Genomic DNA, 57,671 nt, shown 5'->3' on the forward strand with positions numbered 1-57,671 from the left:
GGTCACTACGAATCGGAAGAGGAAAAGCATTTCCTTCTAAATTAATACGTCCATAATGTTTATAAATTTGGGCGTATTCGCTAATTAAATCAACTGTTTTTGCACGTCTATAATATTCCCAAAGCATAATTTTAATACGGTCTTCTGACGTTCCTTGTTTCCTTAAAATAGTCGCTGCGGTATGCAGAAGATCACGGTCGCTATTTGCATTTGCAAATCCATCTTTGTCACCATCTAAACCTATTCCGCCAAATAGAGAAATTGTATGGGGGAGAGTGTCGTTACTATTAACAGGTCCAGCCCATATTTCTGGTTTGAAATAAAGGGAAATGATGGCATCTGGTTTTTTTGGAATATCTTTTCTTACGCTCCGTATATTTCTTTCATATTGATCCATTGCAGCTAAGTAATACCATGGAATGCCTGAAGACTGCTCGGTTTCTTTATATAGTACCATGCGCTTTTCGTATATGCTTTGCTGATTATCTTCACCGTAGGCGATGTTTTGGTGGAGAAGAAAACAAATAGAAAGCAAAAGAGAAATTTTTCGAAGCATGAAATAGACTCCTTTCACAACATCACTCTTTTTAGTGTGGGATATACGGAGTATTTCATTATAGGGAACGATTGGAAAAAATCTTAGAATCTTCATTTGAGCAAATCGCTTTCATACGTTAGAATAGATATGTTACATTGAAAGAAGCGAACACGGTAAACTATTTCATATTGTGCGGAGTTGATAACCATGACAAAACAAACAGAATATAAGCGCAAGCCCGAATGGTTGAAAATTAAGTTAAACACGAATGAAAACTATACAGGCTTAAAGAAAATGATGCGTTCTAAGAATCTTCATACCGTTTGTGAAGAGGCAAAATGTCCGAATATTCATGAATGCTGGGCTGTAAGAAAAACAGCAACATTTATGATTTTAGGTGCGGTTTGTACACGCGCTTGTCGTTTTTGTGCGGTTAAAACAGGCTTACCAACTGAGCTTGATTTACAAGAACCAGAACGCGTAGCAGATTCAGTAGTACAAATGGGCTTAAAGCACGTTGTTATAACAGCGGTTGCACGTGATGATTTAAAGGACGGCGGAGCAGCTGTTTTTGCTGAAACAGTACGAGCAGTACGTCGTAAAAACCCATTCACGTCTATCGAAGTATTACCATCTGATATGGCTGGGGTAGAAGAAAACTTAAAAATGTTAATGGATGCAAAACCAGATATTTTAAACCATAACATTGAAACAGTACGTCGATTATCTAACCGAGTTCGCGCTAGAGCAAAATATGACCGTTCATTAGAGTTTTTACGTCGAGCAAAAGAAATGCAGCCTGATATTCCAACTAAATCGAGCATTATGGTCGGCTTAGGTGAAACAAGAGAAGATTTAATTGAAGCAATGGATGACTTACGTGCAAACAATGTGGATATTTTAACTCTTGGACAATATCTACAACCATCTAAGAAGCATTTACCAGTTATTAAATATTATCCACCAGCAGAATTTGCAGAGCTTAAAGAAATTGCACTTAGCAAAGGATTTAGCCACTGTGAAGCTGGCCCACTTGTGCGTTCTTCTTACCATGCGGACGAGCAAGTACGTTCTGCAAAAGAAAAAACAGCAGAAGCTAAATAATGAAAAAAGAGAGCTAACGATTAGCTCTCTTTTTGTTTGTACTCTAAAACGGTATTTGGACATGTTAATAAAATCTTTTTTAATTCTTCTGTGGATAATTCAATTGTAAATTCAGGAACACCAGGTGTAATTAAAATTTTATCGTACGCATAAACGGAACTGTCCACAATAATTGTTACATCTTGTGAATAACCAAAAGGAGCTACACATCCTGGAGTACAGCCAGTTTTCATTCTTAGTTCATCAGGAGAACAGAGCGATAAGCGTTCTCCAGTTATTTCTTTCATCTCTCCTCGGTTAAGCCGAGTTCCTTCTAACGTAAAAAACACGTAAAAATTTCCAGATGTTGATTTTAAAAATAAGCTTTTACTTGGAGTACCTTGTAAGCCAAGTCTTTCACGTACAATCCGATCTGTCTCATAATCGAGTACCGGTTCGTGTTCGAACTTTTCATAAGAAACATTTGTTTTATGTAGTAGAGCAAGTACGTCTTCGTACATATGAAATAATACCCCTTTCTATTGTTAGAACAGTCTCTTCTCGTGGCGTCAACTGAATGTTTTTGAAAGGGATATTACTTGGACGATGCTTTCCATAAGCGTGTTATGATACATTGTTCGTCGATTGTAATTTCGTAAATATCAGGATTCGTTAAAGCTCTCCATTCATTAAAGCCAATCGTATGATCAAAATGCTTTAAAATGAGTGTAAGTAAATTGCCGTGTGTAACAAGTAGTGTTGTCGTATGGTTTAATTGTAAAACGTCTTGAATAAGCGATATGGCACGGTCTGTTGCTTGTTTTGTTGACTCTCCGCCTGAAAAGGCAATATCTATGTTCGTAAAAGTGGATTCTAGTTTTTGCATCCAATCATCCATTGGAAAGTTGCTCAATATGCGTTCAGTTAATCGTTCATCTTCTTGGATAGATAAGCTAGCTTGGAGCGCATAGGGCCGAATGGAATCGATAGCTCGGACAAATGGGCTTGAAATAATATGATCGATTTGTAGATGATTTTCTAAGAGGAATGTAGCAAGGTTATTTGCTTGATCTTTCCCATCGGTCGTTAATTCAGCATCACGTTTTTGCCCAGTTGCTGAACAATGTCGTATTACAATAATTTTCTTCATAATTCATCCCCATCTTTCAAGTTGACGCTATATACTTCGACAAATGTGGAAATAATTCCTTTTTATTGGAAACGGCATATGGATTTAAATATGTGGAAAAGTAATGTGGATAATAAAAAATTGAGGTACAATGATGAAAAAAATGATATGTATCATATTCATTATTTGTTTTCTTACGCAATTGTCCACAACATATGCAGAATCCAACCAAAAACTAAATTATCCAAGCAATCGAAATAAGTCATTTGTGAGTGAGGATGTTTTTTATAAACAGTTAGATAAGAAAATCTATAAAGAATATAAAAATGCAGCATATAGTGTTCGGAAAAAAATCTTATTTAAAGAAGTGCCTGATGAAGAATTTTCTTTCCTAAAAAAAACAGCTGTCGGTTGTCGAAGTAGAGTGGTGCTTCAAGATTTTTTTGTTCACCCTGATCGCCAAGTTTATTTTTTCGCTTCTTTTACTCAAAATGAAGTAGAAGAGTTTCATAAGTACATCGTTATAGATGCAGAAACAAAGAGGGAGCTAAAGGAGGGTAAAAGTTATCATCATTGTGATAGTCCTTATAAAAAATAACCCACCAACCGGTGGGTTATTTTTTTACTCTGGTACACTCATTAATTTCTCTTTCATTTTGCGAATAAGAACGACAGCACCAATTGTACAGAGAAGTGTAATTCCTTCGGCAACAAAGATATTGATTGTCTTTGTTTGGTAAAGTGCCGCAAAGAAGTCTACAAATGCGTGGAATAGTATAGCGTATACTAGGAAGATATATTTCTTCTGTTTTACTGCGTATAAAACAAGCATTGTAAAGGCGATTTGAAGCACGAGTGCCATAATTCTTTCTACGCTACCAAGGAAGTATAAGTAGGCAGGTTGCTGAATTAACATGTCTTGTAAAATGCTGAGTTCGGGTTTTTGTTCAATCAGTTGAGCGAAGCTACCATCGTTAATAGAATTAGCAAAGATTAATGCTTGTAATGCAGAAAAACCGCCAATTAAAATAGATTCAATTCCGCCGTGACCAATTCCATAAGCGAAGCCATCTTTATATTCTAGATATTTTTTTAGTAAGAAGAAGAAGGCAACGAAGCGTCCTAATTCTTCAAAAATACCAGCAGTCAATCCGCCATAAATTGCGAAGGCAAACGGATTTTCTAAAAATGGAGCGATTGTTGGATTACCGCGCATAAATAGGTGGAATGGTGTTTCAAGAATTTGGGTAAATCCGATAAAGATAAGAACACCAATGCCGACCACTTTCCAATTAATATTATATTTTTTACGGAAATAAACGAGTACAATAATTGGGACCAGAATCGAGACAATGAGTTGAAATATGATGCTGGCAATTACAGTATTTGAAACCATACTTTCACCGCTTTCTAATATATGTACATATCTATTATGCATGAAATACGGGAGAGATGAAACTTTTAGAAAGAAAATGAATTTACTTATTGACTCTAACGTTGCGTCATACTTTATCGTATGTACTAAGGGGGAGATACAAATGACAATGAGAGTAAAAGAAGTAGCTGATTTAGTTGGAATTAGTGTGCGCACACTGCATCATTACGATGAAATTGGGTTGTTAACCCCAGACGAGACGACAGAGTCTGGATATCGTCTGTATTCCAATGAGAATTTAGAGACATTGCAGCAAATTTTGTTTTTTAAAGAACTAGGCTTCCCTTTGAAAAAAATTAAAGAGATTATCATGAGTCCATCATTTGATCGCGAAGAGGCACTACAGCTTCATAAGAAAATGCTTCTTGAAAAGCGTACCAGATTAGATAAGGTGATTGCGACGATTGATAAAACAATTCAGCATACAAAAGGAGAGATTGAAATGACGAACAAAGAGAAGTTTGAAGGATTCGATTTCAGCCATAACCCATATGAAGAAGAAGCACGTGAAAAATGGGGAGACGCAGCTGTAGATAAAGCGAACGAATATGCAAAAGGTATGTCAAAAGAGAACCAAGAAGAGTTTAATACTATTTATAGAAATTTAGCGGTACTGAGACACGGTGCACCAGATTCTAAAGAGGCGCAGGGAGCAATCAAAGTATGGTACGATTACTTGCAAAACTTTAGTCACTATTCATTAGACGCTTTTAAGGGACTCGGTCAAATGTATGTCGCTGATGAGCGCTTCACGAAAAATATCGATAAGTTTGGCGAGGGGTTAGCGCAGTTTATGTGTGATGCGATGGAAGTTTATGCGGATCGTAATAAAAAGTAAAACAGGTGGAGATTTTCTCCACCTGTTTTACTTTTTAATCATATCATTCAAGGCCTGATCTCCCGTATTGTTCAAATGAGGATTTTTACTCATTTCACGTTTTAGCATATCGAGGCTTTGCGTATATTCTGTATCATTTAATGCGCCAGATTGAAGGCCTTGAATTTGGGAAATCAACTTTTGGTCTGTTGATACATATGCTTTATAATAGCGAGGGACGATGGACAAGGCAGCTCTATATACTTGATCCGCTACAAGTTTTGGATCCGTTGTGTTTGCACGATATACAACAAATACTTCATCATCGGTAACGAGTGTAGCAGCGTTTGTAACGTCAGGAAGTTTGACGGTCATGCTTGTAATCATTTCAGCGACTTTCTCGCGATTAATGGCCCCTACTTGTTTGTTAGATACTTCATGCTTTTGTTTAGAAGAATAACCGACTCTTGTGAGTCTTGTATTTGTATTTTCCGTATGATACATGTCGTTTTTATTGGAAACAAGAACACGGCTTCCTTCTTCACGTTCCATTTCAGCTTTGTTCGCTGATTGGCACCCTGCAAATAAGGAAATAGTGAGAAGGGAAAGTAAAATTTGTTTTTTCACGATGTATCACCTCCTTCTCCATAGCATGCACTAATTTTCAATTTTTTGTATTTGAAATTGTTGGTTGGTATGCTTTGTGATACGATAAAAAGAAGAATGCTTAGAGAGGAAGTTAATGATGGAGCAAAAGCAAGAGCAAGAGATTCATGCTACGGTGAGCATTAATAATGTTCAGTACGAAGTAATTAAAAACTTTCGTGACGGTTTTAGTGAAGAAGCATTTAAAGAGCGCTATGCAGAAATTTTAAATAAATATGATTATATCGTTGGGGACTGGGGATATGAGCAACTTAGATTGCGCGGATTCTTTGATGATAGTAACCAACGTGCGACATATGATACGAAAATTAGTACGTTAACGGAGTATTTATACGAGTACTGTAACTTCGGTTGTGCACACTTCGTATTAAGAAAAGCGAAGAAATAAAAAAATCCTCTTACGATTGTAAGAGGATTTTTTGCATATGCTCGCTTATAAACAAATCGAGATATAATCGCCTTCAGAAAGTATTGTATTTGGCTTCATTTGTTGTCCGTTCAATTGAATATCCCCATTTTTAATTTTATCCACAATGAGTGTACGGCTCCAGTCAGAAATATATGTGGATAAGGCTTTATCGATGCGGTGGGAACCGAAAATGAGGTCTAATACAAGCGTGATTTCGGCTATGCCGTTTTCTTTATGTTGCATAATGGAAATAGTAGTAGTTGTTTCGGCTTGATCTTGCTGGGTCATATCGATCGTTTCAACGTGATCAGTAAATGATTTATAAATACGCAGTTTTTGATTCCACGTATGATCTTTCGGACATTTATAAATAGCAAAGCGGTATATGTTTTTTCCATTGGCGTTATGCCTACGAATATTCGTATCAGTAAATAGGGTAGTACGTCCGCAATTTTTACAATATTTTTCGATTGTGTGTTGCTGATTTTCATATAAACTCCAAGAAAGTTGTACTTTCTGCATTTTCCTTCACCTCTTATAGTAGTGGCAAAGAAACGTAATACAGCTATTTGGATGTCTTGTAGTATGAAGACATGAGAAAAAGACAAAAATAAAAGGAGGTTCCCCAAAGAGGAACCTCCGTAAACATCATACTACAGATGCAATACGTTCCTTTGTAATGGGAATGGGCAGACTACTCCCTTGAAAAAGCGTGGTGCTTTTTTGAGAGTAATGCTATCCAATTGCTGGTCCATTACAAAGTAAATGTTGGCATACGTAGATAACGTCCTTTCTATCCAAATAGATTTATTCTTAATTATAACATAAAAGATTGAAAATTCGAAACTCTTATAACGGAAAAACACCAGCTAAAATAGCTGGTGCATACGATAAATTATATAAGTTCAAATAAAAATGAGCGAAACTCTTCTGCAATTTCTTCAGTCATAGAAAATGCGTGCTCTAAGTAGCCTGGTTCGTTTAAATCGTCAGCACCGATAATTGCAAATTTATTACTTTGCATATCAAGTACAATTGTTTTACCGTAATGACGATCGGAATATAAAAGCGCTAAATCATGACGCTCATTTTCTCCCATAAAGCTAACGAAACGAGTTTTTGTAGCGACAGTGTCGTCGTACAGAAAGAAACGTTCTTCCATACACATGGCTCCTTTTATTAAATATCTAAGTTTAAGTGTGGCTTATGATCTAAATGGTGATGCGTTTTAATGAATCGTACTGTTCTTGTTTTGTAACGCATTACGATAGAGTATGTTTCAGCTAAATCTCCGCCTAGGAATTTCACGCCGTCTAATAACTCACCAGCAGATACACCTGTTGCTGAGAAGATTGCATCATCACCAGATACTAAATCGTCTAACATAAGAAGTTGACGAGGATCTTCTAATCCCATTTCACGACAACGAGCTTCTTCTTCTTCGTTCATTGGAACTAAGCGAGCTTGCATTTCACCTTCAAGGCACTTTAATGCTGCTGCAGAAATAACACCTTCTGGAGCTCCGCCAATACCTACGAATAAGTCGATACCCGTTCCAGGTAGTGCTGTTGCGATTGACGCACCAACATCACCGTCACCAAATAATTTTACGCGTGCACCTTTTGCACGAACACGGTCAATAATATCTTGATGACGCTCACGTTCTTGAACGATAACTGTTAGATCACGAATCTTTTTATTGTTAGCTTCTGCTACAATTTCAATTGTTTTTTCAATTGGATCATCTAAGCTAATTTTACCAGCTGCTTTTGGACCAACCGCGATTTTTTCCATGTACATATCAGGAGCATGAAGAAGGTTCCCTTTGTCTGCGATTGCAATAACTGCCATTGCATTTGCAAGACCTTTTGCAACGATGTTTGTACCTTCTAATGGGTCAACGGCGATGTCTACTTCTGGACCGTTACCTGTTCCTAGTTCTTCACCAATATACAACATCGGTGCTTCATCAAGTTCTCCTTCACCGATTACAACTGTACCTGCCATGTTTACTGAATCAAACATATCACGCATTGCTGTAGTTGCTGCATCATCTGCTTCGTTCTTCTTTCCGCGGCCCATCCACTGTGCGGATGCTAATGCTGCTGCTTCTGTTACACGGACAATTTCTAGTGCGAGTTCACGTTCCAAGATTTCATTCCTCCAATTTCAAAAATCATACAAATATAACTATAACAAATAACGGAGAAAAGGTGAATTCGAAAAATTGTCGATTTTTTCAGAAGAAAGCGTTACAATTAAAATGTAAATGCTTTAATTTCCAGGTAGGTGACATTCATGTATTTTGTAGACAGAAAGAAAATAGAACAAATGCTAGTATGTTTAGAACGAGCAACAAGTACATTTCAAGAGAAAAAGATATATGAAACCGAGTTTGAATTTTACGCATTAGAGCGCATAGCCCATCTTATTATTGATACTGTATTAGATGTAGGAAATGCGATGATTGATGGATTTATTATGCGCGATCCAGGAAGCTATGAAGATATTATTGATATTTTAATGGATGAGCGAGTGATAAGTGAAGAAGATGGACAAGGGATGAAAGAAATTATCCTTCTTCGAAAAATGCTTACGCAAGATTATATTCAAATGAATCATGATGAATTATATAAGACGATTCAAAAACATATTGCAGTGGTAGAAAAATACCCAGCAAATATTCGCAGTTATTTAGAAAAGGAATTAGGACCTGTATCTGCATTTGTACCAGAATAATTATGCTTATAAGATCCCCAGAGAATGCCTTTTGGGGATCTTATATTGTATGTGAGAAAGAAAAGGGAGAAGGGTGAAGTATGGGGGAAGCACGTACTACGAAAGACGAGATTGTACAATTGTTGAAAGTAAAGGGAGAGCACACAGTAGCGGAACTAGCTGACGTTTTAGAGATTACAGAAATGGCAATCAGAAGACATTTAAGTAATCTTGAGAAAGATGGACTCATTTATTCTAAGATGGTAAGGCAACATGTCGGAAGACCAACTTATTTGTATGGATTAAGTGAAAAGGGAGAAGATACATTCCCGAAAGAGTATAAGCAATTTGCGATTGATATGCTAGAAGATTTAGCTCGGATGGGCGATGAAAAAATACTTCAATATGTTTTAAAAGAAAGAACGAAGCGTATGGAAGAACAGTTGCAAAAGCGAGTGAGTAATCAAAAGAATTTAGCATATAAAGTGCAAGAGATAGCAGCTATGCAAGAGAAAAATGGTTATATGGTTCAAATAAAGAGAGATGGAGAGAAATCTTTCGTAATTGAAAAACAAAACTGTCCGTTAAAAGAAATTGCAGAGAGATTTCCGCAAGTATGTAAAGATGAAAAAGAGATGTATAAGCGTTTATTTACGAACGCAGATGTGAAAACGCTAGCAAACATGTGCGAGGGCGATTGTAGTTGTTCTTACCAAATAAAAGAGAAAAAATGAACGTTATGGGGCGCTTTAAGGTAAAGCGTTTTTTTCTTTTGGAAAAGCGGGTAATATAAGAGTGGTATGATAAGGTGAGAACGTTAGCATAAAAGGAGAGACATAATCGATGTATAAAGGTTACTTAATTGACTTAGACGGTACGATGTATCGCGGGGAAGAACAAATTGAAGAAGCAAGCGACTTCGTCAAAGCATTAGGAGAGCGCGGCATTCCATATTTATTCGTTACGAATAACTCAACTCGCAAACCAGAACAAGTGGCAGAAAAGCTTGTTCGTTTCGATATTCCAGCGAAAGCGGAGCAAGTATTCACAACGAGTATGGCGACTGCGAACTTCATTTATGAACGTAAACAAGATGCAACTGTATATATGATTGGTGAAGAAGGCTTACACGATGCACTTGTGGAAAAAGGATTTGAACTTGTGGATGAAAATCCTGATTTCGTTGTTGTTGGTTTAGATCGTGACATCACATATGAAAAATTAGCAAAAGCGTGTCTTGCTGTGCGTAACGGCGCGACGTTTATTTCTACAAATGGAGACATTGCCATTCCGACTGAGCGCGGATTGTTACCAGGTAACGGCTCATTAACATCAGTTGTAGCAGTATCAACAGGTGTGGATCCAATCTTTATCGGAAAACCAGAATCAATCATTATGGAACAAGCTTTAAAAGTTCTTGGCATAGAAAAAAATGAAGCATTAATGGTTGGGGATAACTATGATACAGACATTTTAGCAGGAATAAATGCTGGCATGCATACGCTTCTTGTCCACACTGGAGTCACAACTGTGGAGAAGTTAACAGAATATGAAGTACAACCAACGCAAGTTGTGCATAACTTGACGGAGTGGATTGAGAAGATGTAATGAAAAACAGGTAACCGAAGAGGTTACCTGTTTTTTTTATTAAAACGCACGATTCACAACATCTTTAACTTCTTCAAGATATTGTTTACGCACACCATCATCCACAGAAGGAACACTCGTATAGAATGTGTGCTCAATTGTTTCAATGCCTGTAAATTCAAAAATACCAACATCTGCTGTTTTCTTCATTGCGTCAAACATCCCGCCTGCTGTGTATGCCTCTTTCGTATTACCCATTGTAGATAATAACAATCCTTTTTTACCGCTTAATAACTTTTCAATGCCGTTTTCACCGTAAGCATAAGCGAATCCATGGCTAAATACACGGTCAACGTATCCTTTTAAAATAGCAGGAAGTCCCGCCCACCAAACTGGATAAATGAATGTAATGCTATCAGCCCAAGAGATATGCTCTTGCTCTTCTTTAATATCTTCTGGTGTGTTTCCTTGAGAAAATGAGATGAAATCGGAAGCGCTTAATACTGGATTGAAGTTTAATTCGTATAGATCGCGAACGCGTACTTCATGACCTTTTTCTTCTAATTCACTTTTTACCGTTTCTAAAATTGCATGGTTGAAGCTTTCTGGATTTGGGTGTGCATAAACGATTACATGTTTCATTGTTCTTCCTCCTATTTTGTGGATATGTGAATAGTTATTTGTATATATGTAACCATTATGGTTACTCCTTTTATGGAAGTCAAGTAATACATATGTATAAAAAGACGCTCAAAAATCGCCTTTTTATACCCCGCTCATACAAAGTACAAAGAAGACAAATAAAATAATGACAAGACCAATGCCGAAGTTAAATACGAGAGTGCTATCCATATATGTAGCCTCCTTGTTTGAAAGTAAAAAGCACTCTAGTTAAGAGTGCTTTTTTATTTTGAATCTACTTTATAACTTTTAGAAAGTGATTCATGCTTGTAATGATTTACATTATTTTATGTATTTATACTTTGAAATGAGTAAGTCCTTGTGGGATATAGAAAAAAAGACACTCGAAAGAGTGTCTTTTAAGATGACAAAATGTGCCAATTGCTTGAGGTTGATAAGACGCTAATTTCCGTGTTAGCGCCTTTTCTTTAATCAAGAAGTGTAGCAACAGCGATTCAAATAAATTGTACCATTTGTTTAATTGTGGTGCGTATGCAATTGTGCATATTTTAATCATGAGGTAGGTAATGAACTGTGAATAATTTGAAGTGATTTATTTACGATTTCTTCTGCGGCATATATGCCGATTGCGTCTGTTTTTAAAATATAGGATTGTAAGTTATCATGCATTGCTCCTAACTCACCATGAAGTGGTGCGAAGGCATGGTCCGCCTTTTCAAGCATGCATAAATCAAGTAAAGAATCCCCAGCTGTAATAATCGTATCTATTTGCAAAATTTCTTTTATATATTGCACGGCATCCCATTTGTTAATTGGTTTTGGTACAAAGTATAGCTTCCTACCTTGAAGTGAATGATTCCAGCCTTGTTTGTCTAACCAGGAAGTGAAGGATGATAATTCATCATAAGGAATGTTCTCCCGTTTAATGATGCAATAATGGAATAGATCATCGGCTGTTTTTTGTGATATAACCCAATCTTTATGAGCAATTTGTCCAAACTCCTTTAGTATGTCGTTTCTCTCTATACATTCAACCGATAGTCTTTCTTTTACTGTCCTGTTCCAAGTACCATCTTGTTTACCGTTATGAAGGATATTACCGCCGTTACTTGTAATGGCGTATTCGGGAATGATTTCGTTTTGGAATAAAGTAATACGCTGAAACTGCTCAATAGTTCTTGTTGTAACTGGGATGAAATGTGAGTGCAGTTGTAATTTTTTTAGTAGTGAAATGGTTTTATGTGATATGAAAGAAATTTCTTTCCCATCTAAAGTTTCAATGAGTTGAATTGATTCATCTTCTATAGGGGCACGAAACGATTTCCGGGAATAAATAAGCGTTTGATCAAGATCACTGGCGAAAATCATAACGTTTCCCTCCTAAGAGGCTTAATGAGCCCGCAACATGAATAAGTCATATTCTCATAGATTTCAATAGGGACATTCTTTTCTTTAGCGAGAAGTAAAATATGCTTTAAATCGGGATTGTTTTGCTTACATATTAAAATTTTCCACGGTATTCTCCGGAGTAATACGCGAGTTGTTTCACCGACTCCTGGTTTGATTAAGTTAATATCGTCAATTTCAAAGTGACTTTGGATAGACTGTATATCTTTTAATCCTTGCCAAGAGGGATCAGTGTAAGTTGAAGTAATATAACGTAATTGATTATCTATATGAGAATGAACAGAAGGGAATAAATCTGTCACCTCATCAATGAAGAAATTTGATAAGTCTTCTTGTTCTAGCTCTTTATAATATTTAACACCATGAAAATCATTTGGACCAATATAGGTATCATTTAGTACAGTGCGGCTAATGAGTCCAGAGACGGTTGCATTTAAGCAAGCGCTAGGAATAAGAAAATCTTCACGTGTACCGTAAATTGAAGTACAGTAACCGGGATCAGCAAGCACAGCCATACAATGAGAAATGTGTGTATTATTTCGTTCGTTAAATGTGTGTACTGCATATTCTAATTCTTTTTTTATTGCACCTTTCCCAGTCCATCCATCAATGAATTGAATTGTTTCTTTAGGGTGATGTTCCAAAATATAATGGAGTGCATTTTCATCAATACCGCGTCCGCGAACAATAGAAATACAATAGTGAGGTACATCAAGGTTGTATTGATAGCGTATGTAGCGTTTTATAAGAATACCAATAGGTGTACCAGCACGAGCTAATGAAACGAGGACAAGGTTAGTTCCTTTAGTCTGTATAATTTGTTCGGCGACAACTCCAACAGCGATGGCTAGTTTGTGTTTGTATTGTTGCAGAGAAGAAAAGAATAAATCCATATACGCTTTAGATGGTTTATATTCCATTGGTAACATTTCAGAATAATGTGTGCCAGCTTGAATTGCTTGTTCTCTAGTTTCTGTGGAACTTTCTTTCATTAAATCACTAATATCTTTTAATAGAAAAATAGCATCATTTGGATCATAACTACTAATGTGAGAATTTACTTTTACCATAATTATCAACCTTCCTTTTCTATGCTATTTGAAAATGAGACGATATGAATAAAAGGAATAACTGTTTGTAACTGCTGTAGAAGAGGAGATAGGGCTTCTTCTCCTAAATCACGTTCAATAAAAACAAATACTTCATCGTAATCATGAGGTGAAATATTATAAAAGTAATTTGTAATAGTAGAATCTTCAGGACTTGGATATGAGAAATGATTATGAATGGCGTAGTTCACATCATTTGAAACAGGATGGATAGGGCTTCTTGTTGTAGATTGATATAAAATATTTTCACCCATTTCAGCAGCAATTTTCATTGGGATATACATAAATTCACCCGTTCCGAGGCAGAGTGTTCGTTTTCCAATTCTTTCTCTTTTTAAAGTTTTTCCTGCTTCTTGAGCGAAAGAATGAATGTGCTGTTGTTCATATGCTGAAATGCCAAATCGCCCAGTATATTTTATATAATTTGATGTATAGGGTAATTTTGGGCAGGTAAGGGTATGTTTTTTGAAATTAGGTTTTGTTTCTTCAATTTGAATATCTGTTTTGGCAATATTCAATGGTTGGCCAGTTGTATGAATACTGCCTTCTAATAAAGAAATAACATGAATCTTAATTTGAAGTTCGTCTTCTAATTGTTTAAATTGTCTTCTATTAGTATGAGAACGCCAGTCTAATAAAGAAGCAATAATATATTCTTCTCGTGGGAATTTATTTTGAATCGATCTAATAATATTTAATGCTGTTTTTCCTGTTGTCATCTCATCATCTACGAGAACAATAGGATTGCTGTTTTGAAAAAAGCTTTCATCCACATAACAACGGTGCGATGTTGCATGAGAATGTTCTTCCTCAAATGTAATGACAGATTCTAGGTGGGGTATCGATTCCCTAGTTGTATGTACATACTTTGCATTTTGAAAGCATTGAAACATAGAATGACCAAGTGCTGTCGCTGTCTCAGCGAATCCGATGAACAAAACTTCTTCTTGCAGAGGATATTGATAACGAAATACTTCCTCTGGGATTTCATGAATTTCTAATGAAATGAGATTTAAAATTTCTTTTTGAAATGGATGAGAAGTATTATGTAGCATTTCCATATATCTTGTAGCGAGAGCAAATCCACTTGATAGAGAGACTGCAGGTTTAATAGGAAGATGCTTTCCAAGGATTGTACTCACAAATAAAAAACTACGTTTCTTATTTATTCTAGCAGCCATTTGAAAAAGATTGTCTAGCGCTAAGTTATATGGATTATCACGTACTTCTACATGAACTTGTATATTATTTAAAACGTTATACGTGTTGCTTTGCGTTTGTAATAAGGAGATCGGTGAATTGTTTGTTTTCATGTAGCACCCCATAAATATTAGATTTTAAAATGGTTTTGCGAGCCCAGCCATAATGCGGCTTTACTTCATTCATTTTGTTAGAAAAACTGCTTTTTAGCACTCCATTATACGTATCTGCATTTTGTAAAATTGACCTCGCATCTAAATAATCTTCCATTGTGACAATGTGCATTGCCTGTACAACTTTAATATGAGATGGGTGAATAACTGTCTTTCCGATTAAGCCATTTGCATGGTCAAGTGATACCTCTTGAATGAGCCCTTCTTCATGATCATTAGAAAAATATTCCCATACACATCCTGAAATAATATATTCATTTGTTGCCCTTGAGAAAACGTTAATAATGTCTGAAATACAATCACGGACAACAGTAATATGATAGATAGGTGTGTATTTATTGCGCCGAATACTAAATATACTTGAAAAATCAGTAGCACCAATACGTACATTTAAGATGTAATCGTGATAAGAATCTAGTAAATCTTTTATTTGTAATAATGATTCTGCCCGTGTTTCCTTATACATAATTTCTGGTGATTCTAAAATCGGCATGCCATATAGCGATAATGAGTATAACTCGTTTATACATGCAAGCTGATCGATATAAGTCTTTCCGTTAATCGGTGTGAATTTTGGAAAGACAAAACCACATAAACAATGAACAGCACTACCTAATTCAGTAACAATTGTCTTCATTTGACTTGGCTGTCGAACTCTAATAAAAAGAAGTGGGATGTCTGCTTGATTTAGTATGTTGGCACTGACTAAGTTGGCTATTTGCTGTATTTGAACGACGATGTTTTGCTCTGCAAGTTTTACTTCTTCATCGCTGATAGCGTCCTCTAGACAAAGAATAATTGAGGTAGCATCCACATGTTTCTTTCTAATTATATCTTCCGCAATCGTTTCTTTCGTGCCAGGAGTATATAGTGTAGCGCCTAGTGCGTAAGCTAGTTGTTCTTTTCCTATATTTTTTGAAAAACTAAGAGGTTCTTTATAGAAAAAATTTTGCCGTTCTTCTGAGGAGAGATAAGAAAAGTAATTCAAATTGTCACCACCTTATTTGTAATGATTCTGTTTAATCGTAACATAATAAGGAAAATCTTCCATAAAATGAAGCGAGAAATTAAAAAAATATATTGAGAAAGATGAATTATAAGATGAATATCGAATATTGTTAATAGAAATATAATAGGGGGAAAGAGAAAGTGGATATACATAAGTTAACAGAGGAAGAAGCAAATGAGATAAATACGTGGGCGTACGAGGAACCATATAATTTATATAGTTTTTCAGGCGAGAAAGAAGTAATAAAAGAATTATTAGATGGAACTTATTATGGCTGTTGTAACGATCAAGAAGAGTTCATCGGCTATTTTTGTTTTGGAGAAAATGCACAAGTACCAGGTGGAAGAGATGCTAATTTATATGGTGGAGAAGATGTGATTGATATCGGACTTGGCATGAAGCCAGATTTAACAGGGAAGGGAATGGGAGAAATGTTTTTTCAAGCTGGAATAGCGTTTGCTGCTAAGGAATTTAATTCGAAGATGTTTCGATTAAGTGTAGCAACATTTAATACAAGAGCGATTACGTTATATAAAAATATCGGATTTAAGCAAGGGTCTATTTTTTTGAGTCGTGGAAGAGAATTTATGCTTATGGAATACGAAAGACCGTCAGCATGAAACTGACGGTCTAGAAAACATTATTATTCCGAGTGATCAGCTCGGTGCGCTAAACGGCTTGAGGCAGCGGCAGCAATTCCGCCAACGATATCGTCAAGGAACGTGTGCACTTTTCCAGTTGATTTATCATTTAAGTATTCTAAAATACCAGGTTTTAATTTATCGATATATCCAAAGTTCGTGAAACCGATAGATCCGTATACATTCACGATAGAAAGTGCGATAACTTCATCAATTCCGTATAAGCCTTCATCACGTTTTACGATATCTTGTAACGGCTCACTTAGCATTCCTTTTTCAGCAAGAACATCGAGTTCGATACCTGTAATCAGTGCGTTTTGTACTTCACGTTTTGATAGTACACGTTCTACATTATAACGGCATTCTGACATCTCTAAATTTGGATGATATTTTTTTTGAAGAAAATGAACAAGTTCAGCAATATCGTCAATTGTTACACCGCGTTCTTGTAATAGTTGTAATGCTCTTTCTTGTAGTTGATTTGATTCTTTCATGTTTATCACCTTTTTTTCTTTTTAGTATTTGTATACGTTTCGTTGCTTTATCATGTGCATAGGAATGAAAGGCGAGCACAAGCTCATATATATAAAGAAAAACCATAGGTGGCGACTGCGATGATTCAGCATATTTATGAGCATTATCACATGCATGTTAAAGAATTAATCCCCCTTGGCCCCTATAAAAGCTTTTGGATTCGCAACAAAATTTATGTACTTGTTCCAATTGGAGAAATGGAGGAAGAAGTACTTGTAGAGATGAAAAAGCTCAGTGATTATATGAACCAGCAAGGGGATATAACTGTAGCGACTTTCGTTCCGACTATACACGGCTACTATGTAAGTGAGATAGAAGAACAAAATTACTGCTTATTAAAAGGTATGCGCACGTTAGAACGACATGCTATGTCATTAGGAAGTGAGCTTTCTATATTCCATAAACGAGGTGCATTCTTTCCAGAAGAAATTGAGCAATTAAGCCGTATTGGTGAATGGAAAGCGTTATGGGAAAAAAGGCTCGACCAATTAGAAAAGTTTTGGCAATCACAAGTGATGAACCACCCTTCAGATGTATTCGATCAATTGTTTATTGAATCCTTCCCGTATTACTTAGGAGTTGCAGAAAATGCAATTCAATATGTTGTCGATACAGAAATGGATGATACGCCGCAACTAACGGATGCAGCAACAATTTGCCAAGAACGATTCACACCTTTATTATGGCATCAAACGAAGCGGCTCAAACTTCCTTTTGATTGGGTTTATGATCACCCAACTCGAGATATGGCAGAATTAATTCGCTATATGATGATAGAAAAAAAGAAAGACTGGGAGCAAACAATAATTCAATTTGTTACAGATTATGAACGTAATTATTCGCTATCCTCATTTGGCTGGCGCTTATTATTTGCAAGGCTCTTGTTCCCGCTGCACTATTTTGAAACGGTCGAACGATATTACCAAACTGGAAACGAAGAACAAAAAAGCATATATAGAGATCGCTTAGAAGCCATTTTACACGATGTGAACCGCTCAGAGCAATTTATGAAGCATTTTTATGGCTCACTTCGTTTACCAGTAGATAAGCTTGGGATTAGAAAATTAGATTGGCTATCTTAAACGTATAAAAAAGAGACCGCTGGAGGTCTCTTTTTTATACCACAATTTTATGTAATACATTATGCCCCTACCTGTTGATCTGTACATATATTTAAAACGAATTGATGTTTTTCGAGTTTTTCATTTACTTTACCCAATAATTCTTGCTGGATTTCTTTAAATAAAAATTGATAGCTTGTATTCCATGTTGGTATAACGGATGAAAGGCCTAATAAATACTCTTTTTTCTTTTCTAGTTCTTGAATTGTTAAAAAAGTGTTCCCCATTTTTGGCATGTGTCATCCCCCTATGTTTTCTTACTGTATATGTGTGAACGATTCACTATATAGTATTAATTATCGCATTTTTTGAGAAGGATTTCCAATTTTGTTTTATGATGTTAACGGATAAATGTGATTTGAATAAAAAAGGAGACCAAATTTGGTCTCCTTTTAGAAGGCGATTCTGAACGAGCCGCTTCTGCTTTTAATTATCCAGCTCCAGCGGCTAGAACAGTCGGCCATTTCGCGCCTTCCTGTGAGGCAAAAAGCGCCTCTTCGTCAGGAGCTCCAATGACCTCCTGTTCTGAACGAGCCGCTTCCGCTTTTAGATTAAAATACTTGTTCTACTTCGATAACGCCTGGTACTTCTTCAAGTAACGCGCGCTCGATACCAGCTTTTAGTGTGATTGTAGAACTTGGGCAGCTTCCGCATGCACCCATAAGGCGTAGTTTTACGATACCTTCTTCAATGTCTACTAATTCAACGTCTCCGCCATCGCGAAGTAAGAATGGACGTAATTTATCTAATACTTCTAATACTTGTTCTTGCATATGTGGGTTTTCCATTTTTATCGACTCCTTTCATCAGTTTTATTATAATCAAGATAGAGGGGAAAATCTATTTTTTCTCTTCTTGTTTTATTGTCGAAATATTGTATCATGTTTTTTCAGTATAGGGGTATGGAATAAGTTTGTAAAATGATGTGCTTATGTAATAAGACATCTGAATATACTGTTGGAACAAGAAGTGGGGGAGAAGAAATGGTTAATGTGCAAGTGTATGGGACGAAAGTAATTTGTGCGAGCTGCGTCGGAATGCCATCTTCAACAGAAACGTTTGAATGGTTACAAGCGGCAATTGGTCGTAAATATGAAGGACAAGAAAATAAATTTAATTTCGAGTATATTGATTTTCAAGAAGAACAAGAAGATGAAGATAAGAAAGCATTCGCTGAGCGCGTAGTGGAAGAAGATTTATTTTATCCGGTCGTTCTTATAAATGGAGAAATTGTTGGAGAAGGAAATCCTCGTTTGAAGGATGTTTACGAAGAAATCGAGAAATATTTATAAAACAAGAAGTCTTTGCGAATTTGCAAAGGCTTTTTTTATTGGAGGGATAGATGTGAAAAATGGAGTGAAGCATGCGTTACCAACGGAAGTACAACAGTTAATGGAGCGGTACACAGTAGAATTAAAAGAAATTTTTTTGGATGAAAAAATAGTCGGGGTATATATTTACGGATCCATCGCACTAGGTGCATTTCATAAGGAAACGAGCGATGTTGATTTTGTTACAGTGATAAGTGATTCCGTGAATGAAGCTGAAAAACAGCAGCTTGTGGAACTACATAAGAAACTTAGTGATAATACGCTAGGTAAAAGAATGGACGGTATGTATATTCCGCTTGTTGATTTAGGGAAATACAATGATGAAATAAACGAGTATGTGTATTGTGCAGATGGTAAAGCTAATGTTGGTCATTGGGACATTAATGCGGTCACATGGTGGACGTTGAAAAATCAAGGCATTACAGTTACCGGAAAAGAAGCAGAAGATCTTCCGTTGCAAATACAATGGAATGATGTAGTAAATACGATGAAATATAACGTAGAACAGTACTGGAGTGAAAAGGCGAAGAAGCCATATTTATTTTTTATAGAAGATTGGGTAGAATCAGCTGTCGTTACGATGGGACGTATTTTATATACACTAGATTATAAAACAATCGTTTCAAAAGATAGAGGATTGCAATACTTGTTAGAAAGTTCAGCGGAAGAATGGGAGCTTTTATTAAAAGAAGTAGAGCGAATACGGCACAATCCAAAAGAAAAGCGAATGCTCTCAAGGTGGAGAAGGGCAGATATGACGAAGAGGTACTTACTGCATTTAATTGAGGCGTGTAGAGAGAAATGGTAGGGACGAAAATGGACAATACAGTGGGGTGTATTGTCTTTTTTTATGTTGGATTTGGTATATAATGGTTTAAAAAGTTTGATTATACTGGAGGGGATAGGATGAATATAGAATTAGCTACATATGAAGAAAAGAATGAACAAATGAGTATGCGCCAAGTAATTAGCATTCTATTAATTATTTTTGGGGTCATGCATGGAATTGGTTTTTTGAACCTTTTATATGATTCTTCCTTATACCCATGGTATGTAGATTATCTTATTCCACCTTTCACGTTTTGTATGATTATCGTAATGTATGCACCGGCAAGAAATTGCTGCTTACATTTAATAAAATCATTACAATTCAATAATTTTAAATACTATGTAACGATAGTAATGACAGCGATTGTAATGCTTATATATCTTGCAATATTAAATTTAGTTCTACCACATGGGCTTGGGGTGGACGAATCTAATATAGTAATAGAGCCTACTAAAAGTGAAATCATTTTATACGTAGTTGTACTCACCGTTTTTGCACCGATTTGGGAAGAAATTTTATTTCGGGGGATGTTTTTCACGAAATTATCCCAGCGCTTTTTCTACACTTACTAGTGCCGTTATAAGTGCTTGTATATTTACTTTAGGCCATCCCCTTACAGTAGGTAGTATTTTATATATTTTTGGTATGGGTATATGTTTAGCATATACATATAAGAAAACGAAGAATTTACTCGTTCCAATTGGGATTCATTTATTAAATAATTCGTTTTATTTATTAGTAAATTTTCAACTATAAAAAGACGCCTTTTTGAAAAGGGCGTCTTTCGTATTTTGTAGTAAGTAGAAAGGGTTTTACACTCATTGTGTAGAGGCAAGGTAATACAAAATATAAATAGTTTCATGTGAAACATTTTTATTATCAAATATACAAAATGATTAACTTAGTGTATTAAACGTATCATTCATAAGTATTCTAATATATTTAAAAGTAAAATAAAATAAGAAACAGATAATTGTCGGAATATATTCGATTTCCGTTCATTTTTATGAAATATGTGTACTTTTTGTTAGATTCCTTTATTTTTTACATATACAATAAATGTATATAGAAATAAGAAAAGGATGATGTACGTGAAGGACACTGTTTTACAAGAAACAATTTCTCAGCAAGAATTACATAAAGTTGTTCAAAAAAATACAGCTTATTATGATTTTAAGTGGGGTAAAGTAGAAAATCCTGCGCAAGGGAATACATGGAATTGGGTAGCCTTTTTCTTCCCAACCTTTTGGTTAGCTTATCGTAAAATGTATAAGTTATTTATTATATTTGCGTTATTGGCTATACCTAGTATAGTTATACCCCCTTTTATAGATATTCCAGATGGGATTTATGTAACATTTAGTTTAGCTCTTCAATTAGGAATGATGATATTTACTGGATGGCAAGGAAACCGTTTATATTATAAGCATGCTGTTCGTGTTTTTCGTAAGGGAGAAGATGCGTCTGATCATAAGAAGGCGTATTTCTTACAATCAAAGGGCGGCGTTAGTGTAGCTGGTATGATTGGTTTACAGATTATAGTCGGGATTGTGTTTGGTTTAGCTGCGTTAGGGCTGTCCTTTTTACCAACTGAGCCGAATATTAAAAACGTTGTTCGTTCAAGTGATGAAGGGGTTACTTTAGAGATTATGACTGATAATCCAACTTGGAAGTTTGTGAAGAAAGAAAAAGAGTATGACGTAGTAGAGTTTACTGGTTATGATTATACAGAGAAGAAAAATGTGAAAATTAAATTTGCTGTTTATTTCGATGAAGATTATTTCGAGTGGCAAGAGGTATATGAAAATAATAAGAAGTTAAGTGAAGAAGTAGTAGAAGAATATCAAATTTATATTGAAGAAAATAATTGGGGTTTCTAGAGGGAACTCGTTCATTTTGAAAAGAAGAATCTTGTGAAGATTCTTCTTTTGTTTATTAGGGGAGAGAGAAATGATTTCAGCATTAATAGAAGCTCTAATAGGATCTATTAGTTTAAGTACGGGTTTACACACGAAAAAGATTGATGCTAACATACTTTACTTGCAGCAGTATGAGTGGTTTCGAATGATGTATGAAGACGAGAAGTATCGAAAGTTATTTATTACGAACTACAAAGTTCGCTCATATTTACAAAGTAAGCTGAGAGTTCGATTGCTGGTAAAAAATAAAAATGCACAACGAAGATTTTTAAAATTAGTAGAAGAGCAAATGGAAAAAAGGCATACGAATTGAAATTTTGTAAAATACGATAAAAAATGAGAATTTGAGGTAGGGTTGTCAATAACGTGAGACTATGGCACTATAAAGAAATGCTATACAAATTTTATTTATCGAGATGTAAACATCAATTTTGATTTTTACGTATAAATAATGAACGGAGGAAATGAATTTATGGCTACTTTACCAAATTGTCCAAAATGTAATTCAGAATATACGTATGAGGATGGCGTTCTTTTCGTATGTCCAGAATGTGCTCATGAGTGGGGCCAAGACGCAGAAGCTGAAAATAATGATGGTGCAAAAGTTGTAAAAGATGCGAACGGAAACGTTCTTCAAGATGGCGACGCTGTTACTGTTATTAAAGATTTAAAAGTAAAAGGAACTTCTTCAGTTGTGAAGATCGGTACGAAAGTAAAGAGTATCCGTCTAGTTGATGGCGATCACGATATCGATTGTAAAATCGACGGTTTCGGAGCTATGAAGTTAAAATCACAGTTCGTTAAGAAGGCGTAAGACAATAAAAAGAGGGGGCGAATAGCCTCCTCTTTTTATTATGTCACTTTTTGTCGGTAAATCGATATTTCGTGCAAAATCGTTGATATATTCTAAGTTATGATAGATATATTTGAAAAATCGTTAATATATTGCAAGTTATGATAGATATATTGAAAAAATCGTTGATATAATTTCACTCACCGAGAACAGGGCATCATTTACTGAGCGAAAGTTACGATTCACTTCGCATCATAGTCAACCTCTTTCAACTGACATCGCTTATTAAAGAACGTTTTATATCCAAGCTGTAAAAAGATAATGACAGCGAAAGCGGTACTTCCTGAAATACCGAGTATGATAGCGATTTGATATTGAATGGCTGTGAATGGTGATACACCGGATAATATTTGACCAGTCATCATGCCTGGTAAGCTTATAATTCCCATTCCGACCATAGAATTAATTGTTGGTAAAATAGCAGAATCAAAAGCGTCTCGAATGAGCGGAGCAGCTGCTTCTTTCGGTGTTGCGCCGAGCATAAGTGCACCTTCAATTTGACCTCTTTGCGATTTCATATTGTTTAAGAACGTATTTGCGCCGAGAGAAACACCAGTCATGGCATTACCGACTAACATTCCCGTAATAGGGACGATATATTGCGGAGCATACCAAGGGTCATGACCGATAATAACAAAGATAAATAGTAGAAGTGGCCCAATTGATCCAGCGACCATGGAAAGGGCGGCTACTCGTTTTAATTCTTTAGACATTGGGATATTAACTCGTTTATAAATATTAAAAATTGCAAAGGTAGTAATAGAAGTAATGAGAGCAATTGTATAAAATGGATTACTGTTTTCAAATACGTATGTAAGGACATATGCAACAAGTACGAGCTGAATCGTCATACGGAATGTTGCGAGCGCGATTTGTTTTTCACGAGGTATTCCTTTTAATTTTACAAGTCCAATTAAGATAAGGATAAAAATATAGGCAGCCGCCAGTTGCCAAATTTGGAGTTCAATAACGCCCTTCAATAGAGAGCACTTCCTTTCTAGTTGCACCGTTTGTTTTACTAATTTCAATAATGTCGTCTGCAATTTCTTTTGGAAGTTGTTGCGAGTGTGTGATGAAGATAACTGTTTTTTTCTTTTTTCGTGCTAGTTCAGTAAATTGTTTCATAACGCGGCGTTCTGTATCATTGTCTAGTGCTGAAGTGGGTTCATCTAATAAATAGACAGGCGGATCCATAAGTACAATACGAGCAAAGGCAAGTCTTTGTTTTTCACCGCCGGATAATGAGGAGGCGCTATCTTCTAATTGCTTGTCTAAGCTAACGGTTTGTAATGCACTCCGCAGGGCATCATCATTTGGAAATGGTTTTTCAGAAAGACGAAGTCCCGTTAATAGGTTTTCTTTAACGGTTCCATCAAAAATAGGTGGAGTTTGCCCAAGCATAACTACGTCACGACGTAATTGAATAGGCGGATAATCAGAAATTAACTTTCCGTTATATTCAATTGTACCGGATGTTGGAGATTGTAAATCGTTTAACATGCGAAGCAATGTGCTTTTTCCACTTCCACTTTCACCGATAATGCAAGTGATTTTTTCATTTTGAATCTGTAAATAAGGAATGTGTAGGATATCTTTATATATAACGTCTTTTAATATAAACATAAATCGCTCCTTTCTGATTCTATTTATATCGTATCAAAAAAGGGAGGATAAGGGTTATAAAGAGCAACGTTTTTTCTTCATCTTGAGTTTTATTAATAAGTTAAGTAAACGATCTAATTCTTGGCTGAAAGAAATCACTTTATTATGAGTTAATCCGTATCGTTCAACGAGATAGATTAACTCTTTCTTTTTCGCTTCTATTCGATTGTTTAGTTTCGATAAGTTCATAAGTTGAATGTAATGCCTCCTACAAAAGTATTTATCACATAAAAAATAAGACCGAATGAATTCGGTCTTAAAGGAAATAATAAGACAACTTACAAATAGCATACACTGTTTATCAATAGTTTTTAATATAAAAATGAAAAATAAATCATTATACATATTGAGAAAGATGTGTCTGATAATTTTTAAAAACTGATGCAAAGAGGCTGTCTACATAGTAGACAGCCTGTAAGATATTAGCCCTTATGATATTTGTACATCCAAAGTAGACCGGATTTTAATAATCTTGGTACACGTCCCATTAATGGTTGGTTTGCAAGTAAACCGAAGCCATGCTTCTTACCAAGAGAGCCGAGAACACCTTTTAATTTGATTACAGGTAGTTCGTCAGGAAGTGGTTCATTGTTCCAACGTTTTAATAATATTTGGACAATTTGCTCTCCTTGACCTTCAGCAAGTTGGGCAGATGGAGCGTGTGGAAGTGCTGCGCAATCTCCTACAACATACACGTGCTCGTTATTTGGAATATTATGATATTTAGTTAAGACAACCCGTCCGCTACCATCTTGTTCAACTGGAAGGTTTCGAACAACTTCATTTGCTTGAATACCAGCTGTCCAGACGATTGCATCACATTCAAGTGGTTCATCGTGGTTATACACAATATTTGGTTCCACTTTTGTAATGTTAGAGTTTCTTATAATAGTAACTTTATGTTTTACGAACCATTCTTCTACGTATCTACTTAATTTCTCTGGATACGGGAATAAAATTCTATCTTTTCGATCAAATAAATAGATTTTTAAATCAGAACGACTTTCGCGAAGTTCACTGGCAACTTCCACACCACTTAAGCCAGCGCCAACGACAGCTACTGTTGCATTTGGTTCTAGACTATTTAATTGTTCATATGTCTTACGTGTTTGTTCAATCGATTGTAGGCTATGTGTATATTCTTTCGCCCCAGGAACGTTATGATATTTATCCTCACAGCCAAGACCGATAATTAAATCATCATATTGGATCGCTTCGCCGCCATCGAGATGAACAGCTTTTTCTTCGAGATCAATATTTGTTATTGTGCCGTATTGAATATTGAGTCGTGGGTGCTCGGGAAACGGTATACGAATATGTGTTTCTGAAATAGTACCCGCAACTAATGCATAATATTCAGTTTTGAAGCAATGATATGGTACTTTGTCGATTAATGTCACTTGTACATCATCTGGAAGTTGGTTGCTTGGAAGTAGCCTTTGTAGAATTCTCATTCCACCGTAGCCGCCACCTAGTATTACGAGGTGTTTCATGATGGATTACCCCTTTTCTGTTGAAATATCCCCTAATCATAAAATTTTATATTAATAAAATATTTTGACTTTACTCAATCAAATTATATCGAATTTGTGAACAAATAACAATGCATGAATGAATACTCTGTTGTACAATAAGAAGAAAAGTAAAGTAAATTGTTTTGCCTTTTTAGTTACTATTTTATTGCAAGTAGCATGTTATATAAAATAAAACCATCTACTTTGAAGTGAAATAGTGAAGTAACTAAATAGTTTAGGATGTATAACGAAAACAACAAGAGACAGCTTAGTTTTCTTCTTATAGATGAAGTCAGAAGGTAATTTGTTTTGTAGTACAGGGGGGAGAATTTTGATTAAACCATTAATTGAATTTTGTGTAGGTAACCTTGCAAGTGGTTCACAAGCAGCTTTAGAGAAATTAGAAAAAGATCCGAATTTAGATGTAATGGAGTATGGTTGTTTAGGATATTGTGGCATTTGTTTTGAAGGACCGTTTGCACTTGTAAATGGTGAAGTTGTACAAGGTGCTACAGTAGAAGAACTGGTAAATAATGTATATGATTATTTGGATGAAAATCCAATGTTTTAAGGTGTTGCAATCAGCAGCACCTTTTTCATTAGATAAAATGTTATTTCGTAGGGTAGTTTAATACTATAGATAAATAAAAAAAGGCCCTTTTTAGAAGGGCTTTTTTCTTACACAATGTGTGTAAGAGTGGCTCATCGCCAAACGTTGTCAAATATGAGAAACGGGGGACATTCATATTGTGTTCTAAAAGCATGCATTCTATACTTAAAATAACAAATTATTTTTGGAGTGAATATAAATGAGCCAATTTTCTTTTACAAAAATGCATGGTCTTGGCAATAGTTATATATATGTAAATATGTTTGAAGAACAAATTCCTGAAGAAGATTTAGTTCTTGTGGCGGAAAAGGTTTCAAATATTAATACTGGTATTGGAGCAGATGGGATGATTTTAATTTGTCCATCTGACGTAGCTCCGGTGAAAATGCGCATGTTTAATAATGATGGTTCAGAAGGAAAGAGTTGTGGTAACGGTTTACGATGCGTAGCGAAATATGCGTATGAGCATAAACTAGTAGAAGAAACAGTTTTCACAATTGAAACGTTAGCTGGTATTGTAACAGCGGAAGTAACGGTAGAAGAAGGGAAAGTTACATTAGCGAAAATCGATATGGGAGCACCGCGTTTAACACGTGCAGAAATACCGATGCTTGGTGAAGGTGAAACACCATTTATTCGTGAAAACTTCTTATACAATAATCATCGCTATGCATTTACAGCTGTTTCAATGGGGAATCCGCATGCGGTTATTTTTGTTGATGATGTAGAGCAAGCACCTCTTACAACACTTGGTCCAGTCCTGGAGACACATGAAATGTTCCCAGAGCGAGTAAATGTTGAATTCATCGAGATTTTGAATGATGCAGAGATGAATTTCCGCGTTTGGGAACGTGGATCTGGTGTAACGCAAGCTTGCGGAACAGGAGCGTGCGCTGCAGTTGTCGCTGCTATTTTAAATGGAAAGATGGAACGTGGTAAGGAAATTACAGTCCATTTAGCTGGCGGCGATTTAATGATTGCGTGGACTGAAGAAGGAAACGTGTTGATGAAAGGGCCTGCGGAAGTAATTTGCCGCGGAGTGTATGAGTACAAGATAGAAGCGTAAAGATGTATAATAGAATGAGAACAGAAAGGATGGTGTATTTCATGATTGAAGTAACAGAACAAGCAGCTTTTCAAATTAAAGATATGTTAAAAGATGCTGAAGATGGAGAGAAGTACGTGCGCCTTGCTGTACACGGCGGCGGATGTACTGGCCTTTCTTACGGCTTAGGATTTGAAGTAGAACCAAAAGAAGACGACACAGTTCTTGAGTTTTTCGGTGTTGAATTTGTTATCGATACAGAAAGTGCTCCAATTGTTAAAGGAGTAAAAATTGATTATAAACAATCGATGCTTGGCGGCGGATTCACAATCGACAATCCAAACGCAATCGCATCATGTGGATGTGGATCATCTTTCCGTACAGCGACGAATGCTGGTAAGCCGGAAGAGTGCTAAGTTTTTAGCAGAAATAGAGAAAGACCTTTTTAGCGATGAAATAAAATCGTTAAGGAGGTCTTTTCTTTTGCCGTAAAATCCTGATTGGTACGGGCTAATTAAAGTTTCACTTTATCTTTGCATAGATGCATGTATCAGCTAGTTGTTTACCGCCAGCTGAAAAATCTTCATTACGCAATATCCCTTCAAGTTCAAAGCCTAGTTTTTCAGGAATCGCACGACTTTTCGTGTTATTAGATTCACATTGGATTTCAATCCTTCTAAATTTGAATAACTGAAATCCAAGGTTTGTTAACACACTTACTGTTTCTGTCATATATCCACTGCCACTAAATTGCGTGTTAATCCAATATCCAATTTCGCATTTAGAAACCTTCCAATTAATTCGATGAAGGCTAGCCGTTCCAACAAAATCATTCGTCTCCTTATGGTAGATAAGATAGCGAAAGCTTTCTCTTTTCAAAAAATCTATATGCGCATTTCTCAGGAGAATTTCCGTTTCTTCAACAGTAGGAATGGACTGGAATAAAGACAACCATGGCTTTAATTCACGAATTGAATCTTTAATAGCTTGTTGTACTACATTCCCTTCACCTGCTTGAAGTGGTGCTCGAAGAATGAGTCTGTCTGTTTCTATTTGTAACGGAACATCTAATAAAATAGGATTCATATTATTTCTCCTCTCGAAACCTTTAAATTATGACAGAATGAAACTTATATCATAAAAAAACTTTCACCCAAAAGAAATAATTCTTGAGGACGAGAGTTGCAATTTATAATAAATGAATTGAAAAATACTTTATCTCACTAATAGAAAATCACGTCACAGCATCACTATTAGTTATTATAGAACTGTGCGAAGTACAGGAATATAGTAAAGCTTATCTCCCATAAAGGAACCTCTCAAAAACGAGTAAACAATAAATATATATTCAATTCATCATTTAGAAATCCCTTTTCACATATTGAAAACTAAACTATCAGTTGGTACAGCAGCATTAGGTTGTTAAACTAATGCATATGTTAATTGAATAAGGAGTTATTATTTTTTAACCTGCTTTAAATTGAACGCATAATTCACGATTGATTATCTAAACGCAATCGCATCATGCAGATTTGGATCATTTTTCCGTACAGCGACGAATGCTGGTAAGCCAGAAGAGTGCTAAGTTTTTAGCCAAAATAGGAAAGACCTTTTTAGCGATAGAATAAAATCGTTAGAAAGGTCTTTTCTTTTGGCGTTAAAACAGAAAATGCATGTAAAGTTACTTTAGAATTTAATTTGAATGTTATTATATATAGAATATATGATAATTATTGTGAATTCGACTTTCATATTGTTCGTTTAAGACAAGATTATGCAACAGAAATGTAAATGAATAGCAGAAATATACTATTTATTAGTTATATTTAATGTTAATATTTGTAACGAAGATGATTGGTGAGGGCTGATTAAAGTTTCACTTTATATAAAAAAGGTGCATGAGGGAGAAGGCTATAGCAAATTGTATAGAACTGAATAGTTCCGTATTAATTAAAATACGTTGATTACTAAATATTAAAAAATACCGGGGGGATTAGAGTGAAGTCATTTAAGAGAGTACTTATAGTAGGGATGGCGTTGACTACAGTATCGATTTTGGGAGCTTGTTCTAGCGATACAGACGTATTAACAAAAGTAGGAGTAAAGCAACCAGCGAAGGCGGAAGGTGACGTACTAAAAGAACAGAAGAAAACACCTATGACTACGAGTAAACGTGAAAGTATTAAAAATGAGGACGCTCCATCATCACAGAAGCGTTACATTTCTCATGATGAATCTAAAAAGATTGAGGAAGGTATGATGTATACGGATATTCTTAATACGATTGACTACGGTGGTGAGAACATAAAACATTATAATAACAATGAAAAACGCGTATTTTATACTGAAAAAGATACGGATGGTACATATGAAATTATGGTTGAATTAAATACATATGGTTACGTTGTGAATATTGAACGTACTGCTATAAAGGATACAGAGAAAGATACAGAGAAAGATACAGAGAAAGGTAAAGAGAATCGGGTATCTACGAAACGTATTGAAGAGCCTGTAAAGGAATATGAAGAAAAAAACGATCGTGTACCGTGGTATAAAGATGTAAATAACAATTCGGCAGCAGTAAGTTACAATCACTATTTGAAAATCAAAAAAGGTATGCCTGCGAATCAGGTAAAAGCTGCAATTGGACAGCCACATGTGATTGAGAAATATAAATCTTATTCAGTATATGACTATACTGGTTATGGTGGAGAAGGATCATTACGTGTAATCTTTGAACCGAATGGAACTGTTACGGATGTAGTGGAAGACGGTTTACCACGATAATAAATTAGTTACGGGAAGAGTTGTAGTAAAGTTTTCGTTGATTTTATAAAGTTTTTGGGAGCATACCCGAATATAGATGGAAAGTGTTTTTATTAGCCATGTTAACTATAGTATCAGTATTTACCGAAGTTTCTTCCAAATTCAATAGCGTTATTGTGGATGTTGTTGTCGTATTATTCTTGTTGGTATATATCGCAGTAGGACAGCGGTTGTAACTGAACGTAAGAGGACGCGTAGTAGCAGCTTCCTTTTGAAAGAAGGAGGAAAATATGATGGAGGATATTCTTGAATTCATAGGGAGATACGTAATTAAACCTATTATTAGTATAGTGAGATATCTTGTAATAGAGATTATAATTGAGGGCATAATAGAAGGCGTAATAAACGGTATAAGGAAATTACGTGATAAGTGGCGAAATTGGCGTGAAAGACGTTATTGGCGGTAGTGTAGGTGATGAGTGTGCGAAACAAAAACGTTATACAGAAGTTATGAAGAAGTTTAATGAAATAATAGAAAACGACTTGCATTTAGAATCTGTACTCGTTCCAATTGGTGATGGAATGACGATTTCTAAAGTGAAGAAATAATTATTATCTTACAAAAGTGTAATGTTCATGTCATGTTTTTGAATTTCTTCTTTAAGCTCTGCGCTTTAAGATAAGAATATAAGAAAAACATATGAGGTGAAGGAAATGAAAAGATACATTGCACTATTTAGTATTTTAGTTGTATTTGCAAGTCTGTTAGTTGGTTGTGATTTAAACCGTATGGGTAAAGATGAGTATTATGTTCAAATTACAGTAGATGGAAAAGAATTTGATAGTAAAGCTAGTGATGGGCAGAAATTTAAAGATTATGAATATAAGCTGACTGGCTTTGATAAAGACGGTAAAGAGAAAGAATTAGAATTCACAGCACAAAAAAACCTTCGTAAAGAAGCATTCCTACGCGTATACAACTCAGATAAAAAAGGTGTAACAGCTTGGGAAGAAGTGAAGAAAGACGAGCTTCCAGCGAAAGTGAAAGAAAAATTAGGCGTGAAATAAGACAGATAGAAAAGGAATTGACGAACAGGGTCAATTCCTTTTTTTGCTTTCAAATTCTTCTTCTGAAATGACTTTAAATCCGTATCTTTTAAATAAAGCAGTAGTTACCCCGTAACCAGTTTGCTTATTACCGTTAAATTCTCCAGTATAAATCGTAGAACTACCACAAGATGGACTACGTTCCTTTAAAATAATATATTCTGGTTGTAAATTTTTAATTTGTTCTAATGCTTTATAAGCGCCATTTACGAAAGCTTCTGTGACATCTTCACCATCTTTTGTCATCACTTTCGCTTTTCCGTCCAAAACGTCGTCGCCATTCCCGCCAATAATTTCAGCGGAAGGACGAGGCGTTGGTAGTCCCCCTAATACTTCAGGACAAATGAGGACGGTATCTTCTTTTTGCAGAAGCTCCTCTATTTTTGAAACGAGATTGTCATTTCCGTCATATCGACAAGCGATACCACCTAAACAAGCGCTAATTACGATCATATTTTCATCTCCATTAAAAAAATATTAAATTCCACGCCAAATTCTCTTCCTGCCTCTTACTTATAAATGAGGTGATATAAATGGGAAGCTTATATAATTTAATGAAACCATATAGTGAATTTCGAAGTAAAGAAGAGTTTAATACATATCAAAAACAAGTTTTGAAGTGCTACCGATTTCAATTGAATAAAACTGATTCTATCATTATTCATTTTTTAGGAAAGTATGCGGTGAATGAGAAACAAAAAACAGTAGGAGTCGCCTGTCCGTTAATGGAGACGATTGCGAAGAATGTTGGAAAGAGTATTCGTACAGTACGCCGTTCAATTGCAAAGTTAGAGGGACTAGGAATTATAAAGCGTGTTGCAACAAAAGAAAGACATAAGCGCGGCGGGTATAGTGCGAATTTATATATTTTTCTTATATCTGCAATTGACCGCATGGATGACCGTATGAAAATGTCCGCTTGTAAAAGTGAGGATTATGCAGCTGGCTGTAGCGGAAAGGAGCAAAAAAACGAGAGGGAAACAATTCTTTCTAAAAACATTCCACAAATAAAAGAGAAAAGAAAAATAACGTACGAGCTTGATGAGACGTATTGCCGTCATGATATACCGAAGCCTTTTATATACGCACTTCTGCCGATGACGAGTAATCCGAAGAAGATTAATATATTTTGGAGTAAGGTAGAACTTGCATATAAAAAGAGCGGATTGCTAGAGCAAGGTGTTTTACTAGAGCAAATATTAGCTGATGAAGAAGTGTATGGAAATTTCATTTGGCGAGTGAAGAGTGTCGTGAGAGCTTATAAATACGGGGAAATCCGTAAAAATGTGAAGGCACTTTTATATAGTACAGTGCGAGATTTATTTTTAGAGGTTGGATTAGAATGGGGAGCAGCGCTGAGAAGAAGTAAGGGGATAGCGTTATTTGATCCATTTAAAAAGGAGCCATGCGTATAATACATGACTCCAAGTAGCTAGTCGAACTTTCTTACAACTGGAACACGAATCGCTACAAATAGTACGAAGACGATAACAGCAATTGCACCGCTTTTCATAACGGTTACGATTGGAATTCCCAGTGCAAGTGCGATTGATGTGAATGCATAAGAGAGCGGGATAAAGCCCATTGATGATAGCATAAGTAAGCTCATTACGCGTCCCATCATTTCCTCTTTTACTGTCGATTGAATCATCGCCATAAGCGGAACGATAGCCATTGCAATTGTAATACCATAAAACATGCCGGCTAATAGTGCTTGCCAAAGTACGGTGCTAAAGTTGATGGCTAAGAAGAATACACCAGACAATAGCATCATGATAATACAAAAAAGACCGCGCCTACGATTAATATTTCTTAAACCGACAATGACAGCACCGATTGCCATTCCGCCGCCTACAGATGCTTCTAAGTAACTAAACTGGAGTGAATCACCATGCAGCACGTTTTTAACAAAAAGCGGGAAACCAACTTGCATCGGGCCGATCAAAAATAAGTTTAAAAAGGCGCTACAAATAAGGAAAGTTGAAAGGAATGGTGATTCCTTTACATATAAGATTCCTTCTTTAATGGAAGTGAACATACCTTTATCCGTATCTTTTAGTTCTGGCATCGTAAATTGTATTTTTTGAACGAGTATGGCTGCGACAATCAGTAATAAAATTGTAATAGAAAATATTGTCTCGTAGTTTGTGAATTTGATAAGAATTCCGCCAAGTACAGGGCCTAAGATGACCGATGCTTGGTTCGTCATTTGTGTAAGTGAATTCGCTTGTGTTAACCGGCTTTTTTCTACCAATTCCGGTAAGATAGATCCATCTGCTGACCAGAAGAAAGCATCGGCAAGTCCAAAGAATAAAGCGAATAAAGCAAATGTATATAGTGTTACATCACCAACGATAAACCATGTGAGAATGGTTGCAACAAGAATCGCTCGAATAATATTGGAGTAAAACATAATGTTTTTTTTCGGGAATTTATCAGCTACAGCGCCGCCGATAATCATAAAAATAAGCCTTGGAACACTAAGAGCTACGAAAACAACACCGAGTGAAGCTTCAAGGTTTAATGTTTTTGCTATGTACCACGTTTGTGAAAAAGTAAAAAAGGCTAAAGCAAAGCTTGAAAAAAGAGTAGCTGCCCAAAGAAAAAGGAAATTCGTATTTTTTAATAACGGTTTTCCGCTTCCTTCTAAAGCAGTTTTATTTTGTTGTAGTTCCTCCATATTGCTTCCTTTCTATGTGACAAATTTAAACTAAAAAAACAGTAAACGCCCGATTGGTGAGGGCTAATACTCAATGAGAGATGTCCCTCGCTGATTATAGTTTCACTTTATACAGTTTCTAATATTTCTATACTGCACTTTCTCATTGTAGACAATAATAATGAATTTGCACAGTGGCTATTTAACGACAAAAAAGAAGATACCAAATGGTATCTTCTTTTTTGTCGTTCAGGCTAATGCAATATAAATATCCAATTGTACGTTGGTTGGATCTGTTGCTTTTTCATCATAAAGCTCAAAGTCTGTTGTAAAAGCACGTTTATTTTCTTTCGACCATTTCCAAATATATTCCCAAGCTTCGCAAACGACTTCAGCAACTGGTCCCTTTCTCGTTGTAAATACCGCATACGTAGCGGCGGGTATTGTTAAAGTTGTCATATTTTCAGGAACTTCTTTTAGTGAAGAAACGGGCATACCGATTGTAAATGTATATGTACCAGTTTCATCTGATTCGTAGTTGGAGTAGAAAGCGAGTGTTTCTTTCGTTTGTTGATTTGGGATGTGATGCATCATTTGTTCTTGAAAGTATCGGTTCCAGAGCTCGGGAATTTTTCCTTCAGTAGATGCTTCTTTTTCATTAGTCGTCGTAACCGAAACGCCGATTGCTTGGAAAGCTTCTTTTTTTACGATAATGGGTTCGTTTATCATTACAAATTCCTCCTTTAAAATAAGAACATATGTTCTTTGATAATGTAACATATTTTTACATGTAACGGTTATTGTTTTTTGAAAATTTTAATCATAAATAACAAACAGAAATTACTAAAAATGGTAGAATTTCTATTGTATGTATGAATAGATTAAGAGATATGTTAAGCTTTTTATGTATCCTTAAACTGTTATATAGACCTATATTATCAGGTGTTTTTATAGGTTTATATAAGTGTCTGGTATATATGCTATTTTTGATAAATTAAAATAGTAATATTCTATGAGATTTATATTGTTGACATTGGGATTTCAACGATACATTTTCGTAGGTCGGATTGTTGCGAGTGGATATATATTGCTATGTATACGGCTACGAAATTAAGTAGACGGATAGCAAGTATATAGAAAGGAGAAAGGTAGAAAATATGAAGCAAGTATTGAAGTGTTTTAATGTCGTAACGATGATCACACTTCTCCTATCCATCATATTGCCTTCACCCAGTGCTTTTGCTACAGAGATAAATAAAAAAAGCTGGGATGAGTTACAAGGAAATGATGTGAAAATTAAGGCAGAGCAAGTAAATGCTGAAATATATAAGGGAGAAGTAGCGGAGAGGGAGCACGTATTTCAATATACGATTGAAAATACGGGAGCTACACCAATTCAAGAATTGGTGCTTAAACAAAATAATGAAAATGAAATTACGTTCCCTTCGCAATCTGTGAAAGTAAACGGAGAGAAGTTACCTGAAAATAAGGTAGCGGATTTCTATGTAGAGGAAAAAGATAAGGGAGGAAAGATTCTTTCTTCTAATCTTAAAATTAAAGATTTAAAATCACATGAAAAAATGACTGTGTTAATAAAAGCTCGTCGTGCACAACATTTTAATAAAGAGTATAAGCAAAAAATTAGTGTGCAAAAGGATCAACTACAAATAGGAAACATGTCTGTAGATGTTGAAGGGCTTCCTTCTGGAGAGAATTTAGAAGCTAATACCGATGATGAGGCTGACAGTAGTAAGAAAGCTATCGGATCAACAACTGATTCGAAAGTTAAAGAAGTGGATGCAAAAGTATCTGCAGAGGATAAAAATAAACTTGCACGAAAAACAGAAATAGAGAAGATAAAACAACCTGAAGCTGAGAAGCAACTAGAAAAAGAGAAAAAGCAATCACCTTTAGCAGTAAAGCAGAGTGATGCAGAAGTACAAGCTGCATCAGAAAATGCTTCGAAGGTTCAAATCCAAACAGGAGATAAACAAGGGTTTGGAGATCCACTGTATTCTACAATTGCTTCTGGTAATTTAGTACAGACTGGTAATGTGACGCTTGGTTTGACTACGGATCATTATGGAAGACAAAGTATGGGTTATAAAACGAATAAAATGACTGTGGACGTTGATAACGAGGATAGTACTTTTAATTCGTCAACAGGTGCATTTCCTAACATCCCTGCCGGAAGTAAAGTGAAAAAGGCGTATTTGTTTTGGACAGCTGCAATGGGAACTGTAACTAGTACAAATGTTAATCAAAGAGTTAGTGATAATGATGTACGACAACCAGTCAAAATGAAAATGGGAAATAAAGAATATGCAGAGGTAAGTGCTGATAGCATACGAAAAGCGGATTACCTACCTTATATTTCTAATTACTCAGGTAGTGGCGCAGGATATGTTGCGTATGCAGATGTAACAAATGTAATTGCACAGCAAGGTATTTCTCAAACGTTGACAGTTGCGAATGTGCCACAAATTAAAGATGTAACAGGTGGCGGCTATTACTGGGGTAACTGGAATCTTATATTAGTTTATGAAAACTATAAAGAAACAGTAAAAGACATGAAGATTTGGGAAGGGTTAGTCTCTCAAAAAAGTACAGCCTGGACAGATATTAGCGTTAATAAAATAAACACACCAAAAGAAGGTGCTTTTAAGGCGAAATTTAGTTATTTTTCATCGCAAGGTGATCCAGCTGAGAAAGATGGATATGCATATGATTATGGAGAATATGATTTTGGTGCTGGATATATAAAGATAAAGAATATTAACGGTAAAGATAATGATGCGAATGATTCGTCTATGACAGAAGTACAAGTAGACGGTACTAACGAGTTTGTTACAAAAAAATATCCAGGATATAACCCGAATTGGACAAATTCATTCAGTACTGACATTCATACATATCACTTTGAAGGGCCCACTCAAGTAAAAAATGATTTAAAAGAAGCAAAAATGCGTTTTAGAGCAAATGGTGGTACTGGTGATATTTACGTATTAAACAATGCTACATTCGTAACAGAACATAATGCTCCAAACTTACAAGTTGATAAAAAGGCGTTAGATGGTGCTGGTAAAGAAGTTAAGGAAATTAAATCCGGTGAAGAGTTTACGTATCAAATTGAAGTGAAAAATGATACGAAAAATAATCAAGCACCTGTATCTAATGTAAAAGGTTTTGATAAATTAGATGATCGTTTAGAGTATGTTCCGGAATCTATACAATATATTTCTGGAAGTAATAAAGGAAATAAAACAGATAATGCAAGCGATGATGAAGCAGAGTTTGTAAATAATCAAATTGATTTCCGTATTGGTGAAGGGGCAGATGCTAAAGACGGCGGTGTTTTAAAACCTGGTGAAAGTGCCATTATTACATTTAAAGTAAAAGTGAAAGCTTCTGTACAATCAGATACAACAATAAAAAATATCGTTGCTGTAAAGGGAAAAGATAGTACCGAGGTAAATTATGAAACTACAGATGATGCAAATGTTACGGTTACGCTTCCGAAAGAAGTTCCGGGAGAAATAGAGGCAAGAAAAATAGCTTCTAATAAAACACCGAAGCTAAGTGACGAGGTAGAGTATCGTATTACATTTAAAAATAAGACAAAAGATGGACGTCTAGATGTATTGACAATTGAAGACGAATTACCAAGTAGTCTTGAATACGTGAAAGATAGCTTGAAAGCAGAAGGTGCAAAACCAGAGCCAGTAGAGCTGAAGTTTGAAAATGGCAAAGTAATTGCAAAGTATCCAGAAATTATGGATATGGAAGAAAGAAGTATCATCTTTAAAACAAAAGTAAAAGAAACTGCAAAAATTGGTGAAGAAATTGTTAATAAAGCAACCGTTAGTGATAAAACAAATCCACCAAAGGATTTAGAAGAGAAGATTACACCACAGCATAAGGCCGGTAAAATTGCTGCAAAGAAAAAAGCAACAAATAAAAAGCCGAAGCTAGGAGAAGAAGTTGAATATCAAATTAGCTTCAAAAATACGGTGGAAAATGGAAAACTAGATGCAGTTACAATAGAAGATGAAATTCCAGCTAACTTAGAATTTGTTCAAGGTAGTGAGAGAGCTGAAGGTGTTGAACCAAATCCAGTAGAGTTAAAAGTAGCAAATGGTAAGGTAATCGCCAAATATCCAGAGATTACGGATACAAAAGAGCGAAGCATTGCCTTTAAAGTGAAAGTAAAAGAAGAGGCAAAAGCCGGAGAAACAATTGTTAATAAAGCGGTTGTGAGTGAGCCAAATGGACAAACTGAGCATCCAGAAGAAAAGATTACGCCGGATTATAAATACGGTAAAGTGGATGTTGAAAAAAGCGTAACGAATCAAACACCAAAACTAGGAGAAGAAGTGGAATACCGAATTACATTTTATAATACGGTAGAAAACGGAAAACTAGAAAAGGTGCTAGTAGAAGATACACTACCTAAAGGTGTTGAATACGTGAAAGATAGTTTGAAAGCTGAAGGTATAAAACCAGAGCCAGTAGAACTAAAAGTGGAAGACGGCAAAGTAATGGCAAAGTATCCAGAAATTACGGATACAGAAAAAAGAAGTATTGTCTTTAAAGTGAAAGTAAAAGATTCGGCAAAAGTAGGGGAGGCAATTGTAAATAAAGCAATTGCAAAAGATCCGAAAAATGAGCCTGTTGAATCGAAGGTTGTTATTACACCGCAAAGTAAAAAAGGTGAAGTTGCTGCTACAAAGGTAGTTAATAATAAGAAACCGAAGTTAGGAGAAGAAATCGAGTACCGCATTAGTTTTCATAATACGGTTGAGAACGGAAAACTAGAAGAGGTGCGAGTGGAAGATACAATTCCAAAAGGTCTTGAATATGTAGAAAATAGTATCAAGGCCGAAGGAGAAGCACCTGGACCAGTAGAATTAGCTGTTGAAAATGGAATAGTCAAAGCTAAGTATATCGATATTATGGATATGAAAGAAAGAAGTATCGTCTTTAAAGTAAAGGTGAAGGAAGAAGCAAAAGTAGATAAAGAGATTGTCAATAAAGCAATTGTTGATGATACGAAAAATCCACCGATTGAGCCGGAGGAAAGAATTACTCCGCAATATAAGGATGGAATAATTGATTCGAAGAAGACAGTAGATAATCCATCACCAAAACTAGGAGAAGAAATAGAATACCGAATTAGCTTTCAAAATACGGTAGAAAACGGAAAACTAGAAAAGGTAACGATAGAGGATACAATTCCTAACGGTTTAGAGTATGTAAAAGGCAGTGAAAAGGCTGAAGGTGATAAACCAGCTCCATTAAAGTTAAGTGTGAAAGATGGAAAAGTCATTGCTGAATACGACAATATTACGGATATGAAAGAAAGAAGTATTGTCTTTAAGGTAAAGGTGAAGGAAGAAGCGGAAGTAGGTAAGGAAATCATCAATAAGGCAATTGTTGATGATATGAAGCATCCGAAAGAACCAGAAGCGAAAATTACACCATTACACAAAGATGGAAAAATTAAAGCGAAGAAAATCGTAAATAATGAAACACCGAAGTTAGGAGAAGAAGTAGAATACCGAATTAGTATGAAAAATACGGTAAAGAACGGAAAGCTAACAGACGTGACAATAGAGGATACTTTACCAGAAGGTTTAGAGTATGTAGAAAATAGTTTGAAAGCAGAAGGTGCCGGAACAGATTTAGTAGAGCTGAAATTTGAAAACGGTAAGGTAATGGCAAAATATCCAGAAATTATGGATACAGAAGAAAGAAGTATCGTTTTTAAAGTGAAAGTAAAAGAAGAAGTAACAGTTGGTAAAAAAATCATTAATAAAGCAACTATTGATGATTCACAAAACAAGCCAGTTAATCCGACAGCGGAAATTATTCCTCAGTATAAAGATGGAAAACTTGAAGCGAAAAAGATGGTAAATAATGAAACGCCGAAGTTAGGAGAAGAAGTGGAATACCGAATTAGCTTTAAAAATACGGTAGAACATGGAAAGTTAACAGAGGTAATAATAGGAGATGATTTACCAAATGGATTAGAGTATGTGAAAGATAGTTTAAAAGCAGAAGGTTCTAAGCCAGTTCCAGTGGAATTGAAATTTGAAAACGGTAAGGTAATGGCGAAGTATCCTGAGATTATAGATACAAAAGAGAGAAGTATTACCTTTAAAGTGAAAGTAAAAGGTAAAGTGAGCGATTCGATTGTTAATGAAGTGATTGTGAGCGATACGAAATATCCGCCAGAAACACCGACAGCAGAAATTATTCCGCAACATAAAGACGGAAAAGTGAAAGCGAAGAAGACGGTAAATAATGAAACGCCGAAGTTAGGAGAAGAAGTAGAATACCGAATTAGTTTTAAAAACACGGTAGAAGACGGAAAACTAGCAGAGGTGAAAATAGAAGATACTTTACCCGAAGGTTTAGAGTACGTAGAAAACAGTGTGAAAGCAGAAGGTTCTAAGCCGGATCCAGTGGAATTGAAAGTGGAAAATGGTAAGGTAATGGCGAAGTATCCAGAGATTACGGATACAGAAGAAAGAAGTATCACTTTTAAAGTGAAAGTAAAAGATGAAGTGAAAGTCGGTAAAAAAATCGTCAATAAAGCAATTATTGATGATACGAAAAATGAGCCAGAAACACCGACGGCAGAAATTACTCCACAGCATAAAGATGGAAAAGTAGAAGCGAAGAAAACGGTAAATAATGAAACGCCGAAGTTAGGAGAAGAAGTAGAATACCGAATTAGTTTTAAAAACACGGTAGAAAACGGAAAGCTAGCAGAGGTAAAAATAGAAGACGATTTACCAAATGGATTAGAGTATGTGAAAGATAGTTTACGAGCAGAAGGATCTAAGCCGAATCCGGTAGAACTGAAAGTGAAAGATGGCAAAGTAATCGCAAAATATCCAGAAATTACGGATATAGAAGAAAGAAGTATCGTCTTTAAAGCGAAAGTAAAAGAAGAATTTAAAGTTGGTGAAGGCATTGTCAATAAAGTAGTTGTTGATGATACAAAAGATCCAACAACTTCAGAAGTAACAATTACGCCAGAATATAAAGACGGTAAGCTTAAAGCAGAGAAATTTGTAAACAATAAAAAACCGAAATTAGGAGAAGAAGTAGAATACCGAATTAGTTTTAAAAACACGGTAGAAAACGGAAAACTAGTAGAGGTTAAAGTAGAAGATGAAATTCCAGCTGGATTAGAGTTTGTAGAGAACAGTTTACAAGCAGAAGGATTTAAGCCTAGTCCGGTAGAATTAAAATTTGAAAACGGCAAGGTAATGGCAAAGTATCTAGAAATTGCGGATACAAAAGAAAGAAGTATTATCTTTAAAGTGAAAGTAAAAGAAGAGGCAGAAATAGGCAAGGAGATTGTTAATAAAGCGATTGTAGTAGATACAAAAAATGAGCCAGTAGAGCCTCATGTGGAAATTACTCCGCAATATAAAGATGGTAAAATTATTGCGCAGAAAGTAGCAAATAATCATAAACCGAAACTAGGAGAAGAAGTAGAATACCGGATTAGTTTTAAAAACACGGTAGAAAACGGAAAACTAGCAGAGGTAAATATAAAGGATACATTACCAAATGGTTTAGAGTATGTAGAAGGAAGCATCACAGCAGAAGGTTCTAAACCGAAACCAGTAGAGCTACAGGTGAAAAATAATAAAGTAATGGCAAAGTATCCAGAAATTACAGATACAGAGGAAAGAAGTATTGTCTTTAAAGCGAAGGTAAAAGAAAGCGTCAAAGTGGGAGAAGAAATCGTAAATAAGGCAATTGTAGATGATACAAAGGATCTACCAGAAGAGCCTTATGTACCGATTACACCACAATATAAAGATGGAAAAATTGAGGCAAGAAAAGAAGTAAGTAATCATGAACCGAAGTTAGGCGAGGAAATCGAATATCGAATTATTTTTAATAATACGGTGAAAGATGGAAAACTAGCAGAGGTAAAAATAGAAGATAAAATTCCAGCTGGATTAGAGTTTGTAGAAGGAAGCGAAAAGGCTGAAGGTGAAGAGCCAAAACCAGTGGAGTTAAAAGTAGAAAATGGTAAGGTAATGGCAAAGTATTCAGAGATTATGGATACGAAAGAAAGAAGTATTGTCTTTAAAGCGAAGGTAAAAGATTCGGTTACAGTAGGTAAGGACATTACAAATAAAGCGATTATCCATGTTGATGATCCGAACCATCCAGTAATTAATCCGACAGCAAAAATTACACCGCAATATAAAGACGGTAAAATTGCTGCTCATAAAAAGGTGAATAATCATAAACCGAAGCTAGGTGAAGAAATCGAATATCGAATTTCATTTAATAATACGGTGAAAGATGGAAAACTGGCAGAGGTTAAAATTGAGGATGAAATTCCGTTTGGTTTAGAGTATGTGAAAGATAGTCTAAAAGCAGAAGGTGATAAGCCGGCCCCAGTAGAGTTGAAAGAAGAAGCTGGTAAGGTTAGTGCGAAGTATGAAAATATCACTGACATGAAAGAAAGAAGCATTATCTTTAAAGTGAAGGTGAAAGATTCCGTTGAAGTGGACAAGGCAATTGTAAATAAAGCAATTGTTGATGATACAAAAAATCCACCAGTGCGACCGGAAGTAGATATTACATCGCAGCATAAAGATGGTAAATTTAAAGCTAATAAAAAGGTAAGTAAAAAAGATCCAAAACTAGGAGAAGAAGTAGAGTACCGAATTAGTTTTAAAAATACGGTAGAAAACGGAAAACTAGCAGAAGTGAAAATTGAGGATCAACTACCAAATGGATTAGAGTATGTGAAGGATAGTTTAAAATCAGAAGGTAATGAGCCAGCGCCAGTAGAGTTAAAAGAAGAAGCTGGTAAGGTTAGTGCGAAGTATGAAAATATTACTGATACAGCTGAGCGTAGTATTCGCTTTAAGGTAAAAGTAACGGAAGCAGTAAAAGTCGGTAAGAAAATCGTGAATACGGCAATTGTAGATGATGATAATCCGAAGAATCCGCCGCAAAAACCAGAAGCGATTATTACGCCGGAGTATAAGGACGGAAAACTAAAAGCTGAGAAAACAGTAAATAATCCAGCTCCAAAATTAGGAGAAGAAGTAGAGTATCGAATTACTTTCCGTAACGTAGTAGAGCACGGAAAAGTAGCGAAGGTGAAGATTAAGGATGAATTACCAACTGGCTTAGAGTTTGTAGAAGGTAGTGAAAGAGCCGAGGGAGAGAATCCGAAACCGTTGTATGTGAAAGTGAAAAACGGCACAGTACTCGCAGAATATCCAGAAATTACGGATACGAAAGAAAGAAGCATCGTCTTTAAAGTAAAAGTGAAAGAAAAAGCTAAAATTGGCGAAGCGATTGTGAATACGGCGGTTGTGGAAGATACTATAAATCCACCAGAGAAACCAAATGTCGCTATACAGCCTCAGCATAAAGATGGTGCATTACAAGCGGAAAAAACAGTAAGCAATCATGAACCGAAGTTAGGAGAAGAAGTAGAATATCGAATTAGCTTTGAAAATACGGTAGAAAACGGAAAACTAACTGAGGTAAAAGTAGAAGATAAAATTCCAGCCGGTTTAGAATACGTACAGGATAGTATAAAGTCTGATGGGCCGGAACCAAATCCAGTAGAACTTAAAGTTGAGAATGGAAAAGTAACAGCAAAGTATCCAGAAATTACGGATACGAAAAAAAGAAGTATCATCTTTAAAGTGAAAGTACAAGAAACGGTACAAGTAGGAAAAGAAATTATAAACAAGGCGGTTGTGGATGATAATAATCCGACAAATCCACCAGTTGAGTCACTTATACCAATTACACCTCAATATAAAGATGGGAAACTAGAGGCAAGGAAAGAAGTAAGTAACCATGAACCAAAGCTAGGGGAAGAAATTGAATATCGAATTATTTTTAACGGCACAGTAGATGGCGGGAAGTTAGTTGATGTAAAGATTGAAGATGAAATTCCGTCTGGTTTAGAGTATGTGAAAGAAAGTCTGGAGGCCGTAGGTGATAAGCCTTTACCAACAGAACTTAAAGTCGAGAATGGAAAAGTAACAGTGAAGTATCCAGAAATTACGAATACGAAAGAAAGAAGTATCATCTTTAAAGTAAAGGTAAAAGAATTAGTAAAAGTTGGAGAGAAAATAACAAATAAAGCGATCATTCATGTAGATGATCCAAATCATCCAGTTATAGAACCGACAGCGACAATAAAGCCAGAATATAAAGATGGTAAGTTAAAAGCGACGAAGATAGTAAATAATAAAGAACCGAAGCTAGGAGAAGAAGTAGAATACCGAATTAGTTTCAAAAATACGGTAGAAAACGGTAAACTAGCAGAGGTAAAGGTAGAAGATGAAATTCCAGCCGGTTTAGAGTACGTGCAAGATAGCATTAGATTTGAAGGGGCGGAGCCAAATCCAGTAGAGTTAAAAATGGAGTTTGGAAAAGTAATAGCGAAGTATCTAGAAATTACAGATACAAAAGAACGTAGTATTATTTTTAAAGCGAAGGTAAAAGCAGCACCAAGTAAAGGGATAACAAATAGAGCGATAGTGGACGATAGAATAAATCCACCACTTGAGCCTACAGTTACAATTTTACCGAAAACAAAAGAAGATTTTAAGATACCAGAAGAACCGAAAGAACCAGAAGTGAAACCGGAAGATCCGAAAGAACCAGAAGTGAAGCCGGAAGAACCGGAAGAGCCGAAAGAACCGAAGGAACCAGAAGTGAAACCGGAGGAACCGAAAGAACCAAAGGAACCAGAAGTGAAACCAGAGGATCCGAAAGAACCAAAAGAACCAGAAGTGAAACCAGAGGATCCGAAAGAACCAAAAGAACCAGAAGTGAAACCGGAAGATCCGAAAGAACCGAAGGAACCAGAAGTGAAACCGGAGGAACCGAAAGAACCAAAGGAACCAGAAGTGAAACCAGAGGATCCGAAAGAACCAAAAGAACCAGAAGTGAAACCGGAGGATCCGAAAGAACCGAAGGAGCCAGAAGTGAAACCGGAGAAACCGGAAGTAAAACTTGAAAAGTTAATTAAAGAACCGCAAGTAAAAGTAGAAAAAGAATTACCGAAAACAGGGGCAGCACATTCATGGATAATGTCAGTTGGTGCGGGAATTTCATTCTTAGTTGGCGGAGTATTATTCGTATTAGGTAGAAGAAGAAAACAATAATTTTTTTAGACGAAAAGCACACTGAGTTCGATAGTTTATGGAACTCAGTGTGCTTTCGTGGTATATAAAAGGAAAGCTCCTTCCACTTATGGAAGGAGCTTTTATTTTTGCATATTAAAACATACTTGAGCTATGCATCGGTTGAAGTTTTGCATTTGGATCGAAGTAAGCTTTTGCATTGTTTACTGCTGTCGGTGCTTCGCCAAATCCACAAGCGATAAGTTTTACTTTTCCTTCATATGTACAAATGTCACCAGCAGCGTAAATGCCAGGAATATTCGTTTCCATTTTTGAATTCACAAGGATGCTATTTTTTTGTATATCTAAGCCCCAGTTTTTAATTGGACCAAGAGAAGAAACGAAGCCGTAGTTTACAATTACGTCATCAACATCGATGATAACTTTTTCTTCAGTTTTTACGTGCTGAAGAACGACTTGTTCAATTTTGTCATCACCAATGAGTTCAACTGGAACATACGGTGTACTTACTTCTGCACGAGAATTCATTAAGTTTTCGACGCTATGTTCATGTGCACGGAATTTATCACGGCGATGAACGATTGTAACTTTTTCAGCAATCGGTTCTAACATCATCGTCCAGTCTACTGCGGAGTCGCCACCGCCAAATACTACGACGCGCTTGCCAGCAAATTTATTCATATCATCAACGAAATAATGTAAGTTTTTCTTTTCGTATTTTGCTGTACCTTCTAATTCTAAGCGGCGTGGTTGGAAAGCACCATTGCCGGCAGTAATGATGACTGATTTAGAATAGTGAGTTTGTTTATTCGTAACAAGTTTAAATATACCATCAGCTTGTTTTTCAAGCGTATCAACCGCTTCTTCTAAGCAAACGGTTGGATCAAATTTCTTCATTTGCTCTTTTAAGTTATCGACTAATTCTTGTGCACGCACTTTTGGAAATCCAGCCACATCATAAATGTATTTTTCAGGGTAGAGTGCGGATAATTGTCCTCCAAGTTGAGGTAAGCTTTCAATGATTTTTACACTTGCTTGTCTCATACCGCCATAAAATGCTGTGAACAGTCCCGTTGGACCACCACCAATAATTGTTATGTCGTAAACTTTTTGATTTTCTGCCACTTTCATTCCCCCTATAGATGGAATTTTGATATTGATTTCATATATTGTTCATATGTACACGAAAATCCTGCAAATGATGACACTTTCAAATAAATGATAGCATATTTGAGTTCATAATACTTCTGAAAACGACTGAATTGTGTGTAAGTTTTCGCATAGGTTCTTTTTTATTGTATAAAATATACAGAAAGGAAAATACATGAAAAAAAGGCTGAAAAACCCTTGAAAACGCTATGTTATTTTAAAATATTGATAATTCGCCAGATGCTTGAATTCTGGAATAAAACCGACTAATATAGGGAAGTATTATGTTAAATTTCTATGACAAAATTCGTACGATTTTTTGACTGCGTTTTGTTATGATATAGAATGTGATAAATTCCACATTCTTGACAAATAGAGTTTTTAGTACTTGGTATTATTTCTCATTACTATTATATAAAGAAAAGGGTTGTGATTTGGTGAAGACTCCAAAAATCGTAGTTTTAGGTGCAGGTTATGGCGGGATGATTACGACTGTTCGTCTGCAAAAAGCATTATCTGTAAATGAAGCTGAAATTACGTTAGTAAACAACAACAGCTATCACTACCAAGCGACTTGGTTACACGAGAGCGCAGCTGGTACATTACAAGATGAAAAAATCTGTCTAGATATTCAAGACGTTATTGATACAAATAAAGTGAACTTTGTACAAGACACAGTAGTAGAAATTAAAGCTGCTGAAAAACGTATTATCTTAAAAGACGGCGAGTTAGAGTATGACTACTTAGTAATCGGTCTTGGTTTCGAATCAGAAACATTCGGAATTACAGGATTAAAAGAGCATGCATTCTCAATCGCTAACATTAATGCAACTCGTGAAATTCGTGAGCATATGGAAGCTAGTTTCGCTAAATATGCAGATGAGAAGCGCGATGAGTTAGTAACAATCGTTGTTGGTGGTGCTGGATTTACTGGTATCGAGTACGTAGGTGAGCTTGCAAACCGTGTTCCTGAACTTTGCAAACAGTACAATGTACCACGTGAAAAAGCACGTATCATTTGTGTAGAAGCGGCTCCAACAGCACTTCCAGGTTTCGATCCAGCATTAGTAGAATACGCTGTAAAACAACTTGAGAAAAAAGGCGTAGAATTCCGCATCGGTACAGCAATTAAAGAAGCAACTGAAGAAGGAATTATCGTTGCAAATGGCGATGATACGGAATTAATTAAGTCTGAAACAGTAGTTTGGGCTGCAGGTGTTCGTGGTAATGGTATTGTGGAAGAGTCTGGCTTTGAAGCAATGCGCGGACGTGTAAAAGTTGATGAGTACATGCACGCTCCAGGATACGAAGAGGTATTCATGGTTGGTGATGCCGCGTTAATTATTAACGAAGAAATTAACCGTCCATACCCACCAACAGCACAAATTGCAATTCAACAAGGTTACAACATTGCACACAACTTAACTGTATTAGTTCGTGGCAAGGGCGAAATGAAAAAATTCGCATTCGATAATAAAGGATCTGTATGTTCTTTAGGTCATGACGATGCAATGGGTGTTGTTATGGGTAAAAAGTTAACAGGTTGGAAAGCTTCCTTCATGAAGAAAGTAATCGATAACCGCTACCTGTTCTTATTAGGTGGACCTTTATTAGTTCTTAAAAAAGGTAAATTAAAGTTCTTTTAATATATAGTAGAAAAAGCAGAAACGGCTAAGCGCTGTTTCTGCTTTTTTCATATTAAAAATATAGTATAATATATAAAAAGAAAGAATATTCTGTCCGTTATGATGGAGGAGGTTATTACATCATGGAGAAACGAGGGAAGGTATGGCTAGCTGTTAGCGGTCTAGTAGCTACAAAAGATGGCAGGTGGCTATTCGTTAAGAAGAAATACAGTGGATTAAAAGGGAAATGGTCTTTACCGGCTGGTTTTGTAAATGAAGGTGAGACAGTTGATGAAGCTGTGAAACGCGAAGTGTTAGAAGAGACAGGCATTGTCGCTCATGTGAAGGGGATCATTGGTGTTCGATCGGGTGTTATTCGTGATGAAATTAGTGATAATATGATTATTTTCCTTTTGGAGCCTGAAGGAGAAAATATTATTGTACAGGAGAAAGAATTGTCTGAAGTGGCGTTCTTACATCCAGATAAGATTGCGGACGATCCGAATACGTCTGTACTTATTAAATATTTGTTAGAAGGAAGATCAGAACTACATCTTGAAGTGGACAAAACATTAAATCCAGGAGAATCATTTGGTTATACAGCTTATCACGTATTTACGGCACGTGCGAAGGAGAGGGAAAAAGAGTGAGTATACCGGTACTACTTATTTCAATGATGTTATTCTTTATTTTGTTCTTTGGAATTGGATTTTTACTCAACATGATTTTGCGGGCTACATGGGTAATGGTTATTGTGTATCCGATTGTTTGTATGCTTATTATTAATAAAGCGAGTATGTGGGATTATTTTTCAAAGCCGAAAGAAACATTTTCTTCATTTGGGACAAGTGTATCGCACTTAGGACAAGCAGACTTATTTATTCTATCTACTGGATTAGTAGGGGCTGCTTTAGCAGGAGTCGTGATCAAGAAACTTCGGAAAAGCGGATATCAAATGTTTTAATCTCCAATTCATTTGGAGATTATTTTTTTTGCATATTCCTTCATCGTATAGGGAATGATTAACGATGAAGGAGTGTGGAATATAAAAATGTTAAAACGATATTGTATTCGCATTATGATGACTTGTTTACTTGCAATTGCATTATGCGTAACATGGAATGCTTTCACAGGAGTTTCTCTATTAGAGATTGTAAAGAAATATGAGGGAACGAGTGCAAAAGAAGTACATGCAGCAGAAGTTAAGAGAAATGTTGCTCCGAGTAAAGAAGTGATAAATGCTTTAGAGCAGGCAAACGACTGGTCTAAATATCGTTCAATTGAAATGACTGCAACAGGTTATACATCGGGGATTGAGTCAACTGGTAAGAGGCCAGGGCATCCAGAGTATGGTATTACATATTCAGGTGTTAAAGTGAAAAGGGATTTATATTCCACAATTGCTGCGGACTTACGCGTATTCCCGATTGGAACGATTCTCTTCGTGCCAGGTTACGGGTATGGTGTAGTAGCTGATAAGGGCGGTGCAATAAAAGGAAACCGTCTTGATCTATATTATGATACGGTGAAAGATGTTTATAGCCAATGGGGTAAGAAAAAAGTAAATGTGTATGTAGTAAAAGTAGGAAATGGTAAGTTTACAGAAGAAGAGTTAACGATGTTAAATCAAGACGAAACGATGCAAGTGTTTCGTGGTCAATATTTAAAACAAAGATAGTCTAGTTGTAATTACGCTAGACTTTTTTTCTTGGCTTATTTCATAATAGAGGAGATTTTACACGTCATATAACTGTAGTTGGAATTGTCGCATTTTATAGAAAATAAAGTTATAATGGTGGTAGAGAAATTTAGGGGGTCTGAACATGTTTCAAGTACAAAAAGAATTAGCAGGTCATGAAGTAGTGATTGTTGCTCTATTTGAAGAAGAGAAAATGAGTAGTTTTGTACAAGAACTGGACAAAGCGTTTGAAGGACAATTACAAGTTTTACTAGAAGAGAAAGAATTATCTACGAAGAAAAAGGCCATTTCGAAAGTACATAGCTTAGGAAAAACAAATGTGAAACGTTATTACTTTGTTGGTTTAGGCAAGAAAGAGTCTTACACGACAGAAACGTTACGTGCGGCTCTTGGAAAAGCGTTTAAAACATTACAAGTAGCAAAAGTACAAGATGCAGCAATCTTACTTGATTCTTTCGTAACAGAGAAATTAGATGCGATTGATGTAGCTCATATTGTAGCAGAAGTACAAGGCCTTGGTACATATGAGTTACAAACGTATAAATCAGATAAAAAGGATCGTGAAGAGTTAGAGAAGTTCACGGCTATTACAGCGGAAGATGCACAAGAAATTGAAGCCGCATTAACAGTTGGCTACGTACATGGACGTGCAACAAACTCGGCTCGTACACTTGTAAATATGCCGCCAAACGTATTAACAGCGACAAAGCTTGCTGAGTATGCTGTTGAGTTAGCGGAGAAGTATGATATGGACTATAAAGTTCTTGAGAAAGAAGAGATGGAAGATCTTGGTATGGGTGCATTACTTGCAGTAAACCAAGGTAGTGTAGAGCCACCAAAAATGATCGCTCTTATTTATAAAGGAAAAGAAGAGTGGACGGATGTCATTGGATTCGTTGGAAAAGGTATTACATACGATACAGGTGGTTATTCTTTAAAACCACGTGAAGGCATGGTTGGTATGAAAGGTGATATGGGCGGTGCAGCTGCTGTATTAGGTGCGATGGAAATTATCGGAGAACTGCGCCCAGAACAAAATGTGATCGCTGTTATTCCTTCAACTGATAACGTTGTAAGTGGTACGGCATTTAAGCCAGACGATGTAATCACATCTATGAGCGGAAAGACAATTGAAGTATTAAATACGGATGCAGAAGGTCGTCTAGCTTTAGCTGATGGTATTACGTATGCGAAAAAACTTGGTGCAAACTACCTTGTTGATGTTGCAACATTAACAGGCGGTGTAATTGTTGCACTTGGAAACTATACGACAGGCGCAATGACAAATAATGAAGAGTTATTTGAGCAAGTGCTAGAGGCTTCTATGGAAACAGATGAGCCAATTTGGCAACTACCGATTTTTGATCGTGATAAAGAACGTGTGAGAAACAGTAAGTTTGCTGATTTAAATAACTCACCAGGCCGTGAAGGACATGCGGTTATGGCAGGTACATTCCTAGGCGAATTCGCTGAAGATACACCGTGGGTACACTTAGATATCGCTGGAACATCAGAAACAAAAGGCGCGCACGACTTAGGTCCAGCTGGAGCAACTGGTGCAATGGTACGTACACTTGCAACACTTGTGGAGCGTTTCGGAGAAGAATAAGAGTATAAGTGAAGACTGTTCCAATATTTTGGAACAGTCTTCTTTTTTATAGGTTTGTTTATCTAGCTATTTGCCGGGCAGTAAGACCCTCACCTCAAAAATTCAGCGGAAGCAAAGAAGTTAAGTGTGGATCGAGCTGCTCGTAAACTCTTGATTGGTGAGGGCTGATTAAAGTTTCACTTTATAAAGAAATCGTATACAAAATCCCATTTAAGGCAAAAGAAGTACGGCCCGTTTCTTCAGAGACAACTAATATAAGTGCATCACTCTTTTCTGATAAGCCAATTGCAGCTCTGTGCCGTGTTCCCAGCTCAGGATCAACTTCTGTACTTTTCGTTAAAGGAAGAATATTAGCAGCTGAGACAATATGATTATTTTTTACGAGAACGGCACCGTCATGAAGAGGGTTACCTGGATAAAATATTGATTCGAGTAATGGTGCAGTTAAGTGAGCGTTTAATGTCGTTCCAGTTTGAATGAAAGCTTCAAGCGTCTCGTTTCGTTCCACAACGATAAGAGCACCATGTTTTCTGGCGCTTAAATGTTGGATAGCTGTTGTAATAAAAGATGAACTTTCCGTATAAGGTGATAAATATGCCTGAATATAGTATGTAGCTGCCAATGTTTGTACATTTGCCAACATATGATGAATATCTTCCATTTTGCATAAAATGCATTCATCTTCTTTATCGATTGCGTTCCTCATAATCGATAGTTCTCTTTCAGCAATTTCAATCATTTGCTTTGTTTGTATTTTGAGCTCTTCTGACAAGCCCCATTCGTGCATAATCCTCATTCCCTTTAGTGGAGTATTTAACAATAGTGTATACAAATATTCCTAGTAAAATCCTGCTAGATTTTATAAAATATTGAGATACGGCATGTTTTTTTCATATAATAAAGGTATGACGAGCGAGAGGAGAGAGAAGAATGAATTGGAAACAAGAATTTAGTCGCTGGCTTTCTTACGCACAATTAGATGCAGAATTAAAAGAACAGCTAGAAAACATGAAGCAAGATGAGAAGAAAATCGAGGATAGCTTTTATAAAAACCTAGAGTTCGGCACAGGTGGTATGCGTGGTGAACTTGGTGCTGGTACGAACCGTTTAAACGTATATACAGTTCGTAAAGCAACAAAAGGATTAGCAAGCTTTATTGAAAAGTTAGGTGAGGAAGCGAAAAAACGAGGTGTTGTTGTAGCCTATGATTCTCGTCATAAATCACCTGAGTTTGCAATGGAAGTCGCTGCTACACTTGGTGCACGTGGTATCACAACATATGTGTTTGAAAGCTTACGTCCAACGCCAGTACTTTCTTTCGCAGTTCGTCATTTACATACAGTAAGTGGAATCGTTCTTACGGCAAGCCATAATCCGCCTGAATATAACGGATACAAAGTATACGGTGAAGATGGTGGACAGTTGCCGCCAAAAGAAGCGGATGAGTTAATTAGCTACGTAGATGCAATAGAAGATGAATTAACAGTTGAAGTCGCTGATGTAGAGCAATTAAAAGCTGACGGTTTATTACATATTATTGGACAAGAAGTAGATGATGCATATGCTGCAGAATTGAACAATGTCATCATTAATAAAGAAATGGTGGAAAAGGCCGGCAAAGACTTAAAAATCGTCTTTACACCATTACACGGAACATCAAATATTTCTGTACGCCGTGGTTTAGAAGAAGTTGGATTTACAGATGTAACAGTTGTAAAAGAGCAAGAGTTACCAGATCCAAACTTCTCTACAGTAAAATCACCGAACCCAGAAGAGCACGCCGCGTTTGAGTATGCAATTCGTGACGGTGAAAAGGTAGGCGCAGATGTATTAATCGCAACTGATCCTGACGCAGATCGCCTTGGTGTAGCTGTTCGTAATCATAATGGTGAGTTCCAAGTATTAACAGGTAACCAAACAGGTGCATTAATGCTTGATTACTTACTATCTCAAAAGAAAGAAAACGGAATACTTCCAGAGAACGGTGTCGTATTAAAAACAATCGTAACGTCTGAAATTGGCCGTACAATTGCAAAAGCATACGGTTTAGATACAGTTGATACGTTAACTGGATTTAAATTTATCGGTGAGAAAATTAGACAGTATGAAGAAAGCGGACAATACGAATTCCAATTCGGTTATGAGGAAAGCTATGGTTATTTAATCCGTCCATTCTGCCGTGATAAAGATGCAGTACAATCTGTCCTATTTGCATGTGAAGTAGCTGCATACTACAAATCACAAGGGAAAACGTTATATGATGGTCTATTAGAAGTATTTGAGAAGTATGGTTTCTTCCGTGAAGACCTTGTATCGTTAACGTTAAAAGGAAAAGATGGAGCGGAACAAATCCAAGAGATGATGGCGACGTTCCGTGAGAATCCTCCGAAAGAAGTAGCAGGCTTAACAGTCGTAGCAGTTGAAGATTATAAAGCAAGCATCATTACATCTTTACAAGATGGACATAAAGAAGAGATTCACTTACCGAAATCAAATGTGTTAAAATATCAATTAGAGGATGGTTCATGGTTCTGCCTACGTCCATCTGGAACTGAACCGAAGATTAAGTTCTACTTCGGTGTACAAGATAGTTCTTTACAAAATAGTGAACAAAAGTTACTTACTATTAAAGAAGACATTATGAATCGTTTATAATACAAAGTAATTTTAAGTAGTAAGGAACAAAAGGGAGCGAAATCTCCCTTTTGTTTTATGTAGGAAATGATTGCTATTAATTCCGACAGGAGAGAGGGTATTTTGTGATGAAAAAAGTAAGAAAAGCGATAATCCCAGCAGCTGGATTAGGAACACGTTTTTTACCAGCAACGAAAGCAATGCCGAAAGAAATGTTACCGATAGTAGATAAACCAACGATTCAATACATTGTAGAAGAAGCAGTGAAATCGGGAATCGAAGATATTATTATCGTTACTGGTAAAACAAAGCGCTCTATCGAAGATCATTTTGATAACGCATTTGAACTAGAACAAAACTTATTAGAGAAGAAAAAATATGAGTTGCTTGAAAAAGTACAAGCTTCTTCAAAAATGGTAGATATTCATTACATCCGTCAAAAAGAGCCGAAGGGACTAGGACATGCTGTTTGGTGTGCACGTAAATTCATTGGTGATGAGCCATTTGCAGTGTTACTAGGTGATGATATTGTCCAAGCTGAGAAACCATGTTTACGTCAATTAATGGATGAGTATGAAAAAACACTTTCTTCTGTTATTGGTGTACAAACTGTTCCAGAAACAGAAACACACCGTTACGGAATTATCGATCCATTAGAACAAGAAGGTCGTCGTTACCAAGTTCGCAATTTCGTTGAGAAACCAGCACAAGGTACAGCACCTTCAAACTTAGCGATTATGGGCCGTTACATTTTAACGCCTGAAATCTTTATGTTCTTAGAACAGCAACATGTCGGTGCTGGCGGTGAAATTCAGTTAACAGATGCAATCCAAAGCTTAAATGAAATCCAACGTGTATTTGCTTACGATTTCGAAGGAAAGCGCTACGATGTAGGTGAAAAGCTAGGATTCGTTCAAACGACAATTGAAATGGCCCTGCAACACCCAGAATTACGTGATGACATGGTTGCGATGATGAAGAAAATTTTAGAAGAACAAGCGAATCAAGAGTCTTAATATAAAAAAGAGTTATTTCAGCTTGTTGAAATAACTCTTTTTTATATTATGAAATCGTCGAATGAGAATGCTGATAAGCAGAACGACGCACAGCATAGTATATGCGAGGTGCGATAATAGCACCGATAATTGTAAATGCAATATCTTTTACTGCGAACCACATCATAATCATCCAAGCAGCTTTATAACTCATATTACCGCCCATAAAGAGATTGACTGCCCCGTACATGTAAGTAGTACCGATTATATAAGTTAAAATAATTCCTGTGAAAGAGGCAATAGCAAATGGAATGAATGTTGGTCTTTCTTTTTGTTCTACTAGTTTTCCCGATACGTAAGCAACGATAATAAATGCGATAATAAAACCACCAGTAGGATCTAAAAGTGCTCCAAATCCAGCTTTGAAGTTAGCAAAGATTGGTGCGCCGGCTACGCCAACGAGCATATATACAGTCATGGATAAGGCACCAAGTCTACTTCCAAGAAGAAGACCTGCTAAAATTGCGAAAAATGGTTGCATAGATAATGGGATGCCCGCTACTTGCAGGAATGGTGCCCAAGATACAATATTTGCACCAATGGCCATAAGAGCGACGAACATGGCAGCTAATGCTAAATCTAAAACATGAAATCTCCTCATAATGTTAACCTCCTGTTGTTTTTAGGTTAACATTATCGTAGCGAAAATATTTACTTGTTGTCAATCAAAATATTTTGATAAGAAGGCTTTAAATAGTCTCTTAGCAATGTATATGGAATACGAAATTGCGGAATTCCACTTGAATACGGAGCAATTTCATATAAAGGGAAATAAATGACGAGATTGTCTGGCTCTAAAAAGAAGTGAAACTTTTTCATACTCATTACCTTTTCAGTTGCATCAGGAAAATAAATACTTTCATTTTGTTTAATTTGTCTTACAATCTCTGCACGGATTACATCTTTATATTTATCTTTTTGTTGAAATAAATCGTCTAAGTGCAGTAGCTTTTTTTCGTTTAAATCAAATGTATTTGCCTTCCACGTATAAAGACCATGTGCTCCGCCAGTATATTGATAGTAATTCACATATAGGCTAAGAAAAGGTGGTTTGTTTAATGAGACTTTATAATCGACATTTGCTACGTACGGATGAAATGGTGTACTAGATCCTTCTGTCTCTTTATAATATTTTTTTGCTTCTTTTTCTAATTTGTTTTTAAATTTGTCAGTGGATTTTTTGTAATATAAATTGAGCTTATTTTGAAATTTAGAGTCAGAAAAGTTGTGAAAAGAAGGCCTATTTATTTGATATTCTATATAAGGTTTCTTACCTTTTTGCGTTACAGTCTTAACATCGATTGTCAGGTTAGATGCTTTGGCTGTTATTGCACAATTTGGTACAATAGTCAGCAAGGAGAACATAAGCAGTAATATACAAAATTTCTGTTTCATTTAGGTGAAGCCTCCTTATATAAGTGTTATAAGTAGTTTGAAAATAAATAGGTAAAATTATACATTTAATTAAAGTAAGAGAAGGAGGAAGCGATATGGCAAAAACTTTAATGGATTCACTTGGAATTGAGTTGTTAGAGATGACAGAAGAAAAGGTGGTTGCTACGATGCCTGTTGATGAGCGTACGTATCAGCCGTTTGGATTTTTACATGGTGGTGCATCGGTTGCATTAGCAGAAACAGTGGCAAGTGTTGGTTCATACAATTTAATTGATCAAGAAAAATGTATTTGTTTCGGATTAGAAATTAATGCAAACCACATTCGCTCAAAGAAAGATGGAATTGTAACAGCGATTGGGACACCGATACATAGAGGACAATCGACAATGGTTTGGGATGTTCGCATTATTGATGAAAATGATGATTTACTATGTATATCAAGATGTACAGTAGCAATTAAAGAAAAACGTGAAAAGTAAAAAAGAGGCGCTCTTATGAGCAGCCTCTTTTTCTTATAATTAGAACTGGATTTTCTTCTCTAAGAAACCTTTTAGTTCGCTAATTGGCATACGAACTTGTTCCATTGTGTCACGGTCACGTACTGTAACAGCTTTGTCTTCAACTGAGTCGAAGTCGTATGTGATACAGAATGGTGTACCGATTTCGTCTTGACGACGGTAACGTTTACCGATAGAACCAGTTTCATCAAAGTCTACCATGAAGTCTTTAGCTAATTCTGCAAATACTTCAGTAGCACCTTCAGATAGCTTTTTAGATAATGGTAAGATAGCTGCTTTGTATGGTGCTAAAGCAGGGTGGAAACGAAGAACTGTACG

Annotated in this window: 59 protein-coding genes and 2 pseudogenes (2 of these 61 cut by a window edge); 32 read left to right on the top strand and 29 right to left on the bottom strand. The window is 36.0% G+C overall.

The annotated features are described in order from the left end of the window. Nucleotides 1-556 carry the 5' portion of a M23 family metallopeptidase gene (locus tag N2V92_RS09980; protein ID WP_000944693.1) on the bottom strand. The gene continues 428 nt to the left of window position 1, outside the view, so only the first 556 of its 984 coding nucleotides appear in the window; the start codon lies at nucleotides 554-556; the stop codon falls past the left edge of the window. 189 nt (nucleotides 557-745) lie between these two features. On the opposite strand from N2V92_RS09980, the gene lipA reads away from it, so the two are divergent. Next, nucleotides 746-1,642, top strand: coding sequence for a lipoyl synthase (gene lipA / locus N2V92_RS09985; RefSeq protein WP_000166367.1), 897 nt, complete (start codon nucleotides 746-748; stop codon nucleotides 1,640-1,642). A 20-nt stretch (nucleotides 1,643-1,662) separates the two neighbouring features. On the opposite strand, the gene N2V92_RS09990 is transcribed toward lipA, so the two are convergent. Together N2V92_RS09990 and N2V92_RS09995 are read right to left on the bottom strand one after the other, a co-directional pair. After that, the gene (locus tag N2V92_RS09990) at nucleotides 1,663-2,142 is read right to left on the bottom strand and encodes a YbaK/EbsC family protein (protein ID WP_000272755.1); all 480 of its coding nucleotides are present in this window, start codon (nucleotides 2,140-2,142) and stop codon (nucleotides 1,663-1,665) included. A gap of 74 nt (nucleotides 2,143-2,216) precedes the next feature. Continuing rightward, complete coding sequence (locus tag N2V92_RS09995; RefSeq protein WP_016078135.1) at nucleotides 2,217-2,771, bottom strand: histidine phosphatase family protein; 555 nt, start codon at nucleotides 2,769-2,771, stop codon at nucleotides 2,217-2,219. Between the two features lie 142 nt (nucleotides 2,772-2,913). On the opposite strand from N2V92_RS09995, the gene N2V92_RS10000 reads away from it, so the two are divergent. Then, nucleotides 2,914-3,348: a hypothetical protein gene (locus tag N2V92_RS10000; protein WP_057096754.1), complete on the top strand. Its 435-nt coding sequence runs from the start codon at nucleotides 2,914-2,916 to the stop codon at nucleotides 3,346-3,348. Nucleotides 3,349-3,372: 24 nt separating this feature from the next. On the opposite strand, the gene N2V92_RS10005 is transcribed toward N2V92_RS10000, so the two are convergent. Next, nucleotides 3,373-4,188 carry a YhfC family intramembrane metalloprotease gene (locus tag N2V92_RS10005; protein WP_002083707.1) on the bottom strand — a complete coding sequence of 272 codons (816 nt, stop codon included), beginning with the start codon at nucleotides 4,186-4,188 and terminating at the stop codon, nucleotides 3,373-3,375. A gap of 100 nt (nucleotides 4,189-4,288) precedes the next feature. Here N2V92_RS10005 and N2V92_RS10010 point away from each other — a divergent pair, with 100 nt between their 5' ends. Continuing rightward, a complete protein-coding gene (locus N2V92_RS10010; RefSeq protein WP_000178782.1) occupies nucleotides 4,289-5,023 on the top strand; it encodes a MerR family transcriptional regulator in 735 nt (244 codons plus the stop codon). A 27-nt stretch (nucleotides 5,024-5,050) separates the two neighbouring features. Here the strand turns inward: N2V92_RS10010 and N2V92_RS10015 are convergent, their stop codons facing one another. Next, entirely contained in the window at nucleotides 5,051-5,629 is a 579-nt protein-coding gene (locus N2V92_RS10015; RefSeq protein WP_000744127.1) for a YhcN/YlaJ family sporulation lipoprotein, read from the bottom strand. 115 nt (nucleotides 5,630-5,744) lie between these two features. On the opposite strand from N2V92_RS10015, the gene N2V92_RS10020 reads away from it, so the two are divergent. Further along, nucleotides 5,745-6,056: a YutD family protein gene (locus N2V92_RS10020; protein WP_000970507.1), complete on the top strand. Its 312-nt coding sequence runs from the start codon at nucleotides 5,745-5,747 to the stop codon at nucleotides 6,054-6,056. Nucleotides 6,057-6,101: 45 nt separating this feature from the next. On the opposite strand, the gene N2V92_RS10025 is transcribed toward N2V92_RS10020, so the two are convergent. The 3 genes from N2V92_RS10025 to glpX all read right to left on the bottom strand — a co-directional run bounded on the left by N2V92_RS10025 (nucleotide 6,102) and on the right by glpX (nucleotide 8,228). Further along, nucleotides 6,102-6,599 carry a hypothetical protein gene (locus tag N2V92_RS10025; RefSeq protein ID WP_001174583.1) on the bottom strand — a complete coding sequence of 166 codons (498 nt, stop codon included), beginning with the start codon at nucleotides 6,597-6,599 and terminating at the stop codon, nucleotides 6,102-6,104. A 373-nt stretch (nucleotides 6,600-6,972) separates the two neighbouring features. After that, nucleotides 6,973-7,239, bottom strand: coding sequence for a DUF3055 domain-containing protein (locus N2V92_RS10030; RefSeq protein WP_042596374.1), 267 nt, complete (start codon nucleotides 7,237-7,239; stop codon nucleotides 6,973-6,975). Nucleotides 7,240-7,256: 17 nt separating this feature from the next. Continuing rightward, the gene (glpX, locus tag N2V92_RS10035) at nucleotides 7,257-8,228 is read right to left on the bottom strand and encodes a class II fructose-bisphosphatase (protein WP_000439090.1); all 972 of its coding nucleotides are present in this window, start codon (nucleotides 8,226-8,228) and stop codon (nucleotides 7,257-7,259) included. A gap of 147 nt (nucleotides 8,229-8,375) precedes the next feature. On the opposite strand from glpX, the gene N2V92_RS10040 reads away from it, so the two are divergent. The 3 genes from N2V92_RS10040 to N2V92_RS10050 all read left to right on the top strand — a co-directional run bounded on the left by N2V92_RS10040 (nucleotide 8,376) and on the right by N2V92_RS10050 (nucleotide 10,403). Then, a complete protein-coding gene (locus N2V92_RS10040; protein WP_000274010.1) occupies nucleotides 8,376-8,816 on the top strand; it encodes a DUF86 domain-containing protein in 441 nt (146 codons plus the stop codon). Between the two features lie 80 nt (nucleotides 8,817-8,896). Next, a complete protein-coding gene (locus tag N2V92_RS10045; protein ID WP_000503340.1) occupies nucleotides 8,897-9,529 on the top strand; it encodes a helix-turn-helix transcriptional regulator in 633 nt (210 codons plus the stop codon). A gap of 109 nt (nucleotides 9,530-9,638) precedes the next feature. Further along, nucleotides 9,639-10,403, top strand: a complete 765-nt coding sequence (locus N2V92_RS10050; RefSeq protein ID WP_000276467.1) for a TIGR01457 family HAD-type hydrolase — start codon at nucleotides 9,639-9,641, stop codon at nucleotides 10,401-10,403. Between the two features lie 39 nt (nucleotides 10,404-10,442). Here the strand turns inward: N2V92_RS10050 and N2V92_RS10055 are convergent, their stop codons facing one another. The 5 genes from N2V92_RS10055 to N2V92_RS10075 all read right to left on the bottom strand — a co-directional run bounded on the left by N2V92_RS10055 (nucleotide 10,443) and on the right by N2V92_RS10075 (nucleotide 15,901). Next, the gene (locus N2V92_RS10055) at nucleotides 10,443-11,024 is read right to left on the bottom strand and encodes an NAD(P)H-dependent oxidoreductase (protein WP_016078134.1); all 582 of its coding nucleotides are present in this window, start codon (nucleotides 11,022-11,024) and stop codon (nucleotides 10,443-10,445) included. Nucleotides 11,025-11,576: 552 nt separating this feature from the next. Further along, nucleotides 11,577-12,392 carry an HAD family hydrolase gene (locus tag N2V92_RS10060; protein WP_016078133.1) on the bottom strand — a complete coding sequence of 272 codons (816 nt, stop codon included), beginning with the start codon at nucleotides 12,390-12,392 and terminating at the stop codon, nucleotides 11,577-11,579. Further along, entirely contained in the window at nucleotides 12,389-13,501 is a 1,113-nt protein-coding gene (locus N2V92_RS10065) for a cysteine protease StiP family protein (RefSeq protein WP_000241494.1), read from the bottom strand. Before N2V92_RS10065 ends, N2V92_RS10060 begins: the two co-directional genes overlap by 4 nt. A 5-nt stretch (nucleotides 13,502-13,506) precedes the next feature. Continuing rightward, nucleotides 13,507-14,853 (bottom strand): phosphoribosyltransferase family protein, encoded by a 1,347-nt coding sequence (locus N2V92_RS10070; RefSeq protein WP_016078132.1) that lies wholly within the window; start codon nucleotides 14,851-14,853, stop codon nucleotides 13,507-13,509. After that, nucleotides 14,798-15,901 carry an HpcH/HpaI aldolase/citrate lyase family protein gene (locus N2V92_RS10075; RefSeq protein ID WP_001106085.1) on the bottom strand — a complete coding sequence of 368 codons (1,104 nt, stop codon included), beginning with the start codon at nucleotides 15,899-15,901 and terminating at the stop codon, nucleotides 14,798-14,800. The genes N2V92_RS10070 and N2V92_RS10075 overlap by 56 nt, the downstream gene beginning before the upstream one ends. A gap of 161 nt (nucleotides 15,902-16,062) precedes the next feature. Here N2V92_RS10075 and N2V92_RS10080 point away from each other — a divergent pair, with 161 nt between their 5' ends. Further along, complete coding sequence (locus tag N2V92_RS10080; RefSeq protein ID WP_000351142.1) at nucleotides 16,063-16,542, top strand: GNAT family N-acetyltransferase; 480 nt, start codon at nucleotides 16,063-16,065, stop codon at nucleotides 16,540-16,542. Between the two features lie 23 nt (nucleotides 16,543-16,565). Here N2V92_RS10080 and N2V92_RS10085 read toward each other — a convergent pair whose 3' ends face one another. Beyond that, nucleotides 16,566-17,057 (bottom strand): phosphatidylglycerophosphatase A family protein, encoded by a 492-nt coding sequence (locus N2V92_RS10085; RefSeq protein WP_000665102.1) that lies wholly within the window; start codon nucleotides 17,055-17,057, stop codon nucleotides 16,566-16,568. A 120-nt stretch (nucleotides 17,058-17,177) separates the two neighbouring features. Here N2V92_RS10085 and yutH point away from each other — a divergent pair, with 120 nt between their 5' ends. Then, a complete protein-coding gene (gene yutH, locus N2V92_RS10090; protein WP_000614219.1) occupies nucleotides 17,178-18,179 on the top strand; it encodes a spore coat putative kinase YutH in 1,002 nt (333 codons plus the stop codon). Nucleotides 18,180-18,238: 59 nt separating this feature from the next. On the opposite strand, the gene N2V92_RS10095 is transcribed toward yutH, so the two are convergent. Together N2V92_RS10095 and N2V92_RS10100 are read right to left on the bottom strand one after the other, a co-directional pair. Further along, on the bottom strand, nucleotides 18,239-18,454 hold the full coding sequence (locus N2V92_RS10095) for a hypothetical protein (protein ID WP_001125497.1): 216 nt from the start codon (nucleotides 18,452-18,454) through the stop codon (nucleotides 18,239-18,241). Nucleotides 18,455-18,769: 315 nt separating this feature from the next. Further along, nucleotides 18,770-19,006: a NifU family protein gene (locus N2V92_RS10100; protein WP_000431159.1), complete on the bottom strand. Its 237-nt coding sequence runs from the start codon at nucleotides 19,004-19,006 to the stop codon at nucleotides 18,770-18,772. A gap of 195 nt (nucleotides 19,007-19,201) precedes the next feature. On the opposite strand from N2V92_RS10100, the gene N2V92_RS10105 reads away from it, so the two are divergent. The 6 genes and pseudogenes from N2V92_RS10105 to phnA all read left to right on the top strand — a co-directional run bounded on the left by N2V92_RS10105 (nucleotide 19,202) and on the right by phnA (nucleotide 23,111). Beyond that, the gene (locus N2V92_RS10105; protein ID WP_000248589.1) at nucleotides 19,202-19,510 is read left to right on the top strand and encodes a YuzD family protein; all 309 of its coding nucleotides are present in this window, start codon (nucleotides 19,202-19,204) and stop codon (nucleotides 19,508-19,510) included. Nucleotides 19,511-19,562: 52 nt separating this feature from the next. After that, complete coding sequence (locus N2V92_RS10110) at nucleotides 19,563-20,357, top strand: nucleotidyltransferase domain-containing protein (RefSeq protein WP_016078131.1); 795 nt, start codon at nucleotides 19,563-19,565, stop codon at nucleotides 20,355-20,357. A 539-nt stretch (nucleotides 20,358-20,896) separates the two neighbouring features. Beyond that, nucleotides 20,897-21,134: pseudogene (locus N2V92_RS30015) on the top strand (lysostaphin resistance A-like protein); the annotation flags it as partial. A gap of 326 nt (nucleotides 21,135-21,460) precedes the next feature. After that, nucleotides 21,461-22,258, top strand: coding sequence for a DUF2628 domain-containing protein (locus tag N2V92_RS10120; RefSeq protein WP_127057683.1), 798 nt, complete (start codon nucleotides 21,461-21,463; stop codon nucleotides 22,256-22,258). Nucleotides 22,259-22,328: 70 nt separating this feature from the next. Continuing rightward, entirely contained in the window at nucleotides 22,329-22,610 is a 282-nt protein-coding gene (locus N2V92_RS10125) for a hypothetical protein (RefSeq protein WP_000622255.1), read from the top strand. Nucleotides 22,611-22,769: 159 nt separating this feature from the next. Further along, nucleotides 22,770-23,111 carry an alkylphosphonate utilization operon protein PhnA gene (phnA, locus tag N2V92_RS10130; protein ID WP_000212735.1) on the top strand — a complete coding sequence of 114 codons (342 nt, stop codon included), beginning with the start codon at nucleotides 22,770-22,772 and terminating at the stop codon, nucleotides 23,109-23,111. 221 nt (nucleotides 23,112-23,332) lie between these two features. On the opposite strand, the gene N2V92_RS10135 is transcribed toward phnA, so the two are convergent. From N2V92_RS10135 to N2V92_RS10150, 4 genes are all read right to left on the bottom strand, one after another. Further along, a complete protein-coding gene (locus tag N2V92_RS10135; protein WP_000679259.1) occupies nucleotides 23,333-24,130 on the bottom strand; it encodes an ABC transporter permease in 798 nt (265 codons plus the stop codon). Beyond that, a complete protein-coding gene (locus N2V92_RS10140) occupies nucleotides 24,114-24,773 on the bottom strand; it encodes an ABC transporter ATP-binding protein (RefSeq protein WP_000470267.1) in 660 nt (219 codons plus the stop codon). Before N2V92_RS10140 ends, N2V92_RS10135 begins: the two co-directional genes overlap by 17 nt. A 54-nt stretch (nucleotides 24,774-24,827) precedes the next feature. Continuing rightward, nucleotides 24,828-25,001, bottom strand: a complete 174-nt coding sequence (locus N2V92_RS10145) for an aspartyl-phosphate phosphatase Spo0E family protein (RefSeq protein ID WP_001054092.1) — start codon at nucleotides 24,999-25,001, stop codon at nucleotides 24,828-24,830. A 233-nt stretch (nucleotides 25,002-25,234) separates the two neighbouring features. Continuing rightward, on the bottom strand, nucleotides 25,235-26,305 hold the full coding sequence (locus N2V92_RS10150) for an NAD(P)/FAD-dependent oxidoreductase (protein WP_000682067.1): 1,071 nt from the start codon (nucleotides 26,303-26,305) through the stop codon (nucleotides 25,235-25,237). 352 nt (nucleotides 26,306-26,657) lie between these two features. On the opposite strand from N2V92_RS10150, the gene N2V92_RS10155 reads away from it, so the two are divergent. The 3 genes from N2V92_RS10155 (at nucleotide 26,658) to N2V92_RS10165 (ending at nucleotide 28,397) form a co-directional block, all read left to right on the top strand. Beyond that, nucleotides 26,658-26,897 (top strand): YuzB family protein, encoded by a 240-nt coding sequence (locus N2V92_RS10155; RefSeq protein WP_000595025.1) that lies wholly within the window; start codon nucleotides 26,658-26,660, stop codon nucleotides 26,895-26,897. Between the two features lie 238 nt (nucleotides 26,898-27,135). Further along, nucleotides 27,136-28,002, top strand: a complete 867-nt coding sequence (dapF, locus tag N2V92_RS10160; protein ID WP_000077409.1) for a diaminopimelate epimerase — start codon at nucleotides 27,136-27,138, stop codon at nucleotides 28,000-28,002. Between the two features lie 41 nt (nucleotides 28,003-28,043). Beyond that, entirely contained in the window at nucleotides 28,044-28,397 is a 354-nt protein-coding gene (locus N2V92_RS10165) for a HesB/IscA family protein (RefSeq protein ID WP_000573830.1), read from the top strand. Between the two features lie 106 nt (nucleotides 28,398-28,503). Here the strand turns inward: N2V92_RS10165 and N2V92_RS10170 are convergent, their stop codons facing one another. Next, entirely contained in the window at nucleotides 28,504-29,067 is a 564-nt protein-coding gene (locus tag N2V92_RS10170) for a GNAT family N-acetyltransferase (protein ID WP_042596363.1), read from the bottom strand. Between the two features lie 406 nt (nucleotides 29,068-29,473). On the opposite strand from N2V92_RS10170, the pseudogene N2V92_RS10175 reads away from it, so the two are divergent. The 4 genes and pseudogenes from N2V92_RS10175 to N2V92_RS10195 form a co-directional block, all read left to right on the top strand. Then, a pseudogene (locus N2V92_RS10175) lies at nucleotides 29,474-29,566 on the top strand (iron-sulfur cluster assembly accessory protein); the annotation flags it as partial. Between the two features lie 413 nt (nucleotides 29,567-29,979). Then, a complete protein-coding gene (locus N2V92_RS10180) occupies nucleotides 29,980-30,768 on the top strand; it encodes a hypothetical protein (RefSeq protein ID WP_000834610.1) in 789 nt (262 codons plus the stop codon). A 402-nt stretch (nucleotides 30,769-31,170) separates the two neighbouring features. Next, nucleotides 31,171-31,356: a methyltransferase gene (locus N2V92_RS10190; RefSeq protein ID WP_002083726.1), complete on the top strand. Its 186-nt coding sequence runs from the start codon at nucleotides 31,171-31,173 to the stop codon at nucleotides 31,354-31,356. Between the two features lie 105 nt (nucleotides 31,357-31,461). Beyond that, entirely contained in the window at nucleotides 31,462-31,815 is a 354-nt protein-coding gene (locus tag N2V92_RS10195) for a YxeA family protein (RefSeq protein ID WP_000833144.1), read from the top strand. Nucleotides 31,816-31,845: 30 nt separating this feature from the next. Here the strand turns inward: N2V92_RS10195 and N2V92_RS10200 are convergent, their stop codons facing one another. Continuing rightward, nucleotides 31,846-32,307, bottom strand: a complete 462-nt coding sequence (locus N2V92_RS10200) for a DUF523 domain-containing protein (RefSeq protein ID WP_000635493.1) — start codon at nucleotides 32,305-32,307, stop codon at nucleotides 31,846-31,848. Between the two features lie 80 nt (nucleotides 32,308-32,387). Between N2V92_RS10200 and N2V92_RS10205 the strand changes: the two genes are divergently transcribed. Next, nucleotides 32,388-33,269: a helix-turn-helix domain-containing protein gene (locus tag N2V92_RS10205; protein ID WP_000535257.1), complete on the top strand. Its 882-nt coding sequence runs from the start codon at nucleotides 32,388-32,390 to the stop codon at nucleotides 33,267-33,269. Between the two features lie 17 nt (nucleotides 33,270-33,286). On the opposite strand, the gene N2V92_RS10210 is transcribed toward N2V92_RS10205, so the two are convergent. Both N2V92_RS10210 and N2V92_RS10215 read right to left on the bottom strand, forming a co-directional pair. Continuing rightward, on the bottom strand, nucleotides 33,287-34,534 hold the full coding sequence (locus N2V92_RS10210; protein WP_000391930.1) for an MFS transporter: 1,248 nt from the start codon (nucleotides 34,532-34,534) through the stop codon (nucleotides 33,287-33,289). Nucleotides 34,535-34,762: 228 nt separating this feature from the next. Continuing rightward, nucleotides 34,763-35,242 carry a GyrI-like domain-containing protein gene (locus N2V92_RS10215; protein ID WP_000606668.1) on the bottom strand — a complete coding sequence of 160 codons (480 nt, stop codon included), beginning with the start codon at nucleotides 35,240-35,242 and terminating at the stop codon, nucleotides 34,763-34,765. A gap of 428 nt (nucleotides 35,243-35,670) precedes the next feature. Here N2V92_RS10215 and N2V92_RS10220 point away from each other — a divergent pair, with 428 nt between their 5' ends. Then, nucleotides 35,671-45,690, top strand: coding sequence for an isopeptide-forming domain-containing fimbrial protein (locus N2V92_RS10220; RefSeq protein WP_042596340.1), 10,020 nt, complete (start codon nucleotides 35,671-35,673; stop codon nucleotides 45,688-45,690). A 114-nt stretch (nucleotides 45,691-45,804) separates the two neighbouring features. Here N2V92_RS10220 and N2V92_RS10225 read toward each other — a convergent pair whose 3' ends face one another. Further along, entirely contained in the window at nucleotides 45,805-46,794 is a 990-nt protein-coding gene (locus tag N2V92_RS10225) for an NAD(P)/FAD-dependent oxidoreductase (protein ID WP_000829785.1), read from the bottom strand. A 461-nt stretch (nucleotides 46,795-47,255) separates the two neighbouring features. Here N2V92_RS10225 and N2V92_RS10230 point away from each other — a divergent pair, with 461 nt between their 5' ends. The 5 genes from N2V92_RS10230 to pepA all read left to right on the top strand — a co-directional run bounded on the left by N2V92_RS10230 (nucleotide 47,256) and on the right by pepA (nucleotide 51,751). After that, nucleotides 47,256-48,464, top strand: coding sequence for an NAD(P)/FAD-dependent oxidoreductase (locus N2V92_RS10230; RefSeq protein ID WP_000856602.1), 1,209 nt, complete (start codon nucleotides 47,256-47,258; stop codon nucleotides 48,462-48,464). A gap of 122 nt (nucleotides 48,465-48,586) precedes the next feature. Beyond that, a complete protein-coding gene (locus tag N2V92_RS10235; RefSeq protein WP_000415307.1) occupies nucleotides 48,587-49,093 on the top strand; it encodes an NUDIX hydrolase in 507 nt (168 codons plus the stop codon). Further along, nucleotides 49,090-49,407, top strand: a complete 318-nt coding sequence (locus N2V92_RS10240; RefSeq protein WP_000027012.1) for a YuiB family protein — start codon at nucleotides 49,090-49,092, stop codon at nucleotides 49,405-49,407. The genes N2V92_RS10235 and N2V92_RS10240 overlap by 4 nt, the downstream gene beginning before the upstream one ends. An 87-nt stretch (nucleotides 49,408-49,494) precedes the next feature. Further along, complete coding sequence (locus N2V92_RS10245) at nucleotides 49,495-50,121, top strand: 3D domain-containing protein (protein WP_000920103.1); 627 nt, start codon at nucleotides 49,495-49,497, stop codon at nucleotides 50,119-50,121. 145 nt (nucleotides 50,122-50,266) lie between these two features. Further along, nucleotides 50,267-51,751, top strand: coding sequence for a cytosol aminopeptidase (gene pepA, locus N2V92_RS10250; protein ID WP_000487967.1), 1,485 nt, complete (start codon nucleotides 50,267-50,269; stop codon nucleotides 51,749-51,751). A gap of 181 nt (nucleotides 51,752-51,932) precedes the next feature. Here the strand turns inward: pepA and cdaS are convergent, their stop codons facing one another. Further along, entirely contained in the window at nucleotides 51,933-52,538 is a 606-nt protein-coding gene (gene cdaS, locus N2V92_RS10255) for a sporulation-specific diadenylate cyclase CdaS (RefSeq protein ID WP_000545255.1), read from the bottom strand. A gap of 143 nt (nucleotides 52,539-52,681) precedes the next feature. On the opposite strand from cdaS, the gene N2V92_RS10260 reads away from it, so the two are divergent. Both N2V92_RS10260 and galU read left to right on the top strand, forming a co-directional pair. Then, nucleotides 52,682-54,406: a phospho-sugar mutase gene (locus tag N2V92_RS10260; protein ID WP_001104214.1), complete on the top strand. Its 1,725-nt coding sequence runs from the start codon at nucleotides 52,682-52,684 to the stop codon at nucleotides 54,404-54,406. 107 nt (nucleotides 54,407-54,513) lie between these two features. Continuing rightward, entirely contained in the window at nucleotides 54,514-55,401 is an 888-nt protein-coding gene (gene galU / locus N2V92_RS10265; protein WP_000757823.1) for a UTP--glucose-1-phosphate uridylyltransferase GalU, read from the top strand. 46 nt (nucleotides 55,402-55,447) lie between these two features. Here the strand turns inward: galU and N2V92_RS10270 are convergent, their stop codons facing one another. Further along, complete coding sequence (locus N2V92_RS10270; protein ID WP_042596337.1) at nucleotides 55,448-56,041, bottom strand: biotin transporter BioY; 594 nt, start codon at nucleotides 56,039-56,041, stop codon at nucleotides 55,448-55,450. A gap of 50 nt (nucleotides 56,042-56,091) precedes the next feature. After that, nucleotides 56,092-56,835 (bottom strand): DUF3298 and DUF4163 domain-containing protein, encoded by a 744-nt coding sequence (locus N2V92_RS10275; protein ID WP_000810328.1) that lies wholly within the window; start codon nucleotides 56,833-56,835, stop codon nucleotides 56,092-56,094. A 95-nt stretch (nucleotides 56,836-56,930) separates the two neighbouring features. On the opposite strand from N2V92_RS10275, the gene N2V92_RS10280 reads away from it, so the two are divergent. Next, on the top strand, nucleotides 56,931-57,314 hold the full coding sequence (locus N2V92_RS10280) for a hotdog fold thioesterase (RefSeq protein ID WP_042596334.1): 384 nt from the start codon (nucleotides 56,931-56,933) through the stop codon (nucleotides 57,312-57,314). 39 nt (nucleotides 57,315-57,353) lie between these two features. Here the strand turns inward: N2V92_RS10280 and N2V92_RS10285 are convergent, their stop codons facing one another. Next, nucleotides 57,354-57,671 carry the 3' end of a glycine--tRNA ligase gene (locus N2V92_RS10285; RefSeq protein ID WP_000287148.1) on the bottom strand. The gene runs 1,059 nt beyond the window's last position, so 318 of the gene's 1,377 nt are visible here — the last part of the coding sequence; its start codon lies beyond the right edge, outside the window; it ends in the stop codon at nucleotides 57,354-57,356.

Origin of the sequence: Bacillus sp. CH_48, from assembly GCF_038008465.1 — a bacterium.
Lineage (GTDB): Bacteria > Bacillota > Bacilli > Bacillales > Bacillaceae_G > Bacillus_A > Bacillus_A thuringiensis_S.

Coding starts and splice junctions, on each gene's coding strand:
- N2V92_RS10125 (WP_000622255.1), top strand. CDS start 22,329: ATGATTTCAGCATTAATAGAAGCTCTAATAGGATCTATTAGTTTAAGT.
- N2V92_RS10195 (WP_000833144.1), top strand. CDS start 31,462: ATGAAAAGATACATTGCACTATTTAGTATTTTAGTTGTATTTGCAAGT.
- N2V92_RS10065 (WP_000241494.1), bottom strand. CDS start 13,501: ATGGTAAAAGTAAATTCTCACATTAGTAGTTATGATCCAAATGATGCT.
- N2V92_RS10200 (WP_000635493.1), bottom strand. CDS start 32,307: ATGATCGTAATTAGCGCTTGTTTAGGTGGTATCGCTTGTCGATATGAC.
- N2V92_RS10045 (WP_000503340.1), top strand. CDS start 8,897: ATGGGGGAAGCACGTACTACGAAAGACGAGATTGTACAATTGTTGAAA.
- N2V92_RS10040 (WP_000274010.1), top strand. CDS start 8,376: ATGTATTTTGTAGACAGAAAGAAAATAGAACAAATGCTAGTATGTTTA.
- lipA (WP_000166367.1), top strand. CDS start 746: ATGACAAAACAAACAGAATATAAGCGCAAGCCCGAATGGTTGAAAATT.
- N2V92_RS10140 (WP_000470267.1), bottom strand. CDS start 24,773: ATGTTTATATTAAAAGACGTTATATATAAAGATATCCTACACATTCCT.
- N2V92_RS10275 (WP_000810328.1), bottom strand. CDS start 56,835: ATGAAACAGAAATTTTGTATATTACTGCTTATGTTCTCCTTGCTGACT.
- N2V92_RS10170 (WP_042596363.1), bottom strand. CDS start 29,067: ATGAATCCTATTTTATTAGATGTTCCGTTACAAATAGAAACAGACAGA.
- dapF (WP_000077409.1), top strand. CDS start 27,136: ATGAGCCAATTTTCTTTTACAAAAATGCATGGTCTTGGCAATAGTTAT.
- phnA (WP_000212735.1), top strand. CDS start 22,770: ATGGCTACTTTACCAAATTGTCCAAAATGTAATTCAGAATATACGTAT.
- N2V92_RS10025 (WP_001174583.1), bottom strand. CDS start 6,599: ATGCAGAAAGTACAACTTTCTTGGAGTTTATATGAAAATCAGCAACAC.
- N2V92_RS10060 (WP_016078133.1), bottom strand. CDS start 12,392: ATGATTTTCGCCAGTGATCTTGATCAAACGCTTATTTATTCCCGGAAA.
- N2V92_RS10215 (WP_000606668.1), bottom strand. CDS start 35,242: ATGATAAACGAACCCATTATCGTAAAAAAAGAAGCTTTCCAAGCAATC.
- N2V92_RS10145 (WP_001054092.1), bottom strand. CDS start 25,001: ATGAACTTATCGAAACTAAACAATCGAATAGAAGCGAAAAAGAAAGAG.
- N2V92_RS10120 (WP_127057683.1), top strand. CDS start 21,461: ATGATGTACGTGAAGGACACTGTTTTACAAGAAACAATTTCTCAGCAA.
- N2V92_RS10050 (WP_000276467.1), top strand. CDS start 9,639: ATGTATAAAGGTTACTTAATTGACTTAGACGGTACGATGTATCGCGGG.
- N2V92_RS09990 (WP_000272755.1), bottom strand. CDS start 2,142: ATGTACGAAGACGTACTTGCTCTACTACATAAAACAAATGTTTCTTAT.
- N2V92_RS10280 (WP_042596334.1), top strand. CDS start 56,931: ATGGCAAAAACTTTAATGGATTCACTTGGAATTGAGTTGTTAGAGATG.
- N2V92_RS10030 (WP_042596374.1), bottom strand. CDS start 7,239: ATGGAAGAACGTTTCTTTCTGTACGACGACACTGTCGCTACAAAAACT.
- N2V92_RS10055 (WP_016078134.1), bottom strand. CDS start 11,024: ATGAAACATGTAATCGTTTATGCACACCCAAATCCAGAAAGCTTCAAC.
- N2V92_RS10085 (WP_000665102.1), bottom strand. CDS start 17,057: ATGAAAGAATCAAATCAACTACAAGAAAGAGCATTACAACTATTACAA.
- N2V92_RS10245 (WP_000920103.1), top strand. CDS start 49,495: ATGTTAAAACGATATTGTATTCGCATTATGATGACTTGTTTACTTGCA.
- N2V92_RS10010 (WP_000178782.1), top strand. CDS start 4,289: ATGACAATGAGAGTAAAAGAAGTAGCTGATTTAGTTGGAATTAGTGTG.
- N2V92_RS10165 (WP_000573830.1), top strand. CDS start 28,044: ATGATTGAAGTAACAGAACAAGCAGCTTTTCAAATTAAAGATATGTTA.
- N2V92_RS10070 (WP_016078132.1), bottom strand. CDS start 14,853: ATGAAAACAAACAATTCACCGATCTCCTTATTACAAACGCAAAGCAAC.
- N2V92_RS09995 (WP_016078135.1), bottom strand. CDS start 2,771: ATGAAGAAAATTATTGTAATACGACATTGTTCAGCAACTGGGCAAAAA.
- N2V92_RS10205 (WP_000535257.1), top strand. CDS start 32,388: ATGGGAAGCTTATATAATTTAATGAAACCATATAGTGAATTTCGAAGT.
- N2V92_RS10000 (WP_057096754.1), top strand. CDS start 2,914: ATGATATGTATCATATTCATTATTTGTTTTCTTACGCAATTGTCCACA.
- pepA (WP_000487967.1), top strand. CDS start 50,267: ATGTTTCAAGTACAAAAAGAATTAGCAGGTCATGAAGTAGTGATTGTT.
- N2V92_RS10235 (WP_000415307.1), top strand. CDS start 48,587: ATGGAGAAACGAGGGAAGGTATGGCTAGCTGTTAGCGGTCTAGTAGCT.
- N2V92_RS10095 (WP_001125497.1), bottom strand. CDS start 18,454: ATGCCAAAAATGGGGAACACTTTTTTAACAATTCAAGAACTAGAAAAG.
- galU (WP_000757823.1), top strand. CDS start 54,514: ATGAAAAAAGTAAGAAAAGCGATAATCCCAGCAGCTGGATTAGGAACA.
- N2V92_RS10105 (WP_000248589.1), top strand. CDS start 19,202: ATGGTTAATGTGCAAGTGTATGGGACGAAAGTAATTTGTGCGAGCTGC.
- N2V92_RS10220 (WP_042596340.1), top strand. CDS start 35,671: ATGAAGCAAGTATTGAAGTGTTTTAATGTCGTAACGATGATCACACTT.
- N2V92_RS10270 (WP_042596337.1), bottom strand. CDS start 56,041: ATGAGGAGATTTCATGTTTTAGATTTAGCATTAGCTGCCATGTTCGTC.
- N2V92_RS10150 (WP_000682067.1), bottom strand. CDS start 26,305: ATGAAACACCTCGTAATACTAGGTGGCGGCTACGGTGGAATGAGAATT.
- yutH (WP_000614219.1), top strand. CDS start 17,178: ATGATTCAGCATATTTATGAGCATTATCACATGCATGTTAAAGAATTA.
- N2V92_RS10020 (WP_000970507.1), top strand. CDS start 5,745: ATGATGGAGCAAAAGCAAGAGCAAGAGATTCATGCTACGGTGAGCATT.
- N2V92_RS10260 (WP_001104214.1), top strand. CDS start 52,682: ATGAATTGGAAACAAGAATTTAGTCGCTGGCTTTCTTACGCACAATTA.
- cdaS (WP_000545255.1), bottom strand. CDS start 52,538: ATGCACGAATGGGGCTTGTCAGAAGAGCTCAAAATACAAACAAAGCAA.
- N2V92_RS10100 (WP_000431159.1), bottom strand. CDS start 19,006: ATGGAAAACCCACATATGCAAGAACAAGTATTAGAAGTATTAGATAAA.
- N2V92_RS10210 (WP_000391930.1), bottom strand. CDS start 34,534: ATGGAGGAACTACAACAAAATAAAACTGCTTTAGAAGGAAGCGGAAAA.
- N2V92_RS10005 (WP_002083707.1), bottom strand. CDS start 4,188: ATGCATAATAGATATGTACATATATTAGAAAGCGGTGAAAGTATGGTT.